This window comes from Azospirillum sp. (assembly GCF_050789165.1).
This window is the reverse complement of record NZ_JBOZRT010000105.1, coordinates 1-55,080: the sequence shown is the minus strand read 5'-3', so window position 1 is coordinate 55,080 and position 55,080 is coordinate 1. Positions and strand designations below refer to the sequence as shown.

Here is a 55,080-nt window from a genome sequence, read left to right as displayed (position 1 = left end):
CCTCGACGATTCCACTGTCGCGCCATCCGCCGGCGGATGGCAACCGGGACGAAGCGCAGATCCGTCCGCGTTCCGGCGAAACCGGGGTACGACCTCGGAACAGGGCGCCGCATCGGCCGCGGTAACGCTCAAGCCGGAACCGCGCGGTCCGGCGCCCTGCCTTGACGCGACGGCGGGCCGGGGCAGGGCGGCGCCGGTTCCGCGCAGCGCTTGCGCATCGGGCGTGCGGCACGTATCTACGCTTGAGCGCTGCCGTCCGGCAGCCGGCCGCAACTCCGGAACACCGCCCCCCATGATCTTCTCCGCGTTCGAACGCATGGTCGCGATGCGCTACCTCCGCGCCCGCCGGCAGGAGGGGTTCATCTCCGTCATCGCGTGGTTCTCGCTGCTCGGCATCGGGCTGGGCGTGGCGACGCTGATCATCGTCATGGCGGTGATGAACGGCTTCCGCGCGGAGCTGCTGGGCCGCGTGCTCGGCCTCAACGGGCACCTCAACATCTATTCGGCGGCCCCCGGGCCGCTGACCGACTTCGACGCCCTGGCCGACCGCGTGCGGCAGGTGCCGGGCGTCACCAACGTGACGCCGACGGTGGAGGGCCAAGCGCTGGTCACGGTGCGCGGCATGGCGTCCGGCGCCGTGGTGCGCGGCGTGCGGCCGGAGGACTTCCGGGTGCGGCCGACCCTGTCCAAGCACATCCTGCGCGGCACCGCCGACGCCTTCGGCGAGGACAACGTCGCCATCGGCATCCGCATGGCGCAGCGCCTGGGGCTGTCGGTCGGCGACCAGATCACGCTGATCGCGCCGCAGGGCAACGCCACCGCCTTCGGCACCGTGCCGCGCATGCGGGGCTACAACATCGGCGCGATCTTCGACGTCGGCATGTTCGAGTACGACAACTCGTTCATCTTCATGCCGCTGGAGCAGGCGCAGCTGTTCTTCCGCACCGGCGACGCGGTGACCTCGCTGGAGGTGTTCGTCGCCGACCCCGTGCAGATCCGCGCCCAGCGCGCCGCCCTGCAGCCGGCGGTGGCCGGCATTGGGCGCGTGGTCGACTGGCAGCAGTCGAACGCCAGCTTCTTCACCGCGCTGCAGGTCGAGCGGAACGTGATGTTCCTGATCCTGTCGCTGATCATCATGGTTGCGGCGTTCAACATCATCTCCAGCCTGATCATGCTGGTGAAGGACAAGGGGCGCGACATCGCCATCCTGCGCACCATGGGCGCCACGCGCGGCATGATCATGCGCATCTTCTTCCTGTCCGGCGCCTCGGTCGGCGTGATGGGCACGGTGGGCGGCCTGATCCTCGGCGTGGTGTTCTGCCAGAACATCGAGAGCATCCGGCAGTTCATCCAGATGCTGTCGGGAACCGAGCTGTTCTCGCCGGAGATCTACTTCCTCTCGCAACTGCCGGCGAAGATCGACTGGGGCGAGGTGGCGCAGGTGACGGGCATGGCGCTCGGCCTGTCCTTCGCCGCCACGGTCTACCCGTCCTGGCGGGCGGCACGGCTCGATCCGGTGGAGGCCCTGCGCTATGAGTGAGGGGCCCATGCTGGAATTGAAGGACGTGGTCCGCACCTTCGAGCAGGCCGGCACCAGGCTGGAGGTGCTGCGCGGCGTGCAGTTGACCGTCCGTCCGGGCGAGCTGGTCGGTCTGGTCGGGCCTTCCGGTGCGGGAAAGTCGACGCTGCTGCACATCGCCGGCCTGCTGGAGCGGCCCTCGTCGGGCACGGTGCGCATCGGCGGCACCGACGCCTCGACGCTGGACGACGGCAAGCGCACGGAGATCCGCCGCAAGGCCATCGGCTTCGTCTACCAGTTCCACCACCTGCTGCCGGAGTTCACCGCGCTGGAGAACATCGTGCTGCCGCAGATGATCGCCGGCCTGAAGCGGTCCGAGGCGGTGACGCGGGCGAAGGAACTGCTGCACATGGTCGGCCTCGACCAGCGCGGCAGCCATCGGCCGGCGCGGCTGTCGGGCGGCGAGCAGCAGCGCGTCGCCATCGCCCGCGCGCTGGCCAACGCCCCCGGCCTGCTGATCGCCGACGAGCCCACCGGCAACCTCGACCCGCACACCGCGGAAAGCGTGTTCGCCACGCTGACCGGGATCGTCCGGCAGGCCCGCGTCGGCGCGCTGATCGCCACCCACAACCTGGAGCTGGCGCGGCGTATGGACCGCGTGCTCGAAATGCACGAAGGTGTGCTGATCGAACACGCAACCACCTGAGGGAGGGGTTCCATGCCGCCTGTCGTGCTTCACGGTCCGGCAATGAGCAGCTACGTCTGGAGCGCGCGCATCGCGCTCGCCGAGAAGGGCGTGGAGCACACGCTGAACGACATGCCGTTCGGCGCGCACAAGCTGCCGGATCATCTGGCCCGCCATCCCTTCGGCAAGGTGCCGGCGTTCGAGCACGACGGCTTCGCGCTGTACGAGACGCAGGCCATCGTCCGCTACGTGGACGAGGCGTTCGCCGGCCCGGCCCTGCAGCCCGCCGACGCCCGGCAGCGGGCGCGGATGAATCAGGTGATGGGCGTCCTCGATTCGTACGGCTGGCCGAGCTGCGCCGGCGGCATCATGTTCCAGCGCCTGATTGCGCCGAAGATGGGCCTGCCGACCAACGAGGCGGCGGTGGAGGCGGCGCTGCCCATGGCGCGGATCTGCTACGCCGAGTGGGAGCGGCTGCTGGGCGACCAGCCCTTCATGGCCGGCGACGCGTTCTCGCTGGCCGACGTGATGATGGCGCCGATGGTGATCTACTCGGCCATGACGCCGGAGACTCGCGCAATGATGGCCGAGGCGCCGCGCCTGTACGCCTGGGGCAAGCGGATGGCCGAGCGGCCGAGCGTCGCGCGAACCTCGCCGCTGCCGCCGCGCGCGTGAACGGCACACCTCACCGTTTGGTGAATTGGCGATCGCCGGGGCGTGCGGCAGACTTTCCCGCAAATCCGCGGGGATGGGAGAGAGCCGCATGGACCAGACGATCATCGACCTCTACGACGAGTACACGCACGCGCCGCTGCCGCGCCGGGTGTTCCTGGAGCGGCTGGCGGCGCTGCTCGGCTCCGCCGCCGCGGTGCCGGCCGTGCTGGCCGCCATCGAGCCCAATTACGCCCGCGCGGCGGTGGTGGAGCCGGGCGACCCGCGAATCAGCGTGGAGAATGTCTCCTTCCAGGGGGCGACCGGCGACGTCCGCGGCTACCTCGCGCGGCCGAAGACGACGGAACGCGCGCCGGCGGTGATCGTCATCCACGAAAACCGCGGCCTCAACCCGCACATCGAGGACGTGGTGCGCCGCTTCGCCGCCGACGGCTTCGTGGCGCTGGCGCCGGATCTGCTGTCGCCGCTGGGCGGCACGCCGGCCGACGCCGACCGGGCGCGCGACATGTTCGGCCAGCTCGACGCCGGCAAGACGGTGAACAACCTGATCGCGGCGCAGAGCTTCCTGATGTCCTACCGCTATTCGAGCGGCAAGGTGGGGGCGGTCGGCTTCTGCTGGGGCGGCGGCATGGTCAACCAGTTCGCCATCAAGGCGCCGGACCTCAAGGCCGCCGTCGCCTACTACGGCCCGACGCCGGACCCGGCGCAGGTCGGCTCGATCAAGGCGCCGATGCTGCTGCATTACGGCGGGCTCGACCAGCGCGTCAACGCCGGGATCCCCTCCTATGAGGAGGCGCTGAAGAAGGCCGGCGTGCCGCACCAGATCTACGTCTACGAGGGTGCCAACCACGCCTTCAACAACGACACCTCCGCCGACCGCTACAACGAGCAGGCCGCCAAGCTGGCCTGGGGGCGGACCGTGGAGTTCCTGCGGCAGTACCTGGTCTAACGGGTCGGCGCGGTGGCGGGGGCGGTCTGCCCCCGCGGCAGCTTCAGCACCGTGATCGCCAGCCCGCCGAACACCAGCGCGGCGCCGACCGCCTTGGTCGGGCTGAAGTCCTCGCCCAGCAGCAGGGCGCTGGAACTCATGCCGAAGATCGGCACCAGCAGCGAGAAGGGGGCGACGAGGCTGGCCGGGTAGTGGCGCAGCAGGAAGCCCCAGCTGGCGAAGCCGTACAGCGTCGCCCCGGCGGCGATGTAGGCCAGCGCGGCGAAGCCCGGCCACGTCAGGCCGGTCAGCGCGCCGGCGATGCGCGCCGGCCCTTCCATCCCCAGCGACAGCAGGAACAGCGGCAGCGGCGGCACGACGCTGACCCACAGCATCAGGCGGAACAGGTCCGGCGCCCTGGCCTGTTTCATGATGATGTTGCCGGCCCCCCAGGCGACGGCCGCCGCGACCACCAGCCCAAGGCCGAGCAGCGACCCGCCGGCCTGCATCTCGCGGGCGATCAGCGCGATGCCGCCGAACGCCACCGCCATGCCGACCAGCGGCCGGATCCCCGGCCGGTCGCCGAGCAGCAGCGTGGCGAACAGCAGGGTGAAGAACGCCTGGCTCTGCAGCACCAGCGACGACAGGCCGGCCGGCATGCCGGCGTCGATGCCGGCGAACAGCAGGGCGAACTGCAGGGCGCCCAGCACCAGCCCGATCCCGAGGATGTAGCGCCACGCCACCGGCGGTCCGCCGCGCACGCCCAGCACCAGCAGCGGCGTCGCCGCCAGCAGGAAGCGCAGCGCGGTGAACAGCAGCGGCGGCATGTCGCGCAGCCCCACCTTGATGGCGACGAAGTTGCAACCCCAGACGGCCGCCACCGAAAGGGCGAGGAGGATGTGGAGCGGGCGCATGGGGGGCTCAGCTGCGGGTGTTGAGACGGCGGCACTCATCTAGCGCGTTCACCGCCCAGTTCGATCCGGCGAGGGGAAACGCTGCTATGCGTCCGCCGAGGCGCGGACTCGACACCTCCAGCCCCTTGGAGCGGGCGTAGGGGTCGGTGATGTCCTCGTAGTCGAGGGACTGGATGCGCACCATCAGCGTGCCGGAATCCAGCGCTACCGCCTTGTGCGATTCGGGGGCCGCGCCCTCGAACGCCAGCGTCAGGTCGTAGGTGGCGCCGGGCGCCAGCAGCCGGTCGGGGGTGGAGATCAGCACCGAAAAGCTACCGGGCGCGGCCTGGAAGCTCAGCGTCGCCCCGTTGTCCCCGGGGCGGGTGACGCGGCAGTGGGCAGGTTCGGTGACGGTGCCGGACACCGCCTCGACCACCCAGCCGCGCCGTTCCGCGACCTTGCGGCCGGGGGAGGGGGCGAGCGGTGCAGCCAGTCCGGCCGCGCCGCCGTAGGTGACGTGGGGGCTCTCGGTGGTCTGACAGGCGGCCAGCAGGACAAAGGCCAGGAAGGCGAGATGGACGCGGGGGCGACGCATGCGGGCTCCTCAGGCGACCCCGTTCGGCGGGGCCAGGGTCCCTGATATCACCCGTGCAATTTCGGCGAAAGTGCGACATGCTCGCGCCCGATCCCCGATCCCATATTGGACACCATGCCGCACGCCGACTTCGTCCACCTGCGCGTCCACTCCGCCTACTCGCTGTCGGAGGGCGCCATCAAGGTCAAGGAGCTGGTCAAGCTCTGCGCGAAGCAGCACATGCCCGCGGTGGCGGTCACCGACACCGGCAACCTGTTCGGCGCGCTGGAATTCGCGCTGGCGGCGTCCGACGTCGGCGTGCAGCCGATCATCGGCACGGTGCTCGGCATCACCCGCGTCGGCCCGGCCAACGCCAAGCCCGGCCTGCCCGGCAAGGGCGCGGTTCAGCCGGACCAGCTGGTGCTGCTCTGCCAGAGCCAGGACGGCTACCGTAACCTGATGAAGCTGGTGTCCAAGGCGTTCCTGGAGTCGGACCCGATGGCCGGCCCGCAGGTGACGCTGGAGGCTCTGGAAGGCCGTTCGGAGGGGCTCATCGCGCTGACCGGCGGGCCGCAGGGCACCGTCGGACGCCTGCTCGGCGAGGGGCAGAAGGATCTGGCGCTGGAGGTGCTGGAGCGGCTGAAGGGCCTGTTCCCCGGCCGGCTGTACGTCGAGCTGCAGCGCCACGGCGGCCACTTCACCGCCGTCGAGGACGCCGTCGAGCCGGCGCTCATCGACCTCGCCTACGCGCAAGACCTGCCGCTGGTGGCGACCAACGACTGCTATTTCGCGACCGAGGACATGCACGAGGCGCACGATGCGCTGCTGTGCATCGCCGAGGGCGCCTACATCAGCCAGGACGACCGCCGCCGCGTCACCCCCGACCACCGCTTCAAGTCGGCGGAGGAGATGCGGCTGCTGTTCGCCGACCTTCCGGAGGCGGTGGACAACACCGTCGCCATCGCCCGGCGCTGCTCGTTCCTGCTCAAGCCCATCAAGCCGATCCTGCCGCCGTTCCCCTGCGAGGGCGACCGCAACGAGGACGACGAGCTGCGCGTCCAGTCCCGCGAGGGCCTGGAGATGCGCCTGGAGAAGGTCGTCTACACCCCCGACATGACGCCGGAGCAGCGGGCGGAGACCCGCAAGACCTACTTCGAGCGGCTGGAGTTCGAGCTGGACGTCATCATCAAGATGAAGTTCCCCGGCTACTTCCTGATCGTGTCGGACTTCATCAAGTGGGCGAAGGAGCACGACATCCCGGTCGGGCCGGGCCGCGGTTCGGGCGCCGGCTCGGTGGTCGCCTGGGCGCTGACCATCACCGACCTCGACCCGTTGCGCTTCGGCCTGCTGTTCGAGCGCTTCCTGAATCCCGAACGCGTGTCGATGCCCGACTTCGACGTGGACTTCTGCCAGGACCGCCGCGAAGAGGTGATCCGCTACGTCCAGGGCAAGTACGGCTACGACCGCGTCGCGCAGATCATCACCTTCGGTAAGCTGCAGGCGCGCGCCGTGCTGCGCGACGTCGGGCGCGTGCTGCAGATGCCCTACGGGCAGGTCGACAAGATCTGCAAGATGGTGCCGAACAACCCGGCCAACCCGGTCACGCTCCAGCAGGCGCTCGACACCGAGGAGATGCTGCGCGCTGCGCGCGACGGCGACGAGACGGTGGCGCGCCTCATCAACATCGCGCTGAAGCTGGAGGGCCTGTTCCGCCACGCCTCGACCCACGCCGCCGGCGTGGTGATCGGCGACCGGCCGCTGGACGAGCTGGTGCCGCTGTACCGAGACCCGCGCTCGGACATGCCGGTCACCCAGTTCAACATGAAGTACGTCGAGCAGGCCGGCCTGGTGAAGTTCGACTTCCTCGGCCTGAAGACGTTGACGGTGCTGAAGACCGCGGTCGACCTGATCCCCGGGAAGCCCGACCTCACCACCGTCCCGCTGGACGACCCGAGAAGCTACGAGATTCTCGGGCGGGCGGAATCGACCGGCGTGTTCCAGCTCGAAAGCTCGGGCATGCGCGACGTGCTGCGGCGGCTCAAGCCGAACCGGCTGGAGGACATCATCGCGCTGGTGTCGCTCTACCGCCCCGGCCCGATGGACAACATCCCGAAATACATCAAGGTCAAGAACAAGGAGGAGCCGCCCGACTACATGAACCCGGCCCTGGAGCCGATCCTGAAGGAGACCTTCGGGATCATGATCTACCAGGAGCAGGTCATGCAGATCGCCCAGGTGCTGTCCGGCTATTCGCTGGGCGGCGCCGATCTTCTGCGCCGCGCCATGGGCAAGAAGATCAAGGAGGAGATGGACAAGGAGCGCGCCAAGTTCGTCGAGGGAGCGGTCAAGAACGGCGTCGACGGCGATCAGGCGAGCATGATCTTCGATCAGGTGGCCAAGTTCGCCGGCTACGGCTTCAACAAGAGCCACGCGGCGGCCTACGCGCTGGTCGCCTACCACACGGCGTACCTGAAGGCGAACTACCCGGTCGAGTTCATGGCGGCGTCGATGACGCTCGACCTCGGCAACACCGACAAGCTGAACGTCTTCCGGCAGGAGCTGGGACGGCTGCGCATCAAGCTGCTGTCGCCGGACATCAACCGGTCCTCGGCCATCTTCTCGGTGGAGGAGGTTGGTAAGAACGAGGGGGGCGGCGGCGAGAAGGCGGTGCGCTACGCGCTGGCGGCGGTGAAGGGCGTCGGCCTGCCGGCCATGAAAGCGGTGGTGGAGGAGCGGCAGAAGAACGGCCCGTACAAGAGCCTGTTCGACTTCGCCCGCCGCCTCGACCTCAAGACCATCAACAAGCGCCAGCTGGAGAACCTGACCTGCGCCGGCGCCTTCGACGGCATCAACCCGAACCGCGCCCAGGTGCACGCCGCGCTGGAGACGCTGATCCGCTACGCCCAGGCCGAGGCGGCGGAGCGCGACAGCGGCATCGGCAACCTGTTCGGTGGCGCCGGCGGCGGCCTCAAGGAACCCGACCTGCCGAAGGTCTCCGACTGGGAGCCGCTGGAGAAGCTGAAGCACGAGTTCGCCTCCATCGGCTTCTACCTCTCGGCCCACCCGCTCGACGCCTTCGCCGGGCCGCTGGGACGGATGAAGGTGGTGAGGTCGGCCGAGCTCAATCAGGCGATGAGCCGCGGCGGCTCGACCCGCTACAAGATGGCGGGCATCGTGGTCTCGAAGAAGGAGAAGACCGCCAAGTCCGGCAACCGCTTCGCCTTCGTCGAGCTGTCGGATTCCACCGGCGGCTACGAGGTGACGCTGTTCTCCGAGGTGCTGTCCGGCAGCCGCGACCTGCTGGAGCCGGGGCGGCCGGTGCTGCTGACGGTGGACGCCCAGCGCAACGGCGAGGAGGTCCGCCTGACCTGCCAGGAGATCAAGCCGCTGGAAGAGGCGGTGGCCTCGGTCTCCGAGGGCTTGAAGGTGGTGGTGCGCGACGACCGCCCGGTGGCGAACCTCAAGGGCATGCTGGACCGCCTGCAGCGCGGCCGCGGCCGCATCCACGTGCTGGTCGAGATCGAGCCGCTGAAGGAGGTTGAGATCCAGCTGCCGGGCATGTACCACATCACCGCGCAGAGCCGCGCGGCGCTGAAGGCGGTGCAGGGCGTGATCGAGGTGGTGGAGCTGTAGGCTGCCGGGTGCCTGCTTCTTAAATCGTCGTGCCCGGGCTTGTCCCGGGCACCCACGCACTCGGACGTCCACAAAGGTTCAGGTCGTGGATGGCCGGGACAAGCCCGGCCATGACGTACAACATGAAGGCGCTCACCCGAGCTTCACGTACCCGCGCTCGATCACCCGCTCGGCCGCCTCGAAGACGTGCACCATCTCCTCGTAGGCCTTGCGCAGCGCCTCCAGCCTGCTGATCGACTCCGGGTCGGGGTGGCGGTGCTCGGCGACCTGGAGGCCGAACTTGATGTAGTCGGCGCGCAACTCGGCCACCCGCACGGCGACCTTCAGGAAGGCCTCCTGGTTCAGGTGCGGGATCGACTGCCCCATGACCTGGCAGTTGGCCTCGAGGATCGCCGCCTCCAGGTTCTCCAGGAAGTGCCGCACCCGATGTTGCGTTGCAATATCAGCGATCTCAGGCGTCAGCAACTTGTCCACCTTGCCCTTCGAGTATTCGCCGACGATCTTGGACGTCATGATGGGGATCCTCCCGGAAAGTCACCCCATCCTGACATGAACTTCTGAACGCTTGGTAACGATGGTCATCCCGCCGGCGCCTTGCGGACCACCATCAGGCGGTCGGTGCCGGATTCGGGCAGCCACACCTCGCCCGGCCGGCCGAGGATCTGCCGCACGTCCGCCTCGCGGCCGGAGCCCGGGACGCTGCCGGTGAAGGTCTCGCTGCGCGGGTCGAAGCTGACCACCGCGTTGGCGGCGAAATCGCTGACCCACACGATGTCGCGCTCGTCCACGTACACCGCGTAGGGGCGCGGCCCGTCGCCGGGCAGCATCCAGCTCTTCCACGTGCCGCTGGAGGGCGTGTAGCGGCTGAGCTGCCCGGTGTTCCACTCGCTGATCCACAGGTTGCCCCTGGAATCGGACCAGACGCGCCGCGCCCCCTGGCCCTCGGTCGGCGGCTCGATCACCGTGGCGCCGCCGCTGGCGGAGTCGATGCGCGCCAGATAGCTGCCGGCGAGCGAGACGTAATAGACGGTGCCGTCCGGAGTCGCGGTGATGCCGTAGGGGCCGCGGCCCTTCGGCGCCTTGAAGACGCGCATCGCCCCGGTCTTCGGGTCGAGGCTGCCATAGACGCCGTTCTGCCCGGTGAACCACAGCAGCCCCCTGCCGTCGAAGGCGCAGGTGTTGAGGTTGGCGTTCCCCTGGTCCTTGGGCAGCTTCCAGGCGTCCACCTTCCGAGTCTTCGGATCGTAGCGGACGATGGCGTTCTGCCCGCCGTCGGTGATCCACGCCGCCCCGTCCGGCCCGGCGATGACGCCGTGCGGCGCCGAACCTTCGCCGAGCTTCACCTGCCGCACCTGCCCGGTCTTCGGGTCGAGGATGCCGAGCGCTCCCTGGTGCTGAGCGGTGTACCAGACGCTGCCGTCCGGCGCCGGCGCCACGTCGTGCGGGTGCGCGCCCTTCGGCACCTCGTAGACCTTGACGTCGGCCGCCAGGGCGGGGGAGGCGAGCAGCGTTCCGAGAAGTGCCAGCAGGGCGAGGCGAGGGGCGGGCATCGGGGTACCTCCATCGGTCGGCCGGTGTGGAAAGACATGGGCGACGGACCGGCCCGCGTCCAGCGTTCCGGTTCTACCGCCCATCCCCTCTATGGTTGTTGCCAAACGGAAAGCGGCGGGCTATGTAAGCGCCGTCGTCAAAACCACACGCGGGCTGGCGGACCTTCGGCGCGAGCCGACGGCCCCCTCCGGTGTTCGCATTTTGCGGACAGCGCCCGCGGCGGAACAACCGGAAAAGGTAGATTTTCCATGGCAATGCCCACCTTCACCATGCGCCAGCTGCTGGAAGCCGGTGTCCACTTCGGCCACCACACCCGCCGCTGGAACCCCAAGATGGGGCAGTACATCTTCGGCGTCCGCAACGGCGTGCACGTCATCGACCTGGAGCAGACGGTGCCGATGCTGCACCGCGCCATGCAGGCGGTGCGCGACGTCGTCGCCGGCGGCGGCCGCGTCCTGTTCGTCGGCACCAAGCGCCAGGCCCAGGAGAAGGTCGCCGAGGCGTCCAAGCGCTGCGGCCAGTACTACGTCAACCACCGCTGGCTCGGCGGCATGCTGACCAACTGGAAGACCATCTCCCAGTCCATCAAGCGCCTGCGCGAGATGGAAGAGCGTCTGTCCGGCGACACCGCCGGCCTGACCAAGAAGGAAATCCTGATGCTCACCCGCGAGCGCGACAAGCTGGAGCGCGCGCTGGGCGGCATCAAGGAGATGGGCGGCCTGCCCGACGTGCTGTTCATCATCGACACCAACAAGGAGTCGATCGCGGTCCAGGAAGCCAATAAGCTGGGCATCCCGGTGGTCGCGGTGATCGACAGCAACTCGAACCCGGACGGCATCGCCTTCCCGATTCCCGGCAACGATGACGCGCTGCGCGCCATCGACACCTACTGCGAGCTGATCTCGGGCGCCGTGCTCGACGGCCTGCAGGCGGAGATGGTCGCCGCCGGCGTGGACATCGGTTCCCAGGAAGAGGCCGGCGAGACCCTGCCGGAAGAGGGCGCCGAGGCGGAGCAGGCTCCGGCCCAGGCCTAAAGCCAGGCAAAAGGGCAGCCGGGCCGCGCTTCGTCTGGTCCGGCTGCCCTTTTTCATGAGTTCACGGTTGATACGTACTTAGATCTTTTTCGAGGAAAGGGCTCCCCCATGGCCGAGATTACCGCTGCGCTCGTCAAGGAACTGCGCGAGAAGACCGGCGCCGGCATGATGGATTGCAAGAAGGCGCTGGGCGAGACCAATGGCGACCTCGAGGGCGCCGTTGACTGGCTGCGCAAGAAGGGCCTCGCCGCCGCCGCCAAGAAGTCCGGCCGCGTTGCCGCCGAGGGTCTGGTCGCCGTCGCCACCGCCGGCACCGCCGGTGCCGCCGTCGAGGTGAACGCCGAGACCGATTTCGTCGCGCGCAACGACAAGTTCCAGGGCTTCGCCGCCGAGGCCGCCAAGGTCGCGCTGACCACCGGCACCGACATCGAGGCGCTGAAGGCCGCCGCCTACCCGGGCGCCGCGCACACCGTGCAGGACGAGCTGACCAGCCTGATCGCCACCATCGGCGAGAACATGAACCTGCGCCGCGCCGCCAAGCTGAGCGTGTCGGCCGGCGTCGTGACCAGCTACATCCACACCGCCATCGCGCCGGGCCTCGGCAAGATCGGCGTGCTGGTGGCCCTGGAGTCGACCGGCGACGCCGCCAAGCTGACCGAGCTGGGCAAGTCGATCGCCATGCACGTCGCCGCCGCCCGCCCGGAGGCGCTGGACATCGCCGACGTCGATGTCTCGGCCCTGGAGCGTGAGAAGAACGTGCTGGCCGACCAGGCCCGCGCGTCCGGCAAGCCGGAGTCGATCATCGAGAAGATGGTCGAGGGCCGCCTGCGCAAGTACTACGAGGAAGTCTGCCTGCTCGAGCAGACCTACGTGATCGACGGCGAGACCAAGATCCGCAAGGTCGTCGAAGCCGCCGCCAAGGACGTGGGCGCCCCGGTCAAGCTGACCGGCTTCGTGCGCTTCGCGCTGGGCGAGGGCATCGAGAAGGCCGCGTCGGACTTCGCCGCCGAGGTGGCGGCCGCCGCGGGCACCTCGAACGGCTGATAGGGTACCGTCCGGCGCTTCCTTCCTATATGAGGGGAGCGCCGGACGTCGCTTGCGCACGGCCTTCACCTTCAGGGAGCGTTCCATGGGTCAGACCCCGATGCCCGCCGACGGTATCCGGTACAAGCGAGTTCTTCTGAAGGTGTCCGGCGAAGCCCTGATGGGCAAGCGGGACTACGGCCTCGACCCGGAGATGGTCACCACGGTCGCCGAAGAGGTGAAGGCGGTCGTCGGCCTCGGCGTGCAGGTCTGCCTCGTCATCGGCGGCGGCAACATCTTCCGCGGCATCAGGGGCGCAGCCGCCGGCATGGAGCGCGCCACGGCCGACTACATGGGCATGCTCGCCACCGTCATGAACGCGCTGGGCATGCAGAGCGCGCTGGAGCGCCTGGGCGTGCACACCCGCGTCCAGTCGGCCATCCCCATGGCCTCGGTCTGCGAGCCGTACATCCGGCGCCGCGCCATCCGGCACATGGAGAAGGGCCGCGTCGTCATCTTCGCCGCCGGCACCGGCAACCCGTTCTTCACCACCGACACCGCCGCGGCGCTGCGCGCGTCCGAGATGGGCTGCGACGCGCTGCTGAAGGGTACGCAGGTGGACGGCGTCTACACCGCCGACCCGAAGAAGGACCCGGGCGCCACCCGCTACGAGCGGCTGACCTATCTGGACGTGCTGTCGCGCGATCTCCAGGTCATGGACGCCTCGGCAATTTCCTTGGCGCGCGAGAACCGCATCCCCATACTCGTATTCTCGATCCACACTCCGGAAGCCTTCGCCGAGGTCATGGCCGGGCGGGGCAAGTTCACGATCATCAGCGAAGAGAAGGAGTAACTTCCGTGGCCGAACCCGACATTTCCGACATCAAGCGGCGCATGGACGGTGCTCTTGAGGCCTTCAAGAAGGAACTGAGCGGGCTGCGCACCGGGCGCGCCTCGGCCAGCCTTCTCGAGCCCGTCACGGTCGAGGCCTACGGCAGCAAGATGCACCTCAAGGAGGTCGGCACCGTCTCCGTGCCCGAGCCGCGCCTGATCACCGTGCAGGTGTGGGACCGCGGCATGATGAAGGCCGTGGAGAAGGCGATCCGCGACTCCGGGCTGGGCCTGAACCCGCAGGCCGAGGGCCAGACGATCCGCGTGCCGATCCCCGACCTGACGCAGGAGCGCCGCCAGGAACTGGCCAAGGTCGCCCACAAGTACGCCGAGGGCGCGCGCGTCGCCGTGCGCAACGTGCGCCGCGACGGCATGGACATGCTGAAGAAGGCCGAGAAGAACGGCGACATCACGCAGGACGAGCACAAGGGCTGGCAGGACAAGGTCCAGGCCATCACCGATCAGCACATCAAGATGATCGACGATGCGCTCGCCCAGAAGGAAAAGGAAATCACGCAGGTCTGAGGCATGCGCGACGCTCAGGAGAGCCGCCCGGCCGAGCCGCCCGTCCATGTGGCCATCATCATGGACGGCAACGGCCGCTGGGCCAAGGCGCGCGGCCTGCCGCGCACCGCCGGTCACAAGAAGGGCGTGGAGGCGGTTCGGCGCACGGTCGAGGCGGCGCGCGAACTGGGCGTCGGCTATCTGACCATCTTCAGCTTCTCCTCGGAGAACTGGCGGCGGCCGGAGGAGGAGGTCTCCGACCTCATGGGCCTGCTGCGCTTCTACCTGCGCAGCGAGATCGCCGAGCTGCACAAGGCCGGCGTCCGCCTGCGGGTGATCGGCGAGCGCTCCAGGCTGTCGCCCGACATCGTCCGCCTGATCGAGAACGCCGAGGAGCTGACCGGCGCCAACACCACCATGACGCTGGTGGTGGCGCTCAGCTACGGCTCGCGGCAGGAGATCGTGCTGGCGGCGCGCCGTCTGGCGGAGGAGGCGCGCGCCGGCCGGATTGACCCGGCGGCGATCGACGAAAGCGCGCTGACCGCGCGCCTGTTCACCGCCGACATCCCTGATCCCGATCTGATCATCCGCACCAGCGGCGAGCAGCGGTTGAGCAATTTCCTCTTGTGGCAGTCGGCCTACGCCGAGTTCGTGTTCACCGACACGCTGTGGCCCGACTTCACCAAGCGCGACCTGGAGGCTGCCATTGAAGAGTTTCACCGCCGGGAGCGACGCTTCGGCGCCACCACAGCCGGCAGCCGCTAAGACCGCCAGCAAGATCGCCGACCTCAAGGTCCGCGTGCTCTCCGCCCTGGTGCTGGGGCCGGTGGTGCTGCTGGCCGTGTGGGCCGGCGGCGGGGTGTTCCGGGCGCTGCTCGCCGTCTCCGCGCTGGTCGCCATCGGCGAATGGGCACTGATGGTGGCGTCCGACCGCACGCCGGAGGCGTTCTGGCACTCCCTGCTGGCGATGCTCGTGGTGATGCTGGTCTACGCGCTCGGCGGGCCGCCGGCAGCACTGGCCGTGGCGGTCGCGCTCGGCCTCATCGTGCAGGCGTCGGCGGGCGGCAAGGGCTCCTGGCTGCTGGGGTTCGGCATCCCCTACGTGACCGTGGGCGTCGCCGGGCTGGCGTGGCTGCGCGACAATCCGGGGCTGCCGCTGGTGATCTTCTGCCTGTTCGCGGTGTGGGCGACGGACATCGGCGCCTACGCGGCCGGCCGCGCCATCGGCGGGCCGAAGCTGGCGCCGCGCATCAGCCCCAAGAAGACCTGGGCCGGCCTGATCGGCGGCATGGTGGCGGCCGGGGCGTTCGGCGTGGCCGTGGCGTTCGCCGCCGGCGCCGCCCAACCCTGGCTGGCGCTGCTGGTGGCGCCGCTGCTGGCGGTGGTCGGACAGGCGGGCGACCTCTTCGAGTCCTGGGTGAAGCGGCGTTTCAACGTGAAGGACAGCAGCAACCTGATCCCCGGGCACGGGGGGCTGCTGGACCGCATCGACGGGCTGCTGGTCGCCGCCCCGGTGCTGGCGGTGTTCCACGCGACCCTTGGGAAGAGCTGGCAATGGTGGTGAAGCGGGCGCCGGGTGCGCCGCGGCGGGTGACGATCCTCGGCTCCACGGGGTCGGTCGGGACGCAGACGATCGACCTGGTGGCGCGCGATCCGGGGGCTTTCGCCGTCGAGGCGCTGACCGCCAACCGCAACGTCGCCCTGCTGGCCAAGCAGGCGAAGGCCTTGAACGCCCGGCTCGCCGTCGTCGCCGATCCGGCGTGCTACGCCGAGCTGAAGGCGGCGCTGTCCGGCACCGGCATCGAGGCGGCGGCCGGACCGCAGGCGGTCGCCGAGGCCGCCGCCCGTACGGACGCCGACTGGGTGATGGCCGCCATCGTCGGCGCCGCCGGGCTGGAGCCGACGCTCGCCGCCGTGCGCCGCGGCGCCTCGGTCGCCTTCGCCAACAAGGAGGTGCTGGTCTGCGCCGGCGCCCTGATGATGGAGGAGGTGAAGGCGCACGGCGCCACGCTGCTGCCCGTCGACAGCGAGCACAACGCCATCTACCAGGTCTTCGATTTCAAGCACCCGCAGCGCGTCCGGCGGCTGATCCTCACCGCGTCCGGCGGGCCGTTCCGCACCAAGGACCGCGCGTTCATGGCGACCGCGACGCGCGAGCAGGCGGTGGCGCACCCGACCTGGGACATGGGCGCCAAGATCTCGGTCGACAGCGCCACCCTGATGAACAAGGGGCTGGAGCTGATCGAGGCGCGCTTCCTCTTCGACATGCCGGAGGACCGCATCGACGTGCTGGTCCATCCGCAGTCGGTCATCCACTCCATGGTCGAGTACGTGGACGGCTCGGTGCTGGCGCAGCTGGGCACGCCGGACATGCGGATTCCCATCGCCTACACCCTGGCGTGGCCCGATCGCATGGAGACGCCGGCGCAGCGACTCGACCTCTCCAAGGCGCGCGAGCTGACCTTCGAGGAGCCCGACCTGGAGCGTTTCCCGGCCCTGCGTCTCGCCCGGGCCGCCTTGCAAAGCGGTGGGGGCGCTCCTACTATCCTGAGTGCCGCCAACGAGGTCGCGGTCGAGGCGTTCCTCGACCGCCGAATCGGCTTCCTCGACATCGAACGGGTCGTCGAGGCGACGCTGGAAGCCCTGCCGCACCAGCGCCTGGGCGACCTGGAGGCGGTGAGGGCGACCGACGCGCAGGCGCGGCGGGTCGCCGCGGAGCATCTCGGGCGCGTGCGGGCCTGAGGGCGGACGGGGAGGGCGCCTCCCTACCGCTAGGGCTGGGCAGCGAAGGCATGGGGTTTATGAATTTCCTGGGCGGTTTCGGTACGTCGGTTTTCGCCTTCCTGCTGGTTCTCACCGTTCTCGTCTTCGTGCACGAGTTCGGCCACTATTGGATCGCGCGCCGCAACGGCGTGCGGGTCGAGGTGTTCTCCATCGGCTTCGGGCCGGAGCTGTTCGGCTGGTGGGACCGCCACGGCACGCGCTGGAAGTTCAGCGCCATTCCGCTCGGCGGCTACGTCAAGATGTTCGGCGACGCCGACCCGGCCAGCATGCCCGGATCCGAGCTGCAGCGCATGACCGAGGACGAGAAGGCCGTCTCGTTCCATCACAAGCGCCTGGGCCAGCGCGCCGCCGTGGTCGCGGCCGGGCCTCTCGCCAACTTCCTGTTCGCCTTCGTGGCGCTGACGCTGCTGTTCTCCACCGCAGGGCAGCCCTTCACGCCGCCGGACGTCGGCGGCGTGCAGCCGGGAAGTGCCGCCGAGCGCGCCGGGCTCAAGCCGGGCGACGAGATCCTCACCATCGACGGCGCCGGCATCCAGCGCTTCGAGGAGATCCGGCAGGTCGTCAGCATGAATCCCGGCCGCGCTCTGGCGGTCGAGGTGAAGCGCGACGGCCGCGTCGTTCCGGTCAGCGTGACCCCCGACTCCATCGAGGTGACGGATCGATTCGGCAACGTCCACCGCATCGGACAGCTCGGAATCATGCGCGCCGGCACCGATCACAAGCGGCACGACCCGCTGTCGGCGGCGTGGCAGTCGGCGCGGGAAATCGGCGGCATGATCGGGGGCACCTTCACCGCGCTCGGCCAGATGATCGAGGGCTCGCGCGGCACAGAGGAACTCGGCGGTCCGCTGCGAATCGCCCAAATGTCCGGTGAAGTCGCGCAGACCGGCGTTTACGCGCTGATCTGGTTCATGGCCTTCCTGTCGGTCAACCTGGGCATGATCAACCTGTTCCCCGTCCCGTTGTTGGACGGTGGGCATCTGCTTTTCTACGGATTGGAGGGGCTGCGCGGCAAGCCGCTCGGTCCGCGCGCGCAAGAATACGGTTTCCGCATCGGACTTGCTCTGGTATTAACGCTCATGGTCTTCGCCACGTGGAACGACTTGGTTCAGCTCCGCGTGGTCGATTTCTTCCGAGGACTGATCTCCTAGAACGAGCGTTAAGCCAGGGGGCGTATTTTGCGGGTGTCGTCAAAGGTTCTGGCGCTCAGCCTGATGGCCGGCTGCGCCATGACAACGGTGTCTCTCGCCTTGGCCCAAGCGAACGGGCCCGCGGGAACACAGGTCGCCCAGGTCTTTTCGGGCGGAACCATCCGGGACATCCGGGTCGAGGGCACGCAGCGCATCGAGCCGAGCACGGTGCGCTCCTACCTGACCGTGCAGCCCGGCGACCGCTTCGATCCGGCGAAGATCGACGAGTCGCTGAAGGCGCTGTTCGCCACCGGCCTGTTCGCCGACATCCAGCTGAAGCGCGAGGGCGACTCGCTGGTCGTCGCGGTCCAGGAAAACCCGATCATCAACCGCATCGCCTTCGAGGGCAACCGCCGCATCGAGACCGAGCAGCTGGAGAAGGAAATCCAGCTGCGGCCGCGGGTCGTCTACACGCGCACCCGCGTGCAGTCGGACGTGCAGCGCATCCTCGACATCTACCGCCGCCAGGGCCGCTTCGCCGCGACGGTGGAGCCGAAGGTCATCAAGCTCGACCAGAACCGCGTCGATCTGGTCTTCGAGATCGGCGAGGGCGCCCGCACCGGCGTGCGCGCCATCAACTTCGTCGGCAACGAGCGCTTCTCGGCCGGCACGCTGCGCGAGAACATCCAGACGCGCGAGACCGCGTGGTGGCGCTTCCTCACCTCCGAGGACAGCTACGATCCCGATCGCGTCAACTACGACCGCGAGCTGCTGCGCCGCTTCTATCTGAAGGAAGGCTACGCCGACTTCCGCGTCGTCTCGGCGGTGGCCGAGCTGACGCCGGAGAAGGAAGACTTCATAATCACCTTCACCGTCGAGGAAGGCGAGCGCTACAAGTTCGGCAAGGTCGACATCAAGTCCAACCTCAAGGCGCTCGATCCCGAGCAGCTGCGCGGCACCCTCCTCACCAAGGAAGGGAACTGGTACAACGCGCAGGAGGTCGAGGACACGATCAACAAGCTGACCAACGCGGTCGGCGACCTGCAGTACGCCTTCGTCGACGTCCGGCCGCAGATCACGCGCAACCGCGACACCCAGACCATCGACATCACCTACGAGATCAACGAGGGTCCGCGGGTGTTCGTCGAGCGCATCGACATCACCGGCAACGTCCGCACGCTGGACAAGGTGATCCGCCGCGAGATGCTGGTGGCCGAGGGCGACCCGTTCAGCGCGACCAAGCTGAAGCGCTCCGAACAGCGCATCAAGGACCTGGACTTCTTCGAGCGCGTGCAGGTCACGTCGCAGGAGGGCTCGGCGCCCGACCGTTCGGTGGTCGCCGTCGACATCCAGGAGAAGTCCACCGGCGAGATCGCCGTCGGCGCCGGTTACTCGACCACCGACGGCCCGCTGGCCGACTTCTCGATCCGTGAGCGCAACCTGCTTGGCAAGGGCCAGGACCTGCGTTTCGGTGCCACCGTGTCGAAGCGGCGCCAGGAATACGACATCAGCTTCACCGAGCCGTACTTCCTGGACCGCGACCTGTCGGCCGGCTTCGACCTGTTCCGCGTCACGCGCAACTACCAGAACGAAGCGTCCTACAACGAGAAGAACAACGGCTTCGCCCTGCGCATGGGCTATCCGCTGTCCGACCGCCTGCGCCAGCGCCTGTACTACCAGCTGCAGGGCACCACCATCTCCAACGTGCCGACCGCCGCGTCGATCTACGTGCAGGAGCAGGTCGGCAGCCGCGTGACGTCGCTGGTCGGCCAGGAGATCACCTACGACGCCCGCAACAGCCGCCTCGACCCGACCGAGGGCTTTTTCGTGCGCGTGCAGACCGACGCCGCGGGCCTGGGCGGTGCGGCGCGCTACCTGCGCACCAAGATCGGCGGCGGCGTCTACATCCCGGTGTTCAGCAACGACTGGGTGCTGAGCACCTCGGCGGAGATCGGCTACATCGTCGGCCTGGGCAAGGACGTGGCGCTGAACGACCGCTTCTTCATCGGCGGCGACACGCTGCGCGGCTTCCGGACCGCCGGCATCGGCCCGCGCGACCTGCGCACCAGCGACGCGCTCGGTGGCAAGGAGTACGCGCGCGGCAGCGTCGAGATGAGCTTCCCGCTCGGCCTGCCGGAGGATTTCGGCATCAAGGGCTACGGCTTCACCGACGTCGGCACGCTGGCCAAGAGCGGCATCTCCGGCGATCCGAAGGTGGCGGACGAGCGCTCGCTGCGCCTGTCGGTCGGCACCGGCGTGTCGTGGAAGTCGCCGTTCGGCCCGATCCGTGTTGACTTTGCCATCCCGATCCTCAAGGAAAGCTACGATCGGAAGGAAATCTTCCGCTTCAGCTTCGGAACCAGGTTCTAACGATGCATTTCCAGAACATTCGCGCGATTGCCGGTGCCGTGGCGCTGACCGCCGCCGCGCTCCTGCCTCTCCAGGCCAACGCGCAGCAGAAGCCGGCGGCGCAGCCCGCGCCGGCGGCTCCCGCCGCCGCTCCGGCGCAGCCGGCCGGCAACAAGGGTGAGCCGCTGAAGGCGCCGGTGGTGGCCGTCGTCGACGTCCAGCGCATCATGCAGGAGTCCTCGGCCTCCAAGGGCATCCAGAAGGCCATCGAGTCGCAGCGCGATTCGTACCAGAAGGAGATCCAGACCCTCGAGGACAAGCTCCAGAACGCCGAGAACGAACTGCGCAAGCAGCAGACCGTGCTGGCGCCGGACGCCTTCGCGGCCAAGCGCCGCGACTTCGAGAAGCAGGTCGCCGATGTGCAGCGCACCGTGCAGGAGCGCAAGCGCACGCTGGACACGGCGTTCAACGACGCCATGACCCACGTGCAGAAGACGATGCTCGACATCGTCCAGGACATCGCGGACGAGCGCGGCGCCAACGTGGTGATCCCGCGCAACCTGCTGGTCCTGTTCGCCAGCAACCTGGACGTCACGGAATCCGTCCTGGAGCGGTTGAACAAGCAGCTGCCCCAGGTGGCGGTGACCATTCCGAAAAAGTGACGCGGCGCCGCCGGGTGACCGGCGGGTTGCGATTGATACGCCGCGGGAAATGGGGCACAAACGGCCCCATCTCCCGCTGAAGGCGGTTGTGAAGGCCCGCCGCGGGCGGCAAAGGAAAAACGGAAGACCGGCGATGGAAGCGACGGCGGACAGCAACAACACGGTGCCCGATCTCGATGTGATGCGGATCATGCAGATGATTCCGCACCGCTACCCGATGCTGATGATCGAGAAGGTTGTCGACATCACGCTGGGCGAGAGTGCGACCGGCATCAAGAACGTCTCGATCAACGAGCCGTTCTTCGCCGGCCATTTCCCCACGCGTCCGGTGATGCCGGGCGTGCTGATCATTGAGGCGATGGCGCAGACCGCCGCCGTGCTGGTCGTCTCCACCCTGGGCGCGAACGCCGAGGGCAAGCTGGTCTACTTCATGACCATCGACGAGGCGCGCTTCCGCAAGCCGGTGATGCCGGGCGACACGCTCCACATCCATGTGACCAAGCAGCGCCACCGCGGCAACGTCTGGAAGTTCCAGGGCGAGGCCAAGGTGAACGGCGTGCTGGTCGCCGAAGCCATCTATTCCGCCATGATTCTGGACGAGAAATGACCGTCTCGATCCACCCAAGCGCCGTCGTCGATCCCGCCGCCAAGCTTGGCGAGGGGGTCGCCGTCGGCCCGTTCTGCGTTGTCGGTCCGAACGTCGAGCTCGGCGACCGGGTGCGCCTGCACTCCCACGTCGTGGTCGAGGGGCGCACCAAGGTCGGCGAAGGGACGGAGATCTTCCCGTTCGCCTCGATCGGCCACCAGCCGCAGGACCTGAAGTACCATGGCGAGCCGTCCGAGCTGATCATCGGCGCGTTCAACAAGATCCGCGAGAACGTCACCATGAACCCGGGCACCGAGGGCGGCGGCATGCTGACCCGCGTCGGTGACCACGGCCTGTTCATGATGGGCGCGCACGTGGCGCACGACTGCGTCGTCGGCAGCCACGTCATCCTCGCCAACAACGCGACGCTCGCCGGGCACGTGCACGTCGGGGATTACGCCATCCTCGGCGGCCTGTCGGCGGTGCACCAGTTCGTCCGCATCGGCGCGCACGCCATGATCGGCGGCATGTCCGGCGTGGAGAACGACGTCATCCCCTACGGTCTCGTCATGGGCGAGCGGGCCCGGCTGGCCGGGCTGAACCTGGTCGGGCTGGAGCGCCGCGGCTTCACCAAGGAGCAGGTCCGGGCGCTCCGCGCCGCCTACAAGATGCTCTTCGCTCCGGCCGGCGACACGTTCGCCGCGCGCCTGGACGAGGTCACCAAGGAGTACGAGGGCGACGCCCTGGTGAGCGAGATTCTCGGTTTCATCAAGGACAAGGCGTCGCGTCCGCTCCTGCAGCCGCGCATGGAGAATGGCGCCTAAGCTCGGCATCCTCGCCGGCGGCGGGGAGATTCCGGCCCGCCTCGCCGCCGCGGTGCAGGGGGCGGGCCGCGAGGTCTTCGTCGTCGCCTTCGAAGGGCAGACCGACGCGGCCACCGTCCAGGGCCTGCCGCACCTGTGGAGCCGCCTGGGCGCCGCCGGCAGCATCATCGAGCGCCTGCGCGCCGAAGGCGTCGGCGACCTCGTGTTCGCCGGACCGGTGCGCCGTCCTTCCCTCGCCGAACTGATGCCGGACTGGCGGACCACGCGCTTCTTCATGCGCGTCGGCACCCGCGCGCTCGGCGACGACGGCCTGCTGCGCGCGGTGGCGCGCGAACTGGAGGACGAGGGCTTTCGCGTCCTCGGCCTGCACGACTTCCTCGGCGAACTGCTGACCAAGCCCGGTCCCGCCGGAGCGCGGCTGCCGGACGAGCAGGCGCAGGCCGACATCGCGCGCGGCATCGAGGTGGCGCAGGGCCTGGGACGCCTGGACGTCGGACAGGGCTGCGTGGTGCAGCAGGGCATCGTGCTGGCGGTGGAGGCCATCGAGGGCACCGACGCCATGCTGGAGCGCGCCGGCCCGCTGCGCCGGCCGGGCGGCGGCGGTGTGCTGGTGAAGGTGCGCAAGCCGCAGCAGGACGGCCGGCTCGACCTGCCGACCATCGGCACCACCACTGTGGAGAAGGCGGCGGCTGCGGGTCTCGCCGGCATCGCCGTGCAGGCCGGCGGCAGCCTGACCGTGGACCGCGAGGCGGTTGGGAGGCTGGCCGACCGGCTCGGCCTGTTCGTGGTGGGCATCGAGATTCCCGCCCAGGAAAGCGAAGAATGATAGATCAAGGCCCGCTGCTGTTCCTGATCGCCGGCGAACCGTCCGGCGACGTGCTGGGCGCGCGGCTGATGGCGGCGCTGAAACGGCTGACCGGCGGCAAGGTGCGCTTTGCCGGCATCGGCGGCGAGCGCATGGCGGCGGAGGGCTTGCACACCCTGGTGCCGCAGTCCGAACTGGCGCTGTTCGGCGTGTTCGAGTTGCTGCCGCACCTGCCGAACCTGATGCGCCGCATGGACCAGACGGTGGCGGAGATCGTCCGGCTGAAACCCGACGCGGTGGTCGGCATCGACTCGCCGGGCTTCACCGTGCGCGTGGCCAAGCGCGTGCGCAAGGCGGCGCCGGCGATTCCGTTGATCCACTACGTGGCGCCCACGGTCTGGGCCTGGAAGCCGAAGCGGGCCAGGAAATACGCGGAGATCTACGACCACCTGCTGGTGCTGCTGCCCTTCGAGCCGCCCTACTTCGAGCGGGAAGGCTTGCCCTGCACCTTCGTCGGCCACTCGGTGGTGGAGAGCGGCGCCGGGCACGGCGACGCCGCGCGCTTCCGCACGGCGCACGGCATCAGCCCGGCCAAGCACATCCTCACCGTCCTGCCCGGCAGCCGCCGCAGCGAGGTGAACCGCCTGCTGCCGGTCTTCCGCGACACGGTGGAGCGCCTGCTGCCCACCCACCCCGGTCTGGTGGTGGTGGTGCCGACGGTGGCGACGGTGCGCGACACGGTGGGGCCGGCGGTGAGCAACTGGCCGGTGCCGGTCATCGTCGTCGAGGGGGACGAGGCGAAGTACGACGCCTTCGCGGCGTCGGAAGTGGCGCTGGCGGCGTCCGGCACGGTGGCGCTGGAACTGGCGCTGTCGGGGCTGCCGGCGGTGATCGCCTATCGGCTGGGACGGCTGACGGTGGCGCTGTACCGCCGGTTGATCAAGGTGAAGTACGTCAACCTCGTCAACCTGATGCTCAACCGCATGCTGGTGCCGGAACTGCTGCAGGAGGACTGCCGGCCGGACAAGCTGGCGGCGGCGGTCGGCCGGCTGCTCGACGATCCGGCGGCGCGGCGCGTGCAGATCGAGGGCGTGGCGGAGGTGGCGCAATGGCTGGGCGCCGGCTCGCAAGCCCCGCCCAGCGAGCGGGCCGCCCATGCCGTCTTGGGTGTGGTCGCCCGGGGCGCACGCCCCAGATAATGGGCTGACCAAAAGCAGGGAGAGGGTTCCATGAGCCAGTATCGGCTTCTGCACACGATGCTGCGCGTGTTCGACCTGGACAAGTCGCTGGACTTCTACACGCGGCTGCTGGGCATGAAGCTGCTGCGCAAGACCGACTATGAGGGCGGCCGCTTCACGCTGGCCTTCGTCGGCTACGGCGAGGAGTCGGACACCGCGGTCATCGAGCTGACCCACAACTGGGACCAGGCCGAGCCCTACACCGTCGGCAGCGGCTACGGCCACATCGCCATCGGCGTCCCGGACATCTACGGCACCTGCGAGACGCTGCGCGCCGAGGGTGCGAAGATCACCCGCGAGCCCGGCCCGATGAAGCACGGCAGCACCGTCATCGCCTTCATCGAGGACCCGGACGGCTACAAGATCGAGCTGATCGAGCGGAAGTGACCGGACCCCGTCTGCGATGACCGATCTCGCCATCGCGCAAGGCCCGTCGCCGTGGCGGCGGGCCTTCGTGCTCAGCCTTCCCATCCTTGCCGGCTATGTACCGATCGGCATCGCGTTCGGCGTGCTGTGGGTGCAGCAGGGACTCGACCCGCTCGGCGCGCCGCTGCTGGGCGTCGTCGTGTACGCCGGGGCGGCGCAGTTCATGGCGGCCGGCATGCTGGCGGCCGGGCAGGGGCCGCTGGAGATCGCCCTGGCGACCCTGGTGCTGAACGCCCGCCACGCGGTTTACGGCTTGGCGTTCCTGGAGCGCCTGCCACGCTGGAGCGCCGCCAAGGCTTATTTCGCCTTCGCCCTGACCGACGAGACCTACGCCGTCCTGACGGCCACTCCGGCGGCGGAGCGCGACCCCGGGCTGCTCTGGCGCGTGGCGCTGCTGAACCAGGGCTACTGGGTGGCGGGCTGCGCCATCGGCGCGGCGGCCGGCGGGCTGGTGTCGGGCGGCACCCAGGGGCTCGACTTCGCGCTGACGGCGCTGTTCATCGTGCTGCTGCTCGAACAGGTGCGCAGTCTGCGCAAGGGAGTTGCGGCCGCGGTCGGCGGCGCGGTGGCGCTTGCCGGGGTTCTGGTTTTCGGGACCGCCAACACGCTGCTGCCGGTGCTGGCCGCGGCCCTCGCCGCGGTGGCGCTGGTCGATCGGCGGAGCGGCGCATGGTGAGCCAGGGCGTCGTCGTTGCCGCCGTGCTGATGGGCGTGGCCACCGCCGGCGTGCGCCTCCTGCCGTTCCTGCTCGGCGATCGGTTGAGCGATCCGGCGTTGCGCCGCCTGTTCGCTGACCTGTTTCCGCCCGCCGTTCTGGCGGTGCTGATCGCCTACATGGCGGTGGGCGGCGAGGCTCCGGCCAGCGTGCAGGTGGCCCAGGCCGCCGGGGCGGCGGTCACCGCCGCGGCCCACCTCGCGCTGCGCAACCTGCTGGTCTCCGTTGCCTCGGGAACCGCGGTGTGCATGCTGGTCCAGAACCTCTGGCTGGCCTGATCGGGCCTCACAGCGGCTTGTAGAACACCACGGTCGCGTGGCGGCTGCCGTCCGCCTCCACGGTGTAGCCGGGAATGCGACCGACCTCGATCCAGCCGGCGCCGAGGTAGAGCGGCACCGCCTCCCGGCCTTCCAGGGTGTCGAGCACCAGCAGCGTGCGACCGAGGGCGCGGGCGCGCTCCTCGGCGGCGGCGAGCAGGCGGCGGCCCAGGCCGCGGCGGCGATGCGCGGAGTGCACCAGCAGCTTCTGCACCTCGGCGCGGTGTGGGCCGTTCTGCTTCGGGCAGAGGGCAAGCTGCACAGTGCCCACGAGTTCGCCGTCGTCGTTGCCGGCGGCCAGCAGCACCGTGGCGCCGCTCTTCACCTGTTCGGCCACCCCGGCCCAGTAGGCGGCGTTCGCCGGCGCACCGAGCGGCGGGTGGAAGCCCACCGAGGCGCCGCCGTTGACGCTGTCTTCGAGAAGCGCCCAAAGTCCGGCGAGCACCCGCGGGTCATCCAGGCTGCGGATCTCGGTGATGGTCATCGTGGTCTTCCCGATGGTTCGCATGCGCTGAGCGTGCCGCCGCGCCCAGTGCCGCGCAATTGACTTCGGCGTTCACGGGTGTGAGGATTTCTCACAGCGACCGCCTTGCTCCGCCATGCCGCGCCTTCCCTTCACCGCACTCGCCGCCTTCGAGGCCGCCGCCCGCCACGGCAGCATGACGCGCGCCGCCGACGAGCTCGGGCTCACCCACGGAGCCATCAGCCGGCAGGTCGGCGACCTGGAAAAGCGGGTCGGCGTGCTGCTGTTCGAGCGCACGCCGAAGGGGCTGGTCCTCACCGGCGCCGGACGCGATCTGGCGCGCGCCTGCACGGCCGGCTTCGGCCGGGTGAACGAGAGCTGGGACCGCGTCGCCAGCGGCGGTCCGCAGCGGCTGCGCATCGCGGCGCCCGCGGCGTGGTCGGCGTTGTGGCTGGTGCCGCGGCTGGGGCGTTTCCTGGCCGGCTGGCCGGGCCTGCGGCTGGACATCGAGGCCGGCAACCTCGACCGCCCGGCCGAGGCGGAAGCCGGCTGGGCGGTGATCCGCTACGTGCGCGGCGGCGACGGCATGCCCGAGGGAACCACGCTGTCGGAGGAGCCTCTGTTCCCGGTGTGCGCGCCGGCCTTGTGCGATGGGCTTCGGGGGCCGGCGGACCTGGCGCGGCAGACGCTGCTGCACTTCCGTGATTCGCCGGACTGGAGCCTGTGGCGCGCCGCGACCGGGGCGGAGGGAATCGACACCGCGCAAGGGCTGAGCTTCTCGGATTCCGTAATGGTGATGCAGGCGGCCATGGCCGGGGCGGGGGTTGCGCTCGGCCGGCCGACGCTGGTGCTGGACGCGCTGGCGGCGGGGCGGCTGGTCTGCCCCTTCGGTCCGGCCGTGCCGATCGGCGACCGCTACGTGCTGACCGCGCCGGCCGAGGGGCAGGGGCGGCGGATGCTGCGCGCCTTCCGCGCGTGGTTGATCGACGAGAGCGCAGCCGACCGGAAGCGATTTGCCAAGCTTGGCGTCGCCCGCTGAACGCCCGCTCTGGCGTGCGTCCCGCATTCGTGTTCTCATCCGATATCGGATGAATAGAGAGGGGAACACACCGCATGCTGCGCCTGTACGACTTCCTGCCCTCCGGCAACGGCTACAAGTGCCGGCTGATGCTGCACAAGCTCGGCGTTCCGTACGAGCGGGTGGGCCTGGACATCGACCGCGCCGAGACGCGCACGCCGGAGTTCCTCGCCAAGAACCCGAACGGCCGCATTCCGGCGCTGGAACTGGAGGACGGCACCGTCCTTCCCGAATCGAACGCCATCATCTGGTATCTCGCGGAGGGATCGCGCTACCTGCCGGACGACCGGCTGGGGCGTGCGCAGGCGCTGCAGTGGATGTTCTTCGAGCAGTACAGCCATGAGCCCAACGTGGCGACCGTACGCTACTGGATCACCCACAACATCGAGATGACGCCGGAGCGTACGCTGGCGCTGCCGGCCAAGCGGAAGCTGGGGTACGACGCGCTGCGGGTGATGGAAGGGCAACTGGAAGGGCGCGACTTCTTCGTTGGGAGCCGGCTCAGCGTCGCCGACATCGCGCTGTACGCGTACACCCACGTGGCGCACGAGGGCGGGTTCGATCTTTCGGACTTTCGAAACGTACGGGCATGGCTGGGTCGCGTGGCGGCCGATGCGCCGCACATCCCGATCACCCAAGGCTAAACAGCGGGGGGTGATCGTCAGACCAGGGTGAGGAAGCCCACCGCGACCGCGATCAGCGCGAACAGCCCATAACGCAACAGCCGCCGCGAAAGCGGCGGCGTGTTGTCGTTGGCGACGGGGTGCACCAGACGGGCCCGCCGCACCGGGACGATGAACGCGGCCGGAGACGGGGTGGCGCCGTCGGCGCCACCCGATCCGAACCGGGCTGTCGGCCGGTTAGCCACGCTGCGCCAGCGGGATGAACGGGCGCTTGGCCTCGCCCTGGTAGAGCTGACGCGGACGGCCGATCTTCTGCTGCGGGTCCTCGATCATCTCCTTCCACTGCGAGATCCAGCCGACGGTGCGCGCCACCGCGAACAGCACGGTGAACATGCTGGTCGGGAAGCCCATCGCCTTCAGGATGATACCCGAGTAGAAGTCGACGTTCGGGTACAGCTTCTTCTCGACGAAGTACGGATCCTCGAGCGCGATCTTCTCGAGTTCCATGGCGATGTCGAGCAGCGGCTCGTTCTTGATGCCCAGTTCGCTGAGCACCTCGTGGCAGGTGGCGCGCATGACCTGGGCGCGCGGGTCGTAGTTCTTATAGACCCGGTGGCCGAAGCCCATCAGGCGGAAGTTGTCGTTCTTGTCCTTGGCGCGGCGGACGATCTCCGGGATGCGATCGACGGAGCCGATCTCCTCGAGCATCTTCAGCACCGCCTCGTTGGCGCCGCCGTGCGCCGGGCCCCACAGCGAGGCGATGCCGGCGGCGATGCAGGCGAACGGGTTGGCGCCCGACGAACCGGCGAGGCGGACGGTCGAGGTCGACGCGTTCTGCTCGTGGTCGGCGTGCAGGATGAAGATCTTGTCCATGGCCTTGGACAGGACCGGGTTGACCTTGTACGGCTCGCACGGCGTGCCGAAGGTCATGTACAGGAAGTTCTCCGCGTACGACAGGTCGTTGCGCGGGTACATGAAGGGCTGGCCGGTCGAGTACTTGTACGCCATCGCCGCGATCGTCGGGAGCTTGGCGATCAGGCGGTGCGACGAGATCATCCGATGGTACGGATCGTCGATGTCGATCGAGTCATGGTAGAAGGCCGAGAGCGCGCCGGTCACGCCGCACATCACCGCCATCGGGTGCGCGTCGCGGCGGAAGCCGCTGAAGAAGCGGGTCAGCTGCTCGTGCACCATCGAGTGACGGCGCAGGATGTTCTCGAAGTCCTCCTTCTCCTTCACGTTCGGCAGATGGCCGTTGAGGAGGAGGTAGCAGACCTCGGGGAAGGTGGAGTTCTCGGCCAGTTCGTCGATGGCATAGCCGCGGTGAAGGAGAACACCTTCGTCGCCGTCGATGTAGGTGAGCGAGGATTCACAGCTGCCGGTGGAGGTGAAGCCCGGATCGTAGGTGAAGTAGCCGGTCTCGGCGTACAGCTTGCGGATGTCGATCACGCTGGGCCCGATGGCGCCGTGCAGCACGGGCAGGGTGACCTGCTTGCCCGTGCGGTTGTCGATCAAAGTGACGGTGTCCGCGGTCTGAGTCATCTCGGCACGTCCTTATTATGAGTGGGGGCGTTTCCTGCCCGTTCGAATCGGCGCAGCATAGTTCCGCGTGCGCCGGATATCAACGCATGGAAATTAGCGTCTTGTGCGCTGCGATGAATCCGCCAGCCGCGCCAGAGTCTCCTCGCGGCCCAGCAGTTCGGCGACCTCGAAGACCGGCGGCGACACCGTTGACCCGGTCAGCGCGGCGCGCAGCGGTTGCGCCACCTTGCCCAGCTTTTCGCCCTTCTCCTCGGCGAACGCGCGCACCCGCGCCTCGAGCGCCGCGGCGGTCCACTCGGTCTCGGCGCCGAACAGCGACGACAGCTCGGTCAGCAGAGCGCCGGCGGCCGCGTCCAGCAGGGCCGCGGCCTTGTCGTCGACGGGCAGCGGGCGCGGCGTGACGTAGAACTTGGCGCTCTGGGCGAGGTCGACCAGTGTCCGGGCGCGCTGCTTCAGGCCGTTCATGGCGCGGGTCAGCACGGCACGGTGCGCGTCGGTGAGCGCGACGCCCAGGTCCGCCTCAAGGCGCGGGGCGATCAGGCCGACCAGCCGGGCGTCGTCGGCTTGGCGCAGGTAGTGCGCGTTCAGGCTCTCCAGCTTGGCGAAGTCGAAGCGCGAGGCGGAGCGGCCGATGCCCTCCAGCGTGAACCACTCGATGGCCTGCTCGGTCGAGATGATCTCGTCATCGCCATGCGCCCAGCCCAGGCGCAGCAGGTAGTTGCGGATCGCCTCCGGCAGGTAGCCCATGTCGCGGTAGGCATCGACGCCCAGCGCGCCGTGCCGCTTCGACAGCTTGGCGCCGTCCGGGCCATGGATGAGGGGGATGTGCGCGAACTCCGGCAGGTCCCAGCCCATGGCCTTGTAGATCTGGATCTGCCGGAAGGTGTTGGTCAGGTGGTCGTCGCCGCGCACCACGTGGGTGACGTTCATGTCGTGGTCGTCCACCACCACGGCCAGCAGGTAGGTCGGCGTGCCGTCGGCGCGCAGCAGGATCAGGTCGTCGAGCTGCTGGTTCTGCACCCGCACCTCGCCCTGCACGTGGTCGTTCAGCACCGTCTCGCCGGTCTGCGGCGCCTTCAGGCGAATCACCGGTGCGACGCCGGCCGGCGCCTCGGACGGGTCGCGATCGCGCCAGCGGCCGTCGTAGCGCATCGGCTGCCCCGCCGCCTTCTGCGCCGCCCGCATCTCCTCCAGCTCCTCGGGGCTGCAGTAGCAGTGGTAGGCCTTGCCCTCGGCCAGCATCCGCTTCGCCACCTCGGCGTGGCGGTCCTTGCGGTCGAACTGCGAGACGGCGTCGCCATCCCAATCCAGACCCAGCCAGGTCAGGCCGTCCAGGATGGCCTCCACCGCCGCCTGCGTGGAGCGCGCGCGGTCGGTGTCCTCGATGCGCAGCAGGAAGGTGCCGCCGTGGTGCTTGGCGAACAGCCAGTTGAACAGCGCCGTGCGGGCACCGCCGATGTGGAGAAAGCCGGTGGGGGAGGGCGCGAAGCGGGTGACGACGCTCATCGGTGACTCAATTCTTCTGTGTGGCGCGTGTACACTGGTGCGGTGGTTTAACACATTCGGCGGCTTCGTGGAGGGGCCTTCCATGCAGCCGTGGTGTGCGGCGCGGTGACCGACGGCCTGTTCGACGACGACTCCCCTCTCGATGCGGCGCCGCCGGTGGAGCGGGGGCCGCTCGGCCGCGCGCTGGCGTGGTTGGGCGAGCGGCTGGGCGAGGAGCGCGACCGCTGGTTCCTGTGGACCCCGGTCGGCACCGGCTGCGGCGTGGCGGCGTACTTCGCGCTGCCGCTGGAACCGCCGGCGTGGGCGGGGGCCGCGGCGGTCGCCATGGCGTTGGCGTTGGCGTGGCCGGCGCGGCGACGGCCGGTCGGGCTGGCGGCGGCGCTGACCCTGCTGGCGCTGGCGGTCGGGTTCGGAGCGGCGCAGCTGCGGACCGCACTGGTGATGGAGCCGATGCTGCGCAAGCCGGTCGGGCCGGCGCTGGTGACCGGCCGCGTCGAGATCATCGAGCGCCTGCCGGACGGCGCCCGGCTGGTCCTGCGCGAGGTCAGCGTCGAGCGGCTGGCGCCGGATGCCACGCCGGGGCGCGTGCGGGTGCGGCTGTCGGGGCGGCTGGCGGTGCCGGAGGCGGGGAGCGTGGTGCGGCTGCGCGCGATGCTCAACCCGCCGCCGGCGCCGCCGGCACCGGGAGCCTTCGATTTCCAGCGCAACGCCTTCTTCGACGGCATCGGCGCCACCGGATTCGCCCTGAGCGGCCCGGAGCCCGTGGAAGCGCCGCCGCCCGGCGCATGGCGGCGGCTGATGACCGCGGTCGAGCGCGTGCGCGAGCGGATCTTCGACGCCTGCCGGGCGGCGCTGCCCACCGCCGAGGCGACCATCGCGGCGGCCTTGCTGAACGGCGAGCAGACCGGCATCCCGAAACCGGTGATGGACGACATGCGGATGAGCGGGCTGGCGCACCTGCTGTCGGTGTCCGGGCTGCACGTGGCGCTGGTCGCCGGGCTGGTGTTCGGGGCGCTGCGCGCGATCCTGGCGCTGGTCGAGCCGTTGGCGCTGCGCTGGCCGATCAAGAAGATCGCCGCGGTCGGCGGCATCCTGGCGGCGGCGGGGTACCTGCTGGCGGTGGGGCCGCAGGTGCCGATGCTGCGCTCGGTGCTGATGACGGCCATGGTGATGGTCGCCATCCTGGCCGACCGCACCACCATGAGCATGCGCGTCATCGCCTTCGCCGGCATGGCGGTGCTGCTGGTGCTGCCGGAGGGCATGCTGGGGCCGAGCTTCCAGATGTCGTTCGGGGCGGTGCTGGCGCTGATCGCGGCGTACGAGGCGATCACGCCGCGGCTGGCGGCGTGGCGGCTGGGGGTGGGGTGGTTCGGTAAGGCGGCGCTGTACTTCCTGGGCATCGCGCTGTCCTCGGTGATCGCCACGCTGGCGACGACGCCGTTCTCGCTGTTCCATTTCCAGCAGGTCGCGCTGTACGGCGTGCTGTCGAACATGCTCGCGGTGCCGGTGACCTCGTTCTGGGTCATGCCCTGGGGCATCCTGACCTACGTGCTGCTGCCGCTGGGCTGGGAGCAGCCGGCGCTGGTCGCCATGGGGTGGGGGGTGAGCGTGGTGATCTGGACCGCGCACGCCACCGCGTCGCTGCCCGGCGCCTCGCTGCTGGTGCCGGCGATGCCGCAGGCGGGGCTGGTCGCCATCGTGCTGGGCGGGCTGTGGCTGGCGCTGTGGAGCGGGCGCTGGCGGCTGTGGGGGCTGCTGCCGGTGCTGGCCGGGCTGGCGTCGCCGGCGCTGACGGAGCGGCCGGACGTGCTTGTGGCGGGCGACGGCAAGCTGCTGGCGGTGCGGGCGGCGGACGGACGGCTCAGCCTGTCCACCGACACCGCGGCGCGCTTCACCGCCACCGCGTGGCTGCGGCGCGACGGCCTGGACACGGCGGCGCCGCCGTGGCCGAAGCCGGGGCGCAGCGCCGACGGGCGGCTGGCCTGCGACGCGCTGGGGTGCGTCTATCGCAAGGACGGCCGCACGGTCGCCCTGTCCCGCAACGCCGAGGCGCAGGCGGAGGACTGCGCGCTGGCCGATGCGATGGTCAGCCTGGAGCCGGCACGGCACTGCCGCGCGCCGGTGGTGGTCGACCTGTGGGCGCTGCGGCGCGGCGGAACGCACGCGCTGTACCTGACGCCGGGCGGCGTGCGGGTGGAGAGCGTGCGCGACCGGCGCGGGCAACGGCCGTGGACCGTGCCCTGACGTCGCCCGGCTTGCGGGCGTCCCGTCTCATGAGGGGGGCGCCGGTCGTGACGGAGGGCGAATGGAACACCGTGAAACACCATGGAACAGTGTGCGGGGGGTGTTCAGTTCGCCCTTCGATCAGTACTTGCGGAACAGCCCCACCAGCTTGCCCTGCACGCGCACCCGGTCGGCGCCGAAGATGCGCGTCTCGTAGGCGGCGTTGGCGGGTTCCAGCGCGATGGTGTTGCCCTTGCGGCGCAGGCGCTTCAGCGTCACCTCGCCGTCGTCCACCAGGGCGACGACGATGGCGCCGTTCTCGGCGGTCTCGCAGCGCTGGATCACCACGGTGTCGCCGTCGAGGATGCCGGCCTCGACCATCGAGTCGCCGGCGACCTCCAGCGCGTAGTGCTCGCCGGACGCCAGCATGGTGGCGGGGACATCCACGGTGTTGGAATTGTCGCGCAGCGCCTCGATCGGCGTGCCGGCGGCGATGCGGCCGTAGAGGGGAAGCTGCACCGTCTCCGCCGCCGCGACGGCGACGTCGCGGCCGGGCAGGGCGCCGGAGAAGTCGCCCTTGATGACGTTGGGCTGGAACTTGGCGCGCGGCGGCCGGGCGCCGCCGCGGGTCTCCAGGCCCTCGGGCAGCTTCAGCACCTCCAGCGCGCGGGCGCGGTGGGGCAGGCGGCGGATGAACCCGCGCTCCTCCAGGCCGGTGATCAGGCGGTGGATGCCCGACTTCGACTTGAGGTTCAGCGCGTCCTTCATCTCGTCGAACGAGGGCGAGACGCCGCCCTGGCTCAGTCGCTCGTTGATGAAGAGCAGCAACTCGTGCTGCTTACGAGTGAGCATATGTGCCTCCCGGCGAGCGCCGCGCTGGATCTTGGGAACAAAAGCAAAACATCCACTAGATGTTCTAGTTTGGTTCCTGGACGGCGTCAAGGGGCGATGCACATCATTTTACAGGTTCAGGCAGCCTTCGGCGAGAGGGATGATGTCCACCCGGTCGCCGGGCTCGGCCGGCGGCGACCCCGGTTCGCGGACGATCAGCGCGTCGGCGCGGGCGAGGCGCGAGGTCATGGCCGTGTCCTGCTTGGCGAACGGCGTGGCGACCGACTCGCCGGCGTCGGTGTAGGCCAGCGTCGCCCGCACGAAATCGGCGCGGGAGTCGCAGGCGGGCAGTGGAGAGGCCAGGCGGGCGACGTGCCGGCGGGTGTCCGGCGCCATGCCCTGGAGCGCCTGGAGCGCCGGCTTGAGGAACAACACGGCGCACACCGCGCCGGACACGGGGTTGCCGGGCAGGCCGAGCAGACGGACGGTGCCGAAGCGGCCGAACATTACCGCCTTGCCGGGCTTCATGGCGACCGAGTCAAACTCCAGCGTTCCGCCGAGGACCCTGCGGACATGGTCGTAGTCGCCCTTGGAGGCGCCGCCGGCGGTCACCAGCAGGTCGAACCCGTCGGCCGCCGCAGCCAGCGCGGCCAGCGACTCCGCGGTGTCGCGGGCGACTCCGAGGTTGCTGGCCACGCCGCCCTGGGTGGTCACCAGCGCGCACAGGCCGAAGGCGTTGGAACTGACGATCTGGCCGGGGCCGAGCGGTTCGCCGGGCAGCCGCACCTCGTCGCCGGTGGCGAGCACGGCGACGCGCGGGCGGCGGTGCACCCTCAGCCAGGGCACGTTGGCGGCGGCGGCCAGCGCCACGTCGCGGCTGGTCAGCCGGCGGCCGGCGGGCAGGACCGCCTCGCCCTCGCTGAAGTCCAGGCCGGCGGGGCGGACGAACTTGCCGGGACGGGGGGAGACCGGGACGCGGACGGTGGCCGCGTCGGCGGTGCAGTCCTCCTGCATCACCACGGCGTCGGCGCCTTCGGGCAGGGGCGCGCCGGTGAAGATGCGGACGGCGTGACCGGCCCCGAGGGCGCCGCCGAAGCCATGCCCGGCGGAGGCCTCGCCAGCACGGGCCAGGGTGACGGGGGACGCGGGCGTGGCGTTGGCGAGGTCGGCGGAGCGCACCGCCCAGCCGTCCATCATCGCCGCGGCGAAGGGCGGCTGCGTCAGGCGGGCGGTCACCGGTTCGGCCAGCACGCGGCCGAGCGCGTCGGTCAGCGCCACCGTCTCGGCCGGCAACGGCCGGCAGGCGGCGAGGATGCGCGCGCGGGCCTCGGCGACGGAGATCATGCGCCGACGGTTCCCCAGTCGCCGCTCTTGCCGCCGGCCTTGTGGACGAGGCGGACCTCGGTGATGGTCATGCCGCGGTCCACCGCCTTGCACATATCGTAGACGGTGAGCGCCGCGACGGAGACGGCGGTCAGCGCCTCCATCTCCACGCCGGTCTGGCCCTTCAGCTTGCAGGTGGCGGTGATGTCCACGGCGTTGCGCGCCGGATCGACGGTCAGGTCCACCTTGACCGAGGTCAGCATCAGCGGGTGGCAGAGCGGGATCAGGTCCGGCGTGCGCTTGGCGCCCATGATGCCGGCCAGCCGCGCCACGGAGAGCACGTCGCCCTTCTTGACGCCGCCCTCCATGATGAGCCTGAGGGTCTCCGGCTGCATGAGCACCGAGCCGCGGGCGGTGGCCGTGCGCTCCGTCTCCGCCTTGTCGGAGACGTCGACCATCACGGCGCGGCCTTCGGAATCGAAATGGGTGAAGCCGGACATGGGCGGATCCCCTTATTGCGCCAGAAGCGCCTGGGTGGCGGCGGTGACGTCGTCCTGCCGCATCAGCGATTCGCCGACCAGGAAGCAGCGGGCGCCGACGCCGGCCATGCGCGTCAGGTCGGCCGGGCCGTACAGGCCGCTCTCGGCGACCAGCGTGCGGCCGGGCGGGACGTGCGGCGCCAGCTCCTCCGTCGTCGCAAGATCGATCGACAAGGTCTTGAGATTGCGGTTGTTCACGCCGACCAGCGGAGTCTTCAGCAGCAGCGCCCGGTCGAGTTCCTCGCGGTTGTGCACCTCGACCAGCACGTCGAGGCCCCAGGCGATGGCCTCCTCCTCCAGCTCCGCCGCCCGGGCGTCGTCGAGCGCCGCCATGATCAGCAGGATGCAGTCGGCGCCCAGCGCGCGGGCCTCGACCACCTGGTAAGGATCGAGCATGAAGTCCTTGCGCAGGACCGGCAGATCCACCGCGGCGCGGGCCGCCACCAAGTACTCGTCGCGGCCCTGGAAGTAGGGCTCGTCGGTCAGCACCGACAGGCAGGTGGCGCCGCCCGCCTTGTAGGCGCAGGCCAGCGACGGCGGGTCGAAATCGGCGCGGATCAGGCCCTTGGACGGGCTGGCCTTCTTGATCTCGGCGATCAGCCCCCAGCGGCCCGACTCCACGGTGCGGCGCAAAGCCGCCACGAAGCCGCGCGGCGGGAAGGCGGCGCGCGCCTCGGCCTCGACCACGGAGAGCGGGCGGGCGGCCTTGCAGGCGGCGACGTGGGCGCGCTTGTCGTCGCAGATGCGGGTGAGGACGTCACTCATTCTGCCGACACCGTCTCGTTGGTGACCGCGACGAGGCGTTGCAGCGTGGTGCGGGCCCCTCCGGAATCAATGGCATGGCGGGCGAGGCTGACGCCGGACTTCAGGTCCTCGGCCTTGCCGCCGACGATCAGGGCGGCGGCGGCGTTCAGCAGGACGATGTCGCGGTAGGCGCCCGGGGCGCCGTCGAACAGCGCGCGCATCGCCTCGGCGTTGACCTGGGCGTCACCGCCCTTGAGGTCGCTCGGGTTGGCGGGGAACAGGCCGGCGTCCTGCGGCGTCACCTCGAACACCGTCACCTCGCCGTTCTTCAGCTGCGCCACCGTGGTGGAGCCGGTGGTGGTGACCTCGTCGAGGCCCTGGCCGTGCACCACCCAGGCGGACTCGGAACCCAGGCGCTTCAGCACGTGCGCCAGCGGCTCCACCCACTGCGGCGAGAACACGCCGAGCAGCTGGCGCCTGGCGCCGGCCGGGTTGGACAGCGGCCCCAGCAGGTTGAACACGGTGCGCGTGCCCAGCTCGACCCGCGTCGGACCGACGTTGCGCATGGCGAGGTGGTGGCGCGGCGCCATCAGGAAGCCGATGTTGGCCTCCCACAGCGCCTTCTTTACCAGACCCATGTCGCAGTCGAGGTTGACGCCGAGCGCCGCCAGCACGTCGGCGGCGCCGGACTTCGACGACAGCGCACGGTTGCCGTGCTTGGCCACCGGCACGCCGCAGGCCGCCACCACCAGCGCCGCGGCGGTGGAGATGTTGTAGGTGCCGGCCCCGTCGCCGCCGGTGCCGCAGGTGTCCACCGTGCCCGGCGGCGGCTCGATGTGGATGGCCTTGGAGCGCATGATGCGGGCGGCGCCGGTGATCTCCTCCACCGTCTCGCCGCGCACCCGCAGCGCCATCAGGAAGCCGCCCATCTGCGACGGCGTGGCGTTGCCGGACATGATGGTGTCGAAGGCGAGTTCGGCCTCGGATTCGGACAGGCTGGTGCCGGTCGCCACCTTGGCGATGATCGCCTTCATGTCGGTGATGTCGCCGGCGGTGCTCATGCGGCGGTCTCCAGGCGGCGGGTGGTGGCCAGGAAGTTGTCGAGGATCGTGTGGCCGTGCTCGCTCTCGATGCTCTCCGGGTGGAACTGCACGCCGTGGATCGGCAGCTCGCGGTGCTGCAGCGCCATGATCAGGCCGTCGCCGCTCTCGCCGACGATCTCCAGGCACGACGGCAGCGTCTCGCGCTCGACCACCAGCGAGTGGTAGCGGGTGGCGCGGAACGGCGAGGGCAGGCCGCGCAGCACGCCGCGGCCGCCGTGCGTGATGCTGTCCACCTTGCCGTGCATCGGCACCGGCGCGCGCACCACCTTGCCGCCGAACGCCTGCCCGATGGCCTGGTGGCCGAGGCAGACGCCCATCAGCGGGATGCGGGCCGTCGCCGCCGCGTCGATCAGCGGCAGGCAGATGCCGGCCTTGTCCGGGTCGCACGGGCCGGGGGATAGCACGATGCCCTCGGGCCGGAGGTCCAGCGCGTCCTGCACGCTCAGCGCATCGTTGCGCCACACCCGCACGTCGGCGCCCAGCTCGCCCAGGTAATGGACGAGGTTGTACGTGAAGCTGTCGTAATTATCGATCAGGAGCAGCATGGCGGTGATCCGACGTATGGCGCGGGGGCGTTCCGGGCTCGTTCCCGGACGGTTACCCTAGCCGGCCGTGGGGGAGATTTCCAGCGTTGCGCCGCGCCCCGCGCCGATGCCACCTTGGGCGCCCATCACCGCTCGGAGGACCACGCCGCATGGCGGGCAAACGCAGAACTGTCCGTAAGGGGAGCGCCGCACGGCCCTTCCTGCTGGCGCTGGCCGCGGTGGCGGCGGTGTTCGGCGTGGGGCTGGCGGTGTCGCTGCTGACGGAGACGCCGAAGCCGGCGGTGACGGCGCGGGCGCCGGTGCCAGTGCCGGTGCCGCCAGTGCCGGTGCCGGTGCCCCCGCCCGCGCCGGTGGCGACCGCCGAGCCGGCGCCGGTCCTGCCCTACGAGGAGCCGGATCCCCCGGCCGTCGAGCCGCCGCCGCAGGTCGCCGTCCTGCCTCCGCCGCCGCCGCCGCCATCGGGCGCGCCGGCGCCGTGGCTGAAGAACGCCGTTTCGGCTCCGCCAAGCGCCGGGAAGCCGGTGATCGCCGTGGTGATCGACGACATGGGGCTGGACCGCAAGCGCTCGGCCCGCACGGTGAAGCTGCCGGCGCCGCTGACGCTGGCGTGGCTGCCCTACGCCCAGGAACTGCGCGAGCAGAGCAGGGCGGCGCGCGGCGCGGGGCACGAACTGATGCTGCACATCCCCATGGAGCCCAGCGTGCAGGCCGACCCCGGCCCGGAGGCGCTGCTGGTGCGGCTGTCGCGCGACGAGATCGTGCGGCGCTTCGCCAACGCGCTGGCCAGCTTCGACGGGTACGTCGGCGTCAACAACCACATGGGCAGCCGCTTCACCGCCGACCGCGCGGCCATGGCGCCGGTGCTGGCCGAGGTGCAGCGGCGCGGCCTGCTCTGGCTGGACAGCCGCACCTCGCCGTCCACCGTGGCGGCGACCCTGGCGGGCGAGCTGAAGCTGCCGTTTGCCGGGCGCGACGTCTTCCTCGACAATGTCGAGACGGTGTCGGCGGTGCGCGCGCAGCTCGCCAAGGCCGAGGCGGTGGCGCGCCAGCACGGCTCGGCCATCGCCATCGGGCATCCGCACGACGCCACCATCGAGGCGCTGGCCGTCTGGCTGCCCGAGGTGAAGAAGCGCGGATTCGTCCTGGTTCCCGTCAGCGCCGTGGTGCGCGCGCGTTGCGCCTGCGGCTGAGTTTTCCCAGAAGGAGGGGTTTTATGAGCGAAACGTACAAGGTGGACGGCATGACCTGCGGCGGCTGCGTGCGCTCGGTCACCAACGCGATCACCAAGCTGGCGCCGAACGCCACGGTGGCGGTCGACCTGCCGACCGGCATCGTCACGGTGGACGGAGCGGACGCCGACACGGTCAAGAACGCGGTGGAAGGAGCCGGCTTCGACTTCGGGGGCAAGGCGGCGTAACCCTTCTCCCGGGCCGGGAGAGGGTTATTTCCGCGACTTCCACACCAGCAAGCCCGCCGACCAGCCCAGCGACACCGCCAGCCCGGCCGCCAGCGCTTCCCAGCGCCCGGCCGGTTCGGCGAGCAGGTGGACGGTCAGCACCGACAGCAGGAAGCCGGGGTTGGCGACCACCGCGGCGCGCATGGTCGCCGACGCCGCGGCGCCGCCCAGGCGCTGGTGCACCACGGCGGTCAGGCTGGACAGCGCGATCGGGAAGATGGCGCCGATTCCCGTCGCCGCCGGTCCGATCCAGGAACTGGCCGTGGTGACGCCCACCACCAGCAGGCCGACGAGCACGGCGCGCAGCGGCACGTCGTACCAGCGCGGCCCGGCCCGGCGGGTCGCCGGTTCGGGCGGGCTGCGGCGCAGCAGCAGGAAGGCGAGGGCGTAGGCCGCCGCGTTGGCGGCCAGGGCGCCGGCGACGGTCCAGGGCAGGAGCTTCAACAGCGCGGCCAGCCCGATCCACAGCGCGACGGATCCGCCCAGGCTGACCGGCATCCGGCAGCGCGGCGAGGCGAGGACCAGCGCCACCAGGAACGCGATCATGCTGACGTTGGTCACCACGCTGGACAGCGCGGCGTCGGCGATGAAGGCGTCGTCGTGGTCGATGGCCAGCAGCACGTAGGCCGGGCCGGTGGAGACGGGCAGGGTGGCGATCAGGCCCCCGAAGAACGGCCCGACCCGCTCCGCCGCCAGCGACGCCAGCACCACCACGCCCGACGCCGCCGCCGCCCGGATGAGCAGCGGCAGCCAGTCCGGGTCGATCATCGGCGGGACGCGTTCACGGCTTCCTCGGCGGCGCGGATCAGCGCCATCGCCTTGTTCACCGTCTCCTGGTACTCGGATTCGGGATCGCTGTCGGCGACGATGCCGGCGCCGGCCTGGACGTACAGCATGCCGTCCTTGATCACCGAGGTGCGCAGCGCGATGCAGGTGTCCATCGCCCCGTTGGCGCCGAAATAGCCGACGCAGCCGGCGTAGACGCCGCGCCGGGCCTTCTCCAGCTCGTCGATGATCTCCATGGCGCGCACCTTGGGCGCACCGGACACCGTGCCGGCCGGGAAGCCGGCGACCAGCGCGTCGAGCGCGTCGTGCCGGGGGTCCAGCTCGCCCTCGACGTTGGAGACGATGTGCATGACGTGGCTGTAGTACTCCACGGTCATCTTCTGCGTCACCTTGACGGTGCCGATCTTCGCCATGCGGCCGACGTCGTTGCGGCCGAGGTCGAGCAGCATCAGGTGCTCGGCCAGCTCCTTCGGGTCGGCCAGCAGGTCGGCGGCCAGCGCCTCGTCCTCCTCCGGCGTCGCCCCGCGCTTGCGGGTTCCGGCCAGCGGGCGGATGGTGATCTTGCCGTCGCGCAGGCGCACCAGGATCTCCGGGCTGGAGCCGACGATGGCCAGCTCGCCGAAGTCCAGGTGGAAGAGAAAGGGCGACGGATTCAGGCGGCGCAGCGCCCGGTACAGCGCCAGCGGCGACAGCTTGAACGGCACGCGCAGCCGCTGCGACGGCACGACCTGGAAGATGTCGCCGGCGCGGATGTACTCCTTCGCCTTCTCGACGATGGCGTGGAAGTCCTCGCGCGTGGTGTTGCTGGTGGGGGCGAGCGGCAGCCCGCCCTCGACCCGCGGCTCGCGCCGGTAGGGCAGCGGCCGGCCGAGGTCGGCCACCGCGTCGGCGAGGCGCTCGGAGGCGCGGGCGAAGGCGGAGCGCGAATCCACGCCGGCTTCCGGCCACACCGGGGTGACCAGCGTCACCGAATCCGTGTGGCTGTCGAAGATGGCGACGATGCTGGGCCGCGTCATGATGGCGTCGGGGATGTTCAGCTCGTCCGGATTGTCGTCCGGCAGCCGCTCCATCAGGCGCACCATGTCGTAGGTCAGGTAGCCGAACAGGCCCGCCGCCATCGGCGGCAGCTCCGCCGGCAGGTCGATGCGGCTCTCGTTGATGAGGGCGCGCAGCGTGTCCAGCGGCTTGCCCGGCAGCGGCTCGTAGGCGTTGGCGTCGTAGAGCGCGCGGCGGTTGATCTCCGCGCCCTCGCGCCGGCAGCGCCACACGACGTCCGGCTTGAAGCCGATCACCGAGTAGCGGTCGCGGCGCGAGCCGTGCCCGCGCTCGGCCGACTCCAGCAGGAACCCGAAGGGCCGCCCGTCCGCCAGCTTGAGGTAGGCGGAGACCGGCGTCTCCAGGTCGCTGACCAGCGTGGTCCACACCACCTGCGGCCGCCCGGCAACGTAGGCGAGGTCGAAGGCGGTGAAATCGGGCTGGACCTTCACGGGACGAACTCCGCTGGAGGGAAAGGCTTACGGGGTGGCGTACATCTGGGCGATGCGGTCGCGGTGCACGGTGACCGGGAACTCCTTCTGGAGCGCCTGGGCGAACTCGCCCATCAGGTCGCCTTCGACGGCGCGCAGCACGGTCGCCTGCACCTGGGACAGGTTGGCGTCCTTGGCCGCCGGGTCGGCGGCGATGACCTCGCGCAGGCGGGCGACCAGCTGCGCCTCGCCGGAGGCGCCGGAGACCACGTCGTCCGGCTTCACCTCGAACAGGCGGCCGATCAGCTCCGGCGTCAGGCCGGTGGCGTTCTGGGCACCGCGGGTGAACGGCTCGGTCATGGCGGCGCTGCCGCCCACCGACACGGCCACGTCCTGGGCGGCGAGGTCCTTGGAGGACTTCAGCTTCTCGGCGGCCTGCTTGGCCAACTCGGCGGCCTTGCGGCCGCGCTCGTCGTCCTGCCAGCCGGCGATCACCGCGTCGCGCACCTCGGCCAGCGGCTTCACCGCGGCTGGCGTGATCGAATCGACGCGCACGGCGTGATAGGCGCCGGACTTGCCCTCGGTCAGGTTGCTGTTGATGCCCTGGCGCAGGCCGAACGCGGTTTGCAGGATCTGCGGCAGGTCGGCGGGGCCGGACACGGCGGAGCCGTCCGGCGCCTTGCCGGTGCTGTCCACCGCGGCGATCTTCGACAGCGGCAGGCCCTGGCCCTGCGCCAGCTCCTCCAGCGTGGCGCCGCCGGCGAGGCGGTCGTCCAGCTTGTTGGACGCCTGATAGAGCTGCTCGAGCGCGCGCTCCTTGCGCAGCTCGGCGCGCAGCGCCTCCTTCACCTCGTCGAAGCTGCGCTCGGTCGGCGGCTGGACGGCGGTGACGGTTACCACGTGCCAGCCCAAGGCGCTCTTCAGCGGCGCGCTCACCTCGCCCTGCTTCAGCGCAAAGGCGGCGTCGCCGATCTCCGGCAGCTCGTCCTTGCGGACGTTGTCGAGGGTGACGGCCTCCGAGCCGTTGGCCTTGGCGGCGTCGGCCAGCGAGCCGGCCTTGGCCGCCTCGGCGGCGGCCTTCGCCTTGGCCTCGTCGTCGAAGACGGCCATGGCGACGCTGCGGCGTTCCGGCACCTGATAGTCGCCGGCGCGCTCGTCATAGGCGGCGCGCACCTGCTCGTCGGTGATCTGGATGTCCTTGGCGATGGCGTCGGCGGTCAGCTCGACCACGGTCAGCGCGCGGTACTCCGGCGCGGTGAAGCGGACCTGATGGTCCTCGTAGTAGCGCAGCTGCGCCGCCTCGTCCGGGGTGCCGACGTCCTTGACCGCCGCGTGCGGGATCGTGATGACCTCGGCGACGCGCTTCTCCTCGCGGTAGCGGTACAGGTCCTCGACCAGCGGCTTCGGCGCGACCGTGCCGGCGCCGACCGCCGAGGCGATGACGCCGCGCGCGATCTCCTTGCGCATCAACGCGGTGTAGCCCTGCTCCGTCAGGTTGTTCTGGCGCAGCAGCGTGGCGAACTGGGAGCGGTCGAACTGGCCGTTCGGGGCGCGGAAGGCGGGTTCCTCGGCGATGCGCTGGCGGATGGTGTCGTCGCCCACGGTGATGCCGGCGCGCTTGGCCGCGAGGTCGTACAGCGCGCGCTGGACCAGCGTGTTCACGGACTGGTCGAGCAGGCCGAACTGGCGCGCCTGCTCGACGGTCAGCTCGCCGCCGAACATCGGGCGCAGGCGATCGATCTGGCGACGGAACTCCGTGTCCAGGTCGCCGCGGGTGATCTCGGTCGGGCCGACCTCGGCCACCACGTTGCTGGGCGCCGTGGAGCGGCGCACGACGTCGCCGATGCCCCAGACGCCGAAGCTGGCGATCAGGATGACGAAGAGGATCTTGACGACCCAGGAGCCGGCGGTGTTGCGGATGGACTGAAGCATGGTGCCCGATAAAGCGCGGAAATTCGGCCGGTTCGGCCGGGACGCGCATCATAGGAAGCGCGCAAGGGCGCGGCAACCGGTGATTTCCCGGGCAACCGCGCTGTCAGGAAGTCGCACACGCTTCCTTTCCGTCATCCCCGCGGAGGCGGGGATCCAGCGCTCGCGTCCGCGAGCTGCATGACTCTTGTCGCCGCTGACGCGGCTCATCCTGGATTCCCGCCTTCGCGGGAATGACGATAGGAGGAAGGGTCGCCCGGTCGGGTGGGTTGAAAGGGCAGGGTGCGCTTGCTAGACACGGGGCAACCACAATAACTCCTGGACGGGAACACGCCATGGCCGCACGCCGCAAGCTGATCGCCGGTAACTGGAAGATGAACGGGCTCAAGGCGGAGGGGCTGCAGCTCGCCTCCGACCTCGCCGGGCGCCTGCAGGGTGCCGGGGCCGTTCCCTTCGACATGCTGGTCTGCCCGCCGTTCCCGCTGCTGTTCCCGGTGGGCGAGGCGATCAAGGGCTCGCCGCTGGCGCTGGGCGGCCAGGACTGCGCGCCGAAGCAGAAGGGTGCGCACACCGGCGACACCAGCCCGGCCATGCTGAAGGACGCCGGCTGCGCCTACGCCATCGTCGGCCATTCCGAGCGCCGGCAGGACCACGCCGAGACCGACGCGGCGGTGGCCGCCAAGGCCGCCGCGGCGCACGAGGAGGGACTCGTCGCCATCGTCTGCGTCGGCGAGACCTGGGCCGAGCGCGAAGCCGGCAAGGCGCAGGAGGTGGTCGGCCGGCAGATCGCCGGCTCGCTGCCGGCGGGCGCCACCGCCGCCAACACCGTCGTCGCCTACGAGCCGGTGTGGGCCATCGGCACCGGCAAGGTGGCGACGCCGCAGGACGTGAAGGACATGCACGCCTTCATCCGCAAGGAGCTGCAGGCCCGCTTGCCGGACGCCGATTCCGTGCGCATCTTGTACGGCGGTTCGGTCAAGCCGGACAACGCGGCCGAGCTGCTGGCGACCGACAACGTGGACGGCGCGCTGGTCGGCGGCGCCTCGCTGAAGGCGGACGATTTCTGGGCGATCGGCACCAGTTGCCGCTAGCATCCGCTCCGGATGCGCGCTAAAACGACGGGGCTGCGCGCCGGGGTCCCCTGAACACGGACCCGCGGCGCGCTCTCGGTTTGGGCACACGGTTTCTTGCTTTTGGGGGCCACACGTTCATGCATGCGGTGATTCTGGTCATCCACCTTATGATCGCGGTCGCGCTGGTTGGCGTGATCCTCATCCAGCGCTCGGAAGGCGGCGGGCTGGGCATCGGCGGCGGCACCATGGGCGGCATGACGACCGCGCGGGGTGCGGCCAACCTGCTGACGCGCACCACCGCGATTCTCGCGGCGGTGTTCATGTCCACCAGCATCATTCTGGCAATCATGGCCGGCCGCCCGTCGCAGCCGACCTCCATCATCGATACGCTGCCGGCGCCCGCCCCGGCGCAGCAGGCCCCCGCCGCCCCGGCGGCGCCGGCCCCGCCCGTCGCCCGGTAAACGGGAGCGGCCAGCAGCGCGGTTCACGAAGAGGCGGCCCCCCCGAAGCCGCCTCTTTCCTTTGGAGGGTGGATTCGCCCTCCGTCCCTCGGGGAACGGTTTCAGGCTTGGGGTCTTCGGACGAACATGACTCGGTACATCTTCATCACCGGTGGCGTCGTTTCCTCGCTGGGCAAGGGCCTGGCTTCCGCGGCGCTGGGCGCCTGCCTGCAGGCGCGCGGCTACAAGGTCCGCCTGCGCAAGCTCGACCCCTACCTCAACGTCGATCCGGGCACCATGAGCCCGTACCAGCACGGTGAGGTCTACGTCACCGACGACGGCGCCGAGACCGACCTCGACCTCGGCCACTACGAGCGCTTCACCGGCGTGCCGGCGCGCAAGAGCGACAACATCACCACCGGCCGCATCTACTCCAACGTCATCGCCAAGGAGCGGCGCGGCGACTACCTGGGCGCCACCGTGCAGGTCATCCCGCACGTCACCGACCAGATCAAGGAGTTCATCCGCGCCGACGTCACCGACGAGGACTTCATCCTCTGCGAGATCGGCGGCACGGTGGGCGACATCGAATCGCTGCCGTTCCTGGAGGCGATCCGCCAGTTCGGCAACGAGGTCGGGCCGGAGCGCGCGCTGTTCGTGCACCTCACCCTGCTGCCCTACATCCCGACCGCCGGCGAGCTGAAGACCAAGCCGACCCAGCACTCGGTGAAGGAGCTGCTGGGCGTCGGCATCCAGGCCAACATCCTGCTGTGCCGCGCCGACCGCCCGATTCCGGAGAACGAGCGCAAGAAGATCGCGCTGTTCTGCAACATCCGGCCGGAGCGCGTGATCGCCGCCCTGGACGTGGACAACATCTACCAGGTGCCGATCAGTTACCACGAGGAAGGCTTCGACGACCAGGTGCTGAGCTACTTCGGCCTGCCGAACAAGGGCGAGCCGGACCTGTCGCGCTGGACCACCATCGCCGAGCGCGTGCGCAAGCCGCAGGGCGAGGTGACCATCGCCGTGGTCGGCAAGTACACCAGCCTGCTCGACAGCTACAAGTCGCTGGCGGAGGCGCTGACGCACGGCGGCATCGCCAACAACGTCAAGGTCAAGCTGGACTGGATCGATTCGGAGATCTTCGAGACCGACGGCGCCGTCCAGCAGCTGGAGCACGTGCACGGCATCCTGGTGCCCGGCGGCTTCGGCATGCGCGGCACCGAGGGCAAGATCCAGGCGGCCAAGTTCGCCCGCGAGCGCAAGGTGCCCTACTTCGGCATCTGCTTCGGCATGCAGATGGCGGTCATCGAGGCGGCCCGCAACATGGCCGGCATCGTCGATGCCGGCTCCACCGAGCTGGGCAAGCCCGGCAACCCGGTGGTCGGCCTGATGACCGAGTGGATGCGCGGCAACCAGCTGGAGAAGCGCACGGAAGGCACCGACCTCGGCGGCACCATGCGCCTCGGCGCCTACGCGGCGAAGCTGCTGGAGGGCTCCAAGGTGGCGGAGATCTACGGCACCACCGAGATCTCCGAGCGCCACCGCCACCGCTACGAGGTCAACGTCTACTACAAGGACCGGCTGGAGAAGGTCGGCATGCTGTTCTCCGGCCTGTCGCCGGACGGCGAGCTGCCGGAGATCGTCGAGATCCCCGAGCACCCCTGGTTCATCGGCGTGCAGTTCCATCCGGAGCTGAAGTCGAAGCCCTTCGACCCGCACCCGCTGTTCACCTCGTTCATCAAGGCGGCGATCGAGCAGAGCCGGCTGGTGTGAGGCTGATAGAGGCCTCACCCCCTTCAGCACTCATCTGGCCGTCATCCCCGCGAAGGCGGGGATCTATAAGTCTCAAGGCGTTACGCTGTGCCAGTTATGGATCCCCGCCTTCGCGGGGATGACGGGGTAGGGAAGTGAACGGAGGGCGATGAAACCTCCGCGCCCACCAGCTCCCGACACGAAAAGGGCCGCTCCCGCGCTAGGCGGGAGCGGCCCTTTTTCGTTCAGCCTCAGCGTCTTACTGCTGAATGAACGCCTTCAGGTACGACTGCGACAGCGGCTGCACGATGTAGTCGAGCGGCGTGCGGCCGGCCAGCAGGATGCGCGCCTCGACCGGCATGCCGGCGCGGATCGACAGGTTGTGCACCGTGTGCGCCCCGCCGTCCTTCAGGCGGATGCGCGTCAGGAAGTAGTCCTGGCGGGTCTGCTGGTCGGTCAGGCGGTCGGCCGAGACGTACTCCACCGTGCCGTCCAGCGTGCCCAGCACGCGGCTGTCGTAGGCGGTCAGCTGCACCTTCACCGGCAGGTCCGGCATCACCGACTTGATGTCCTTCGGCTGCACGTGCACCTCGGCCAGCAGGGTCTTGTCGGCGGGCACCACGTCGAGGATCGGCTCGTTGGGGGCGATGGCGACGCCGCTCGTCGGGTGGCCCTGCATCACCACGATGCCGGCGTCCGGCGCCTTGACGTCGCGGTTGGCGAGGCGGTTGGCGGCATCGCGCATCTGCTCGGCCAGCTTGGCGGTCTCGCCGCGGGCCTTGTCCAGGTCGACCAGCACCTTCTCGCGGAAGTCGTTGCGGCGCTTGACGATGTCGGCCTTGGCCTCGAGCGCCTGCTGCTTGTTCTGGGCGATGCGCGACTCCAGCTCGGCGTCGCGGCCGCGGATCCGGGCGTTCTCCTTCTGCGCCTCCACCAGCCGCGTGCGGGTGGTGTTGCCGCGGTCGAGCAGGCCCTGGTTGATCTTCACGTCCTCGTTGCTGAGCTTCAGCTCCTCGGCGAGGTGCTTGCGCTGCTCGGAGAGGTTCTTCGAGTCCTCCTCCAGCGTCGCGATGCGCTCGCGCAGCACGCCCTCCTCGGCGGAGAGCTGCTGGCGGCGGACGTCGAACAGCTTCTGCTGGTTGCCCACCAGCTTGACCACGGCGGCGCTGTCGCCGCGGGCGGCGAGCTCCTGCGGCCACTCGATGGCCGGCTTCTCGAACAGCTCGGCGTCGAGGCGGGCCATCATGGTGAGGTTTTCCAGCCACGTGGCGGTCAGCATCTCCAGCCGCGTCGCCGCCTCGGTGGTGTCGAAGCGCATGAGGACCTGGCCGGCCTTCACCGTGTCGCCCTCGCGGACCATCATCTCGCTGATGACGCCGCCCTCGGAGTGCTTGACGTTCTTGCGGCCGGTCTCCGGCACCAGGACGCCGGCGGCACTGACCGCGCTGTGCAGCGGGGCGAAGGCGGCCCAGGCGGTCATGCCGCCGAAGCCGACCGCCAGGATGGCGGTGCCGCCGACCAGGAGGTTGCGCACGCTGGTCTCGGGCAGGAGGACGCGCAGGTTGCTGAGGGTGCTCATGTGTTTTTCTCCTTACCCGGTTCAGCCGGCGGTCGCGGGGACGGCGGCGACGGTGCGCAGGCGGTTCCACGCGGCGGCGTTGCCGGCGGCGGTGCCGGGCTGCGGCTGCTGCTCCTGGCGGGGCTGCGCCTCGTGCAGCATGCCGTTCTGCAGGACGAAGGTCTTGTCGGCGAGATCGACGAAGGCCGGCATGTAGCTGAGCAGCACGACGGTGGTGCCCTGCTCCTTCATGGCGGCGATGAAGCCGCGCACCGCCTTCAGGCCGTGGTCGTCGAGGCCGGCGGCCGGCTCGTCCAGCACCACCAGGGCGGGCTTGCCGAAGCCGGCGCGGGCCAGCGCGATCAGGCGGGCCGGGGTGCCGGTCAGCGGGAAGATCAGGTTGACCGCCTCGCTCTCGTAGCCCTGCGGCAGCGCCTCGATCCAGTCGTGGATGCCGGCGCGCTTGGCGGCGGCGACCACGTCGGCGGCGTCGGCGTCAGTGAAGCGGGCGATGTTCTGGCCGATGGTGCCGGGCAGCAGCTCGGAGGTCTGCGGCAGGTAGCCGATGCCGGTGGTGATGTCCCGCGGCGTCAGCGCCGCCAGCGACAGGCCGCCCAGGCGCACCGTGCCCGAGGAGGGCGGCATCACGCCGGCCAGCAGCCGCGCCAGCACCGACTTGCCCGAACGATTGGCACCGAGGAGGCACACGGTCTCGCCGGCCTCGATGGACGCCGTGACGGCGCGCAGGATCGGCTTCTGGTCGATGGGGGAGATGAACAGCACGTTCTCGGCGGTCAGGCGCTCGGGCTGCACGGCGACGGCGTCGCGGCGCGTCTCGTGCGACAGGCGCTTCAGGTGGGCCGACAGGCGCTTCCAGGACTCCCACGACTTCAGCATCGGGCCCCAGGAGCTGACGGTCTGCTCGATCGGGGCCATGGCGCGGCCGACCAGCATCGAGGTGGCGATCATGCCGCCGAAGGACAGGTGGTGCTCCATCACCAGCCAGGCGCCGACGCCGGTGCAGGCCACCTGCAGCAGCATGCGCACCCACTTGGTCACCGCCTGGATGGCGGCCTGGCGCTCACCGCTCGCCGAGGCGAGGGCGGAGTTGGCGAGCTGGTCGGTGGCGAGCACGTCCAGCACCGCCGGGCCCATGCGCTGGCCGCGGATGGTGGCGGCCTGCACCTGCATGGCGTCGAACAGGCGGGTCGAGCGGGTGGCCGGGGCCTTCGCCTGCTCCATCGGACCCTTGGCGGCCATGTGGCCGAGCCAGCCGAGGCCGGTCAGGATCAGCGCGCAGGCGAGCATCATGCCGGCCAGCAGCGGGTGGATCAGGTAGATGCCGATCACGTACAGCGGAGTCCAAGGCATGTCCATCAGCGCGCCGAAGGTCGGCCGGGAGATGGCGCCCTTGACCTCCATCAGGTCGTTGAGCGGACCCGGCTCGGGCCGGCCCTTGGCGGCGGCGTCGAGCACGTCGCTGCTCAGCCGGCGGCGCCACGCGACCTCGAGCGCGTTGGCGCAGCGGGCCAGCAGGCGGGTGCGGACGGTTTCCAGGAGCGCGATCATCGACAGCGCGATCACGACCAGCACCGTCAGCATCACCACCGTGTCGACGTTCTCGGACGGGATGGCGCGGCTGAAGACCTGCAGGGAGTAGAGCGGCATGCTCAGCTGCAGGATGTTCATCGCGGCGCTGAAGACGAAGGTCGCAACCAGGATCCGGACGTAGTACGGGCTGCCGAAATCGGGGCGGTCGCTGCCAACCTTGGACGTGTGGCTGGTCGGGGATGGCATGCAAGTTCCTCCAGTTGTCACTCATGGAAGCCCACCGAGCGCAGGCAGGAGGATGAGGCCGTTTTTAAGGTAAACGACATGTTAAATTTGCCGGGGATCACAGGATTGTCGCCATAGCTGGCCCATGTCTGTCACAGACGGTTTGCGGGGCCACGTTCCGCACCTCATGTGAAGCGGAGGCGACGACGCGCGTCTGCCCCCTCCCTAGCCCTCCCCCGCGGTGCGGTGGAGGGAACTCCGCCGCATCGGCGGCAGCCCCCCTCTCCCGCGAAGCGGGGGAGGGATGGGGAGGGGGAAAGACCGAGGCGCCCGTCTTCAAAACACCGGAGGCCCGCATGACCGCATCGTTCGTCCTTTCCCCGGGAACCCTGGCGCTGCCCGACCTGCGCCGTCTGGCGCGGGAACCGGTCAGGCTCGCGCTGGATCCCGCCTGCCGGGGCGGCATCGAGGCCTCGGCGCGCACGGTGGCGGACGCGGCGGCGGGGGAGCATCCGGTGTACGGCGTCAACACCGGCTTCGGCCTGCTCGCCAAGCGGCGCATCCCGCCGGACAAGGTGCGCGATCTGCAGCGCCGGCTCGTGCTGTCGCACAGCGCCGGCACCGGGCCGGAGCTGCCGGCGGCGGCGGTGCGGCTGATCCTGGCGCTCAAGGCCAACGCGCTGGCACGCGGCCATTCCGGCGTGCGCCCGGTGGTGGTGGACGCGCTGCTGGCGCTGCTCAACGCCGACGCGCTGCCGGTGGTGCCGGCCAAGGGTTCGGTCGGCGCGTCCGGCGATCTGGCGCCGCTGGCGCACCTGACCGGCGTGCTGCTGGGGGAGGGCGAGGCGGTGGTCGGCGGCGAGCGCCTGCCCGCGGCGGCGGCGCTGGAACGCGCCGGGCTGGCGCCGCTGGAGCTGGAGGCGAAGGAGGGCTTGGCGCTGCTCAACGGCACGCAGGTGTCGACGGCGCTCGGCCTGCTCGGCCTGTTCGCGCTGGAGGACGCCTTCGCGGCGGCGCTGGTGGCGGGGGCGCTCAGCGTCGATGCGGCGATGGGCAGCGACGGGCCGTTCGACGCGCGCATCCACGCGCTGCGCGGCCAGCCGGGGCAGACGGAGGTGGCGGCGGTGTACCGGAAGCTCCTCGCCGGGTCGCAGATCCGCGAGAGCCACCGGGGCGACCACGGCACCGTGCAGGACCCCTACAGCTTGCGCTGCCAGCCGCAGGTGATGGGCGCGGTGCTCGACAACCTGCGCTTCGCCGCGGGCGTGCTGGAGCGCGAGGCGAACGCGGTCAGCGACAACCCGCTGGTCTTCGCCGACACGGGCGAGATCCTGTCGGGCGGCAACTTCCACGCCGAGCCGGTGGCGCTGGCCGCCGACCTGCTGGCCCTGGCGATCTCGGAAACGGCGGCGCTGGCGGAACGGCGCATCGCGCTGCTGATGGACGCCAACCTGTCGGGGCTGCCGCCGTTCCTGGTGCGCGACGGCGGGCTGAACAGCGGCTTCATGATCGCCCAGGTCACCGCCGCCGCGCTGGCCAGCGAGACCAAGCAGATGAGCGCCCCGGCCAGCGTCGACAGCCTGCCCACCTCGGCCAACCAGGAGGACCACGTCAGCATGGCGACGCACGCCGCCCGGCGCCTGTCGGACATGGCCGACAACCTCGCCGGCGTCGTCGCCATCGAGCTGCTGGCGGCCTCCCAGGGCATCGACCTGCGGGCTCCGCTGTGCAGCTCGCCGCTGCTGGAGGAGGCCAAGGGCCGGCTGCGCGTCCGTGTCGCGCGCTGGGACCAGGACCGCGCCATGGCGCCGGACATCGCCGCCGCCAAGGCGCTGGTCACCGCGGGTGCGTTCCACGACCTCGCCGGCGGCGGGCTGCTGCCCGCCGCGCGCTGAGGCCGGTGGCGCTTACGCGACCGGAACGGTCTTCGGCGGGACGACGATGGTCAGCGGCTGCTTCTTGCCGTTCTCCAGTTCGGCCGCCTTCTTCTCGTCGGTCAGGCCCTTGGCCATGTCCTCCAGCAGCTGGTCGGCGGCCTTGCGGCCGTACTCGAACTGCGCCTTGAGGTTGGAGCGCTTCCAGGTCAGCGCGTCCGGCGAATGGGCGGCCTTGCGGGCGTCCACGCGGTAGACGTCCAGCGTGGACTCGCCCTTCAGCCGGCGGATCTCGTTCTTCTGCATGAACGAGCGGTAGCTGGCCTGGGCGTTGGCGACGATGGTGTCGATGATCAGCTGGGTGAACCCGTCCCACAGAGTCTCCGGCGCGTCGATCAGCGCGCGGTAGCCGAGCACGTCGAGGATGACGACGTCCTTGACGGTCTTGAGGTTGAACAGCCCCTCGTAGGGCACGTCCGACACCGCGGCGCCCTCGATGTACCAGTCGCCCTCGAACTGGTGCGGCGGGTAGAGGAACGGGAACGCCATCGCCGAATGGAAGGCGTCGACGGTGATCTCCTTGTCGCGGCTGTGGAACCAGCGCAGGCGCTTTTCGGTCACGTTGTAGGCGACCATCTCGAACTGCTGCTTCAGCTGGTTCGCCTTCTCGAAGTCCACCGCCTCGGTCACCCAGGGGGTGGGGGCGCACATGCCCGGCGCGAGGCCCCAGTCCAGCGGGGCCGGCGTCATCGCCGCCCAGGTGAACTGGACCATGTCGCTCCACAGGCAGAAGGCGTCGGACTTGCCGTGCTGGTCCAGCACCAGCTTGCCGAACGGCGTGGCGGCAACGGCGTTGCGGAAGGCGTCCGCCATGGTGCCGGGCTTCTGGAAGACCTTATAGTTCACCGGATAGAACTGGTAGATCTCGTCGCTGACGCCGGAGTTGGTCAGGTTCTCCAGCGCGTCGAGCGGCGGCAGCCCCTTGGGCGCGAGCGCGATGAGCGCCACCAGCGCGCCGGCGCCGGAGGCGGTGATCGTCTCGAACGTCTCCAGCTCCTTCTTCTCGATGAGCCGGTGCAGGACGCCCGCCATGAACGTCGCGTTCGGCGCGCCGCCGCCGATGACCAAGGCCTTACCCATCGCTTCCTCCGCTGAGATGTTCCCGACACCGCGTATTTCGCAGGTGCAAAAACATCTATCGGAAGCAATCTGGCCGTTCAATACGCGTTATGGCCGAACCGCACCCCTTCGGCCGGACGGTTCATGAGTCCGGCGTGTCCGCCAGACACATCATGGTGGCGAGCATGAAGGCGATGGCCTTCTCCTCGCCGCCCTTGACGGCAAAGACCTCGGAACGCACGACGGTGATGGTGCGGCCGGCCCGCTCGACGGCGGCGCGGGCCAGGAAGCGTTCGCCGGCGGCGGGGGCCATCAGGTTGATCTTGTACTCGACGGTGAGCACCGACGAACCCGGCGGCATGAGGCTGTACGCCGCGTATCCCGCCGCCGAGTCCGCCAGCGCCGTCGTCGCCCCGGCGTGGTGGTACCCGTGCTGCTGGCACAGGTCGCGCCGGTAGTCCATGGCGAGCGTGCAGGTGCCCGGTCCAAGCTCCACCATGTCGACGCCCATGGTCGACATCAGCGTCTGGCGCGCGAAGCTGTCGCGCACCCGGCGCTCGTAATCCGGGTCCTTGGCCACGAATCGCATGGCGTCTCCTCCCTATATCGCATCTTCGACGGATGCCTTGGTATACGGTAGCGTATGGTGCCCGCGGCGTGCTGTCAATACGCAGGCGTATGTGGGACGTGCGAAGCTGGAAGGGGCGACGGGGAGCGATGGAGGCACGCGTCAACAAGGCCGACTGGGTGGAGGAGGCGCTTGGCCTGCTCGCCGAGTTCGGGGTGGACGGCGTCAAGGTGGAACCGCTGGCACGCCGGCTGAGCGTCACCAAGGGCGGCTTCTACTGGCATTTCAAGGACCGGCCGGAGCTGCTGGTCGAGATGCTGGAGACCTGGCGTTCCGGCCGAGTCGGCGCCATCCGCCGCCACGCCCGCGACGCCGGCAAGAGCCCGCAGGAGCGCATCGAGGGCCTCGTCCGGCTCTACATCGAGAACGTCAACCCCAAGGGCGTTGCCATCGAGCTGGCGATCCGCGACTGGGCGCGCCGCGACGAGCAGGCGGCCGAGGCGGTCGCCGATGTCGACGCCACCCGCCTGGAGCTGGTGGCCGCGCTGTTCCGCGAGCTGGGCCTGGAGGCCGAGGCGGCGCAGGCGCGCGCCTTCCTGATGTACTCGTTCCTGTTCGGGCAGGTGCTGGTCATCCTGCGCAGCGGCGAGGACGACCGCCGCCGGCTGGTCGGCGACTGCGTGAGGACGCTGCTGGCCTGACCAGGGCCGCGGCAGGGCGGGCAAGATGGGACACGGATTGCACGGATTTTGACGGAAGGCACGGAACCACGATCAAAAAAGACCCGTGTAATCGGTGCCCAAATCCGTGAAATCCGTGTGAATGTTGCTTCCTAAACCCGCGCTTCACAAAAGAAGAAGGGGCCTTGCGGCCCCCTCTCGTCCCGTCATGCCCCGGCCGGTCAGGCCTTGAGGATGCCCCGCCCGGCGAACCGCGCGGCGGCACCCAGCTGCTGCTCGATGCGGATCAGCTGGTTGTACTTGGCCAGACGGTCGGAACGGCTCAGCGAGCCGGTCT

Annotated in this window: 54 protein-coding genes; 32 read left to right on the top strand and 22 right to left on the bottom strand. The window is 70.0% G+C overall.

Annotated features, from left to right (window positions below; genetic code table 11):
- Positions 1-292: 292 nt before the first annotated feature.
- From ACRWK7_RS23900 to ACRWK7_RS23885, 4 genes are all read left to right on the top strand, one after another.
- Positions 293-1,540 (top strand): lipoprotein-releasing ABC transporter permease subunit, encoded by a 1,248-nt coding sequence (locus ACRWK7_RS23900; protein ID WP_431858825.1) that lies wholly within the window; start codon positions 293-295, stop codon positions 1,538-1,540.
- Positions 1,541-1,547: 7 nt separating this feature from the next.
- The gene (locus ACRWK7_RS23895) at positions 1,548-2,225 is read left to right on the top strand and encodes an ABC transporter ATP-binding protein (RefSeq protein WP_431858824.1); all 678 of its coding nucleotides are present in this window, start codon (positions 1,548-1,550) and stop codon (positions 2,223-2,225) included.
- 12 nt (positions 2,226-2,237) lie between these two features.
- Positions 2,238-2,879 (top strand): glutathione S-transferase family protein, encoded by a 642-nt coding sequence (locus tag ACRWK7_RS23890; RefSeq protein WP_431858823.1) that lies wholly within the window; start codon positions 2,238-2,240, stop codon positions 2,877-2,879.
- Positions 2,880-2,967: 88 nt separating this feature from the next.
- Positions 2,968-3,825, top strand: coding sequence for a dienelactone hydrolase family protein (locus ACRWK7_RS23885; RefSeq protein WP_431858822.1), 858 nt, complete (start codon positions 2,968-2,970; stop codon positions 3,823-3,825).
- On the opposite strand, the gene ACRWK7_RS23880 is transcribed toward ACRWK7_RS23885, so the two are convergent.
- Entirely contained in the window at positions 3,822-4,718 is an 897-nt protein-coding gene (locus ACRWK7_RS23880) for an EamA family transporter (RefSeq protein WP_431858821.1), read from the bottom strand. The genes ACRWK7_RS23885 and ACRWK7_RS23880 overlap by 4 nt on opposite strands.
- Positions 4,719-4,725: 7 nt before the next feature.
- On the bottom strand, positions 4,726-5,292 hold the full coding sequence (locus ACRWK7_RS23875; RefSeq protein WP_431858820.1) for a hypothetical protein: 567 nt from the start codon (positions 5,290-5,292) through the stop codon (positions 4,726-4,728).
- Between the two features lie 114 nt (positions 5,293-5,406).
- Here ACRWK7_RS23875 and dnaE point away from each other — a divergent pair, with 114 nt between their 5' ends.
- The gene (gene dnaE, locus ACRWK7_RS23870) at positions 5,407-8,904 is read left to right on the top strand and encodes a DNA polymerase III subunit alpha (protein WP_431858819.1); all 3,498 of its coding nucleotides are present in this window, start codon (positions 5,407-5,409) and stop codon (positions 8,902-8,904) included.
- Positions 8,905-9,036: 132 nt separating this feature from the next.
- Here the strand turns inward: dnaE and ACRWK7_RS23865 are convergent, their stop codons facing one another.
- Both ACRWK7_RS23865 and ACRWK7_RS23860 read right to left on the bottom strand, forming a co-directional pair.
- On the bottom strand, positions 9,037-9,417 hold the full coding sequence (locus ACRWK7_RS23865; protein ID WP_431858818.1) for a hypothetical protein: 381 nt from the start codon (positions 9,415-9,417) through the stop codon (positions 9,037-9,039).
- A 65-nt stretch (positions 9,418-9,482) separates the two neighbouring features.
- Positions 9,483-10,454 carry a Vgb family protein gene (locus ACRWK7_RS23860; RefSeq protein ID WP_431858817.1) on the bottom strand — a complete coding sequence of 324 codons (972 nt, stop codon included), beginning with the start codon at positions 10,452-10,454 and terminating at the stop codon, positions 9,483-9,485.
- 249 nt (positions 10,455-10,703) lie between these two features.
- Here ACRWK7_RS23860 and rpsB point away from each other — a divergent pair, with 249 nt between their 5' ends.
- The 17 genes from rpsB (at position 10,704) to ACRWK7_RS23775 (ending at position 25,704) form a co-directional block, all read left to right on the top strand.
- Positions 10,704-11,489 carry a 30S ribosomal protein S2 gene (gene rpsB, locus ACRWK7_RS23855; RefSeq protein ID WP_431858816.1) on the top strand — a complete coding sequence of 262 codons (786 nt, stop codon included), beginning with the start codon at positions 10,704-10,706 and terminating at the stop codon, positions 11,487-11,489.
- 108 nt (positions 11,490-11,597) lie between these two features.
- Positions 11,598-12,533: a translation elongation factor Ts gene (tsf, locus tag ACRWK7_RS23850; protein WP_431858815.1), complete on the top strand. Its 936-nt coding sequence runs from the start codon at positions 11,598-11,600 to the stop codon at positions 12,531-12,533.
- Positions 12,534-12,618: 85 nt separating this feature from the next.
- Positions 12,619-13,365, top strand: a complete 747-nt coding sequence (pyrH, locus tag ACRWK7_RS23845; RefSeq protein WP_431858814.1) for a UMP kinase — start codon at positions 12,619-12,621, stop codon at positions 13,363-13,365.
- Between the two features lie 5 nt (positions 13,366-13,370).
- Positions 13,371-13,928, top strand: a complete 558-nt coding sequence (gene frr / locus ACRWK7_RS23840; RefSeq protein WP_431858813.1) for a ribosome recycling factor — start codon at positions 13,371-13,373, stop codon at positions 13,926-13,928.
- 3 nt (positions 13,929-13,931) lie between these two features.
- On the top strand, positions 13,932-14,672 hold the full coding sequence (locus tag ACRWK7_RS23835; RefSeq protein WP_431858812.1) for an isoprenyl transferase: 741 nt from the start codon (positions 13,932-13,934) through the stop codon (positions 14,670-14,672).
- Positions 14,614-15,471, top strand: coding sequence for a phosphatidate cytidylyltransferase (locus ACRWK7_RS23830; RefSeq protein ID WP_431858811.1), 858 nt, complete (start codon positions 14,614-14,616; stop codon positions 15,469-15,471). The genes ACRWK7_RS23835 and ACRWK7_RS23830 overlap by 59 nt, the downstream gene beginning before the upstream one ends.
- Positions 15,462-16,649 carry a 1-deoxy-D-xylulose-5-phosphate reductoisomerase gene (locus ACRWK7_RS23825; RefSeq protein WP_431858810.1) on the top strand — a complete coding sequence of 396 codons (1,188 nt, stop codon included), beginning with the start codon at positions 15,462-15,464 and terminating at the stop codon, positions 16,647-16,649. Before ACRWK7_RS23830 ends, ACRWK7_RS23825 begins: the two co-directional genes overlap by 10 nt.
- A gap of 59 nt (positions 16,650-16,708) precedes the next feature.
- The gene (gene rseP, locus ACRWK7_RS23820; protein ID WP_431858924.1) at positions 16,709-17,842 is read left to right on the top strand and encodes an RIP metalloprotease RseP; all 1,134 of its coding nucleotides are present in this window, start codon (positions 16,709-16,711) and stop codon (positions 17,840-17,842) included.
- 63 nt (positions 17,843-17,905) lie between these two features.
- Complete coding sequence (gene bamA, locus ACRWK7_RS23815) at positions 17,906-20,191, top strand: outer membrane protein assembly factor BamA (RefSeq protein WP_431858923.1); 2,286 nt, start codon at positions 17,906-17,908, stop codon at positions 20,189-20,191.
- Between the two features lie 2 nt (positions 20,192-20,193).
- Positions 20,194-20,832, top strand: a complete 639-nt coding sequence (locus ACRWK7_RS23810; protein WP_431858809.1) for an OmpH family outer membrane protein — start codon at positions 20,194-20,196, stop codon at positions 20,830-20,832.
- A gap of 133 nt (positions 20,833-20,965) precedes the next feature.
- On the top strand, positions 20,966-21,439 hold the full coding sequence (gene fabZ, locus ACRWK7_RS23805; RefSeq protein ID WP_431858808.1) for a 3-hydroxyacyl-ACP dehydratase FabZ: 474 nt from the start codon (positions 20,966-20,968) through the stop codon (positions 21,437-21,439).
- The gene (gene lpxA, locus ACRWK7_RS23800) at positions 21,436-22,242 is read left to right on the top strand and encodes an acyl-ACP--UDP-N-acetylglucosamine O-acyltransferase (RefSeq protein ID WP_431858807.1); all 807 of its coding nucleotides are present in this window, start codon (positions 21,436-21,438) and stop codon (positions 22,240-22,242) included. The genes fabZ and lpxA overlap by 4 nt, the downstream gene beginning before the upstream one ends.
- Complete coding sequence (locus ACRWK7_RS23795; protein ID WP_431858806.1) at positions 22,232-23,068, top strand: LpxI family protein; 837 nt, start codon at positions 22,232-22,234, stop codon at positions 23,066-23,068. The genes lpxA and ACRWK7_RS23795 overlap by 11 nt, the downstream gene beginning before the upstream one ends.
- On the top strand, positions 23,065-24,246 hold the full coding sequence (gene lpxB, locus ACRWK7_RS23790; RefSeq protein ID WP_431858805.1) for a lipid-A-disaccharide synthase: 1,182 nt from the start codon (positions 23,065-23,067) through the stop codon (positions 24,244-24,246). The genes ACRWK7_RS23795 and lpxB overlap by 4 nt, the downstream gene beginning before the upstream one ends.
- Before the next feature lie 30 nt (positions 24,247-24,276).
- Positions 24,277-24,672 (top strand): lactoylglutathione lyase, encoded by a 396-nt coding sequence (gene gloA / locus ACRWK7_RS23785; protein ID WP_431858804.1) that lies wholly within the window; start codon positions 24,277-24,279, stop codon positions 24,670-24,672.
- Positions 24,673-24,688: 16 nt separating this feature from the next.
- Positions 24,689-25,387, top strand: coding sequence for an AzlC family ABC transporter permease (locus ACRWK7_RS23780; RefSeq protein ID WP_431858803.1), 699 nt, complete (start codon positions 24,689-24,691; stop codon positions 25,385-25,387).
- Positions 25,381-25,704, top strand: coding sequence for an AzlD domain-containing protein (locus ACRWK7_RS23775; protein WP_431858802.1), 324 nt, complete (start codon positions 25,381-25,383; stop codon positions 25,702-25,704). Before ACRWK7_RS23780 ends, ACRWK7_RS23775 begins: the two co-directional genes overlap by 7 nt.
- A 7-nt stretch (positions 25,705-25,711) precedes the next feature.
- On the opposite strand, the gene ACRWK7_RS23770 is transcribed toward ACRWK7_RS23775, so the two are convergent.
- A complete protein-coding gene (locus tag ACRWK7_RS23770; RefSeq protein ID WP_431858801.1) occupies positions 25,712-26,227 on the bottom strand; it encodes a GNAT family N-acetyltransferase in 516 nt (171 codons plus the stop codon).
- Between the two features lie 115 nt (positions 26,228-26,342).
- On the opposite strand from ACRWK7_RS23770, the gene ACRWK7_RS23765 reads away from it, so the two are divergent.
- Complete coding sequence (locus ACRWK7_RS23765; RefSeq protein ID WP_431858800.1) at positions 26,343-27,245, top strand: LysR substrate-binding domain-containing protein; 903 nt, start codon at positions 26,343-26,345, stop codon at positions 27,243-27,245.
- A gap of 74 nt (positions 27,246-27,319) precedes the next feature.
- Complete coding sequence (locus ACRWK7_RS23760; protein WP_431858799.1) at positions 27,320-27,928, top strand: glutathione S-transferase family protein; 609 nt, start codon at positions 27,320-27,322, stop codon at positions 27,926-27,928.
- Positions 27,929-27,945: 17 nt separating this feature from the next.
- On the opposite strand, the gene ACRWK7_RS23755 is transcribed toward ACRWK7_RS23760, so the two are convergent.
- The 3 genes from ACRWK7_RS23755 to gltX form a co-directional block, all read right to left on the bottom strand.
- A complete protein-coding gene (locus tag ACRWK7_RS23755; RefSeq protein WP_431858798.1) occupies positions 27,946-28,152 on the bottom strand; it encodes a hypothetical protein in 207 nt (68 codons plus the stop codon).
- Positions 28,145-29,449: a citrate synthase gene (gene gltA, locus ACRWK7_RS23750; protein ID WP_431858797.1), complete on the bottom strand. Its 1,305-nt coding sequence runs from the start codon at positions 29,447-29,449 to the stop codon at positions 28,145-28,147. Before gltA ends, ACRWK7_RS23755 begins: the two co-directional genes overlap by 8 nt.
- A gap of 93 nt (positions 29,450-29,542) precedes the next feature.
- Positions 29,543-30,955, bottom strand: coding sequence for a glutamate--tRNA ligase (gene gltX / locus ACRWK7_RS23745; RefSeq protein ID WP_431858796.1), 1,413 nt, complete (start codon positions 30,953-30,955; stop codon positions 29,543-29,545).
- A 105-nt stretch (positions 30,956-31,060) separates the two neighbouring features.
- On the opposite strand from gltX, the gene ACRWK7_RS23740 reads away from it, so the two are divergent.
- The gene (locus ACRWK7_RS23740) at positions 31,061-33,199 is read left to right on the top strand and encodes a ComEC/Rec2 family competence protein (RefSeq protein WP_431858794.1); all 2,139 of its coding nucleotides are present in this window, start codon (positions 31,061-31,063) and stop codon (positions 33,197-33,199) included.
- A 120-nt stretch (positions 33,200-33,319) separates the two neighbouring features.
- Here ACRWK7_RS23740 and lexA read toward each other — a convergent pair whose 3' ends face one another.
- The 6 genes from lexA to ACRWK7_RS23710 form a co-directional block, all read right to left on the bottom strand.
- Positions 33,320-34,030, bottom strand: coding sequence for a transcriptional repressor LexA (gene lexA / locus ACRWK7_RS23735; protein WP_431858793.1), 711 nt, complete (start codon positions 34,028-34,030; stop codon positions 33,320-33,322).
- A gap of 108 nt (positions 34,031-34,138) precedes the next feature.
- Complete coding sequence (locus tag ACRWK7_RS23730) at positions 34,139-35,353, bottom strand: molybdopterin molybdotransferase MoeA (RefSeq protein WP_431858792.1); 1,215 nt, start codon at positions 35,351-35,353, stop codon at positions 34,139-34,141.
- Positions 35,350-35,832, bottom strand: a complete 483-nt coding sequence (gene moaC, locus ACRWK7_RS23725; RefSeq protein ID WP_431858791.1) for a cyclic pyranopterin monophosphate synthase MoaC — start codon at positions 35,830-35,832, stop codon at positions 35,350-35,352. Before moaC ends, ACRWK7_RS23730 begins: the two co-directional genes overlap by 4 nt.
- 12 nt (positions 35,833-35,844) lie before the next feature.
- Positions 35,845-36,636, bottom strand: coding sequence for an indole-3-glycerol phosphate synthase TrpC (gene trpC, locus ACRWK7_RS23720; protein ID WP_431858790.1), 792 nt, complete (start codon positions 36,634-36,636; stop codon positions 35,845-35,847).
- The gene (gene trpD / locus ACRWK7_RS23715; protein ID WP_431858789.1) at positions 36,633-37,676 is read right to left on the bottom strand and encodes an anthranilate phosphoribosyltransferase; all 1,044 of its coding nucleotides are present in this window, start codon (positions 37,674-37,676) and stop codon (positions 36,633-36,635) included. Before trpD ends, trpC begins: the two co-directional genes overlap by 4 nt.
- The gene (locus tag ACRWK7_RS23710) at positions 37,673-38,263 is read right to left on the bottom strand and encodes an anthranilate synthase component II (RefSeq protein ID WP_431858788.1); all 591 of its coding nucleotides are present in this window, start codon (positions 38,261-38,263) and stop codon (positions 37,673-37,675) included. Before ACRWK7_RS23710 ends, trpD begins: the two co-directional genes overlap by 4 nt.
- A 149-nt stretch (positions 38,264-38,412) precedes the next feature.
- Between ACRWK7_RS23710 and ACRWK7_RS23705 the strand changes: the two genes are divergently transcribed.
- Positions 38,413-39,453 (top strand): divergent polysaccharide deacetylase family protein, encoded by a 1,041-nt coding sequence (locus tag ACRWK7_RS23705; protein WP_431858787.1) that lies wholly within the window; start codon positions 38,413-38,415, stop codon positions 39,451-39,453.
- 23 nt (positions 39,454-39,476) lie between these two features.
- Positions 39,477-39,680 carry a heavy-metal-associated domain-containing protein gene (locus ACRWK7_RS23700; RefSeq protein ID WP_431858786.1) on the top strand — a complete coding sequence of 68 codons (204 nt, stop codon included), beginning with the start codon at positions 39,477-39,479 and terminating at the stop codon, positions 39,678-39,680.
- A 24-nt stretch (positions 39,681-39,704) separates the two neighbouring features.
- On the opposite strand, the gene ACRWK7_RS23695 is transcribed toward ACRWK7_RS23700, so the two are convergent.
- From ACRWK7_RS23695 to ACRWK7_RS23685, 3 genes are read right to left on the bottom strand one after another with little or no spacing between them, the layout of a single operon-like run.
- Entirely contained in the window at positions 39,705-40,487 is a 783-nt protein-coding gene (locus tag ACRWK7_RS23695) for a hypothetical protein (RefSeq protein WP_431858785.1), read from the bottom strand.
- The gene (gene trpE / locus ACRWK7_RS23690; protein WP_431858783.1) at positions 40,484-41,992 is read right to left on the bottom strand and encodes an anthranilate synthase component I; all 1,509 of its coding nucleotides are present in this window, start codon (positions 41,990-41,992) and stop codon (positions 40,484-40,486) included. The genes ACRWK7_RS23695 and trpE overlap by 4 nt, the downstream gene beginning before the upstream one ends.
- Positions 41,993-42,019: 27 nt before the next feature.
- The gene (locus ACRWK7_RS23685) at positions 42,020-43,903 is read right to left on the bottom strand and encodes a SurA N-terminal domain-containing protein (protein WP_431858782.1); all 1,884 of its coding nucleotides are present in this window, start codon (positions 43,901-43,903) and stop codon (positions 42,020-42,022) included.
- 332 nt (positions 43,904-44,235) lie between these two features.
- Here ACRWK7_RS23685 and tpiA point away from each other — a divergent pair, with 332 nt between their 5' ends.
- The 3 genes from tpiA (at position 44,236) to ACRWK7_RS23670 (ending at position 47,189) form a co-directional block, all read left to right on the top strand.
- Complete coding sequence (tpiA, locus tag ACRWK7_RS23680) at positions 44,236-44,991, top strand: triose-phosphate isomerase (RefSeq protein WP_431858781.1); 756 nt, start codon at positions 44,236-44,238, stop codon at positions 44,989-44,991.
- 119 nt (positions 44,992-45,110) lie between these two features.
- Entirely contained in the window at positions 45,111-45,434 is a 324-nt protein-coding gene (secG, locus tag ACRWK7_RS23675) for a preprotein translocase subunit SecG (protein ID WP_431858780.1), read from the top strand.
- 126 nt (positions 45,435-45,560) lie between these two features.
- A complete protein-coding gene (locus tag ACRWK7_RS23670) occupies positions 45,561-47,189 on the top strand; it encodes a CTP synthase (protein WP_431858779.1) in 1,629 nt (542 codons plus the stop codon).
- A 238-nt stretch (positions 47,190-47,427) separates the two neighbouring features.
- Here ACRWK7_RS23670 and ACRWK7_RS23665 read toward each other — a convergent pair whose 3' ends face one another.
- Positions 47,428-48,747, bottom strand: a complete 1,320-nt coding sequence (locus ACRWK7_RS23665; RefSeq protein ID WP_431858778.1) for an HlyD family type I secretion periplasmic adaptor subunit — start codon at positions 48,745-48,747, stop codon at positions 47,428-47,430.
- Between the two features lie 21 nt (positions 48,748-48,768).
- On the bottom strand, positions 48,769-50,523 hold the full coding sequence (locus tag ACRWK7_RS23660) for a type I secretion system permease/ATPase (protein ID WP_431858777.1): 1,755 nt from the start codon (positions 50,521-50,523) through the stop codon (positions 48,769-48,771).
- Between the two features lie 335 nt (positions 50,524-50,858).
- Between ACRWK7_RS23660 and hutH the strand changes: the two genes are divergently transcribed.
- Positions 50,859-52,397, top strand: coding sequence for a histidine ammonia-lyase (hutH, locus tag ACRWK7_RS23655; protein WP_431858776.1), 1,539 nt, complete (start codon positions 50,859-50,861; stop codon positions 52,395-52,397).
- A gap of 12 nt (positions 52,398-52,409) precedes the next feature.
- Here hutH and ACRWK7_RS23650 read toward each other — a convergent pair whose 3' ends face one another.
- A complete protein-coding gene (locus ACRWK7_RS23650) occupies positions 52,410-53,516 on the bottom strand; it encodes a patatin-like phospholipase family protein (RefSeq protein WP_431858775.1) in 1,107 nt (368 codons plus the stop codon).
- 121 nt (positions 53,517-53,637) lie between these two features.
- On the bottom strand, positions 53,638-54,084 hold the full coding sequence (locus ACRWK7_RS23645; protein ID WP_431858774.1) for a PaaI family thioesterase: 447 nt from the start codon (positions 54,082-54,084) through the stop codon (positions 53,638-53,640).
- Positions 54,085-54,212: 128 nt separating this feature from the next.
- Between ACRWK7_RS23645 and ACRWK7_RS23640 the strand changes: the two genes are divergently transcribed.
- Positions 54,213-54,764, top strand: a complete 552-nt coding sequence (locus ACRWK7_RS23640; RefSeq protein ID WP_431858773.1) for a TetR/AcrR family transcriptional regulator — start codon at positions 54,213-54,215, stop codon at positions 54,762-54,764.
- Between the two features lie 200 nt (positions 54,765-54,964).
- On the opposite strand, the gene ACRWK7_RS23635 is transcribed toward ACRWK7_RS23640, so the two are convergent.
- Positions 54,965-55,080, bottom strand: a 116-nt coding sequence (locus ACRWK7_RS23635; RefSeq protein WP_431858922.1) for a hypothetical protein, incomplete at its 5' end; no start/stop codon positions are given.

Coding starts and splice junctions, on each gene's coding strand:
- ACRWK7_RS23775 (WP_431858802.1), top strand. CDS start 25,381: ATGGTGAGCCAGGGCGTCGTCGTTGCCGCCGTGCTGATGGGCGTGGCC.
- ACRWK7_RS23650 (WP_431858775.1), bottom strand. CDS start 53,516: ATGGGTAAGGCCTTGGTCATCGGCGGCGGCGCGCCGAACGCGACGTTC.
- trpC (WP_431858790.1), bottom strand. CDS start 36,636: ATGAGTGACGTCCTCACCCGCATCTGCGACGACAAGCGCGCCCACGTC.
- gltX (WP_431858796.1), bottom strand. CDS start 30,955: ATGAGCGTCGTCACCCGCTTCGCGCCCTCCCCCACCGGCTTTCTCCAC.
- ACRWK7_RS23900 (WP_431858825.1), top strand. CDS start 293: ATGATCTTCTCCGCGTTCGAACGCATGGTCGCGATGCGCTACCTCCGC.
- ACRWK7_RS23770 (WP_431858801.1), bottom strand. CDS start 26,227: ATGACCATCACCGAGATCCGCAGCCTGGATGACCCGCGGGTGCTCGCC.
- gltA (WP_431858797.1), bottom strand. CDS start 29,449: ATGACTCAGACCGCGGACACCGTCACTTTGATCGACAACCGCACGGGC.
- ACRWK7_RS23825 (WP_431858810.1), top strand. CDS start 15,462: ATGGTGGTGAAGCGGGCGCCGGGTGCGCCGCGGCGGGTGACGATCCTC.
- gloA (WP_431858804.1), top strand. CDS start 24,277: ATGAGCCAGTATCGGCTTCTGCACACGATGCTGCGCGTGTTCGACCTG.
- ACRWK7_RS23865 (WP_431858818.1), bottom strand. CDS start 9,417: ATGACGTCCAAGATCGTCGGCGAATACTCGAAGGGCAAGGTGGACAAG.
- ACRWK7_RS23835 (WP_431858812.1), top strand. CDS start 13,932: ATGCGCGACGCTCAGGAGAGCCGCCCGGCCGAGCCGCCCGTCCATGTG.
- lpxB (WP_431858805.1), top strand. CDS start 23,065: ATGATAGATCAAGGCCCGCTGCTGTTCCTGATCGCCGGCGAACCGTCC.
- ACRWK7_RS23705 (WP_431858787.1), top strand. CDS start 38,413: ATGGCGGGCAAACGCAGAACTGTCCGTAAGGGGAGCGCCGCACGGCCC.
- trpD (WP_431858789.1), bottom strand. CDS start 37,676: ATGAGCACCGCCGGCGACATCACCGACATGAAGGCGATCATCGCCAAG.
- ACRWK7_RS23875 (WP_431858820.1), bottom strand. CDS start 5,292: ATGCGTCGCCCCCGCGTCCATCTCGCCTTCCTGGCCTTTGTCCTGCTG.
- tpiA (WP_431858781.1), top strand. CDS start 44,236: ATGGCCGCACGCCGCAAGCTGATCGCCGGTAACTGGAAGATGAACGGG.
- ACRWK7_RS23640 (WP_431858773.1), top strand. CDS start 54,213: ATGGAGGCACGCGTCAACAAGGCCGACTGGGTGGAGGAGGCGCTTGGC.
- bamA (WP_431858923.1), top strand. CDS start 17,906: ATGGCCGGCTGCGCCATGACAACGGTGTCTCTCGCCTTGGCCCAAGCG.
- ACRWK7_RS23660 (WP_431858777.1), bottom strand. CDS start 50,523: ATGCCATCCCCGACCAGCCACACGTCCAAGGTTGGCAGCGACCGCCCC.
- lexA (WP_431858793.1), bottom strand. CDS start 34,030: ATGCTCACTCGTAAGCAGCACGAGTTGCTGCTCTTCATCAACGAGCGA.
- ACRWK7_RS23665 (WP_431858778.1), bottom strand. CDS start 48,747: ATGAGCACCCTCAGCAACCTGCGCGTCCTCCTGCCCGAGACCAGCGTG.
- ACRWK7_RS23685 (WP_431858782.1), bottom strand. CDS start 43,903: ATGCTTCAGTCCATCCGCAACACCGCCGGCTCCTGGGTCGTCAAGATC.
- ACRWK7_RS23730 (WP_431858792.1), bottom strand. CDS start 35,353: ATGATCTCCGTCGCCGAGGCCCGCGCGCGCATCCTCGCCGCCTGCCGG.
- ACRWK7_RS23880 (WP_431858821.1), bottom strand. CDS start 4,718: ATGCGCCCGCTCCACATCCTCCTCGCCCTTTCGGTGGCGGCCGTCTGG.
- ACRWK7_RS23890 (WP_431858823.1), top strand. CDS start 2,238: ATGCCGCCTGTCGTGCTTCACGGTCCGGCAATGAGCAGCTACGTCTGG.
- fabZ (WP_431858808.1), top strand. CDS start 20,966: ATGGAAGCGACGGCGGACAGCAACAACACGGTGCCCGATCTCGATGTG.
- dnaE (WP_431858819.1), top strand. CDS start 5,407: ATGCCGCACGCCGACTTCGTCCACCTGCGCGTCCACTCCGCCTACTCG.
- ACRWK7_RS23765 (WP_431858800.1), top strand. CDS start 26,343: ATGCCGCGCCTTCCCTTCACCGCACTCGCCGCCTTCGAGGCCGCCGCC.
- ACRWK7_RS23670 (WP_431858779.1), top strand. CDS start 45,561: ATGACTCGGTACATCTTCATCACCGGTGGCGTCGTTTCCTCGCTGGGC.
- rseP (WP_431858924.1), top strand. CDS start 16,709: ATGAATTTCCTGGGCGGTTTCGGTACGTCGGTTTTCGCCTTCCTGCTG.
- ACRWK7_RS23810 (WP_431858809.1), top strand. CDS start 20,194: ATGCATTTCCAGAACATTCGCGCGATTGCCGGTGCCGTGGCGCTGACC.
- ACRWK7_RS23695 (WP_431858785.1), bottom strand. CDS start 40,487: ATGATCGACCCGGACTGGCTGCCGCTGCTCATCCGGGCGGCGGCGGCG.
- pyrH (WP_431858814.1), top strand. CDS start 12,619: ATGGGTCAGACCCCGATGCCCGCCGACGGTATCCGGTACAAGCGAGTT.
- ACRWK7_RS23860 (WP_431858817.1), bottom strand. CDS start 10,454: ATGCCCGCCCCTCGCCTCGCCCTGCTGGCACTTCTCGGAACGCTGCTC.
- tsf (WP_431858815.1), top strand. CDS start 11,598: ATGGCCGAGATTACCGCTGCGCTCGTCAAGGAACTGCGCGAGAAGACC.
- ACRWK7_RS23710 (WP_431858788.1), bottom strand. CDS start 38,263: ATGCTGCTCCTGATCGATAATTACGACAGCTTCACGTACAACCTCGTC.
- ACRWK7_RS23760 (WP_431858799.1), top strand. CDS start 27,320: ATGCTGCGCCTGTACGACTTCCTGCCCTCCGGCAACGGCTACAAGTGC.
- secG (WP_431858780.1), top strand. CDS start 45,111: ATGCATGCGGTGATTCTGGTCATCCACCTTATGATCGCGGTCGCGCTG.
- ACRWK7_RS23700 (WP_431858786.1), top strand. CDS start 39,477: ATGAGCGAAACGTACAAGGTGGACGGCATGACCTGCGGCGGCTGCGTG.
- ACRWK7_RS23885 (WP_431858822.1), top strand. CDS start 2,968: ATGGACCAGACGATCATCGACCTCTACGACGAGTACACGCACGCGCCG.
- lpxA (WP_431858807.1), top strand. CDS start 21,436: ATGACCGTCTCGATCCACCCAAGCGCCGTCGTCGATCCCGCCGCCAAG.
- rpsB (WP_431858816.1), top strand. CDS start 10,704: ATGGCAATGCCCACCTTCACCATGCGCCAGCTGCTGGAAGCCGGTGTC.
- moaC (WP_431858791.1), bottom strand. CDS start 35,832: ATGTCCGGCTTCACCCATTTCGATTCCGAAGGCCGCGCCGTGATGGTC.
- ACRWK7_RS23795 (WP_431858806.1), top strand. CDS start 22,232: ATGGCGCCTAAGCTCGGCATCCTCGCCGGCGGCGGGGAGATTCCGGCC.
- ACRWK7_RS23895 (WP_431858824.1), top strand. CDS start 1,548: ATGCTGGAATTGAAGGACGTGGTCCGCACCTTCGAGCAGGCCGGCACC.
- ACRWK7_RS23780 (WP_431858803.1), top strand. CDS start 24,689: ATGACCGATCTCGCCATCGCGCAAGGCCCGTCGCCGTGGCGGCGGGCC.
- ACRWK7_RS23645 (WP_431858774.1), bottom strand. CDS start 54,084: ATGCGATTCGTGGCCAAGGACCCGGATTACGAGCGCCGGGTGCGCGAC.
- hutH (WP_431858776.1), top strand. CDS start 50,859: ATGACCGCATCGTTCGTCCTTTCCCCGGGAACCCTGGCGCTGCCCGAC.